Origin of the sequence: Paenibacillus thailandensis (assembly GCF_042685365.1) — a bacterium.
Classification (GTDB): domain Bacteria; phylum Bacillota; class Bacilli; order Paenibacillales; family Paenibacillaceae; genus Paenibacillus_AP; species Paenibacillus_AP thailandensis.
Genome location: NZ_JBHUMY010000043.1, coordinates 287,475 through 345,145, shown reverse-complemented (window position 1 = coordinate 345,145; position 57,671 = coordinate 287,475). Strand labels below are relative to the sequence as shown.

The window sequence follows — 57,671 nt, the reverse complement described above, 5'->3', positions numbered from 1 at the left end:
TTTGGTTTGGGGCACCTGTTTAGGTGCCCTCATTTGCATGACCACTAAGCAATGTCTCCAATATCGGTCCACGCGGACTAACGATTGACCCAAGCTGCATGATAACCGTGTTGGATAAGCTAAAATATCTATGCTAATCTGATCTAAGTACTTACAGCAGAATAGGAGAGAAGACTCTTTAATGTTTACAGGAAAAGGTCGAACATTTACCATTACCGTTCTGGCAGCATATACGGTTCTCCTGCTTTACTACTTCTATTTCGGCTTTAACAGAATAAGTCATGCTAATAACCAAGAGTTAAGGTTAGATCTCATACCCGATGGAATTCCTCTATATCTGCCAATGGGTAGAGATTTGGATAATTGGTTTTTTAACTTTGCCAACTTCGCCGCTTTTCTGCCTTATGGGATTCTCATCCCTCTGCTGTTTCCATGCCGTTTTTTACGATTTATTGGTTTATTTTTAGTTTCTATTGTGCTGATTGAAACCGTTCAAATGCTCACGCGTTTAGGGAGCTTTGATATAGACGACGTTCTCATGAATACATTAGGCGCCGCGGTTGGGTTTCTGGCTCAAAAATTAGTGTCTCGTTCTAAAGATACGATAAAGGGCATGAGTAAAGTCATCTTCATAGCGGTCCTGCTTTCATTTGGGACAACCGTTGTTGTTCAAGAAATGAATCATTTTTTTGCCAAAGCATCAAAAATAGAAGAAGGCAGACAGATCGGGTTAAACGAACTAACAATAAACGCCGGCTCTGTATCGTGGGATACAAGTCTTGCCGGCTTTGAAGCTGGTAGCGACAAGGTGAAGCCTAAAATCAATTTGTATAGTAGAGATAACCCCGGAACCAATACGTTTACTTATCGATTGGACGGGAAATATTTAAAAATTTCCGGTTATGCCGCCATTCCGGACGATATAAGCCGTGGTGCGGGCACCATCATATTTGCCATAGACGGGGAGGATATGGATACAACCTCCTATATGGCCGATGGCGCGGAAAGAGGCGGGCCTCAATATTTTGAAACTGACATCCAAGGGGCAAAAGAGCTTACAGTGAAGATTATGAATGAGGACCAAAATCCGAATACAAATGTCTTATTGTGGGATGTAACACTTACGGAAATAAAGGATTAATCGACCGGAGCAAATCCACCGATGAATTTCGAAGTCGGGTGACGTCTATATCATTGAGAAACAAAAAACGATGATATTAGCGAGGTGTCTTTCAAAATGGAAACAAGCAACTCGACGAAAGTAACGGTTCAGGCTGTTATTCAAGCGCCTATTGAAAAGGTATGGAGCTATTGGACGGAGCCGGAGCACATTACGAAGTGGAATCAAGCTTCCGAGGATTGGCATGCGCCGAAGGCCGAGAATGATTTGCGGCCCGGGGGCAAGTTTCTGACCCGAATGGAAGCGAAGGATGGCAGCATGGGGTTTGATTTTGCCGGGGTATATGACGAAGTGAAAACGCATGAGTTGATTTCATACACCTTGGGAGACGGGAGAAAAGTCGAGGTTGTCTTTATGGACCTAGGCAACGAGACGAAGGTCGTTGAAACGTTCGGCGCTGAAAGCACGCATCCGGTTGAGGCTCAGCAAGCGGGCTGGCAAGCGATTATGGACAATTTCAAAACGTACGCGGAGCAGTCCTAGGAATTTCGACTAACCCAACCCAAGGAGGCGCAAGTTATGACCGTAAAACTAACTCCGTATATTACTTTGGAGGGAAACGCAAGGGAAGCTATTTCGTTTTATGAACAGGCAATCGGCGCAAAAGTTCTCTCGCTCGTTACTTACGGAGAAATGCCGGATATGCCGAATACTTTTCATGACGATTTAAAGAGCCTTGTGGCACACGCAAAGCTGCAAGTGGGCGAAACGGAACTCATGTTTTCCGATACTCCAGCAGGTTTACCTATTGTAGACGGAAAACGGGTAACCATCTGCATTACAACGAACGACGTGGAAAAATCAAAACGAATCTATGAAGCGCTGCGGCAAGACGGTCGAGTCAATTTGCCGTTTAAAGAAGAACCTTTTAGCCCTGGATTTGGCGATGTAACGGACAAATTCGGCGTAACCTTTCAAATTTATACGGAAATTCAAAACTAAATGACGGATAAAGAGTCGCCCCAAATGATGGTGCGGCTCTTTTTTTTGCACCGTTTAGGTCTAATCGTCGGAGCCAACCGTACCATAAAGGACCGCGAAAAAATCGAGCTGCCGGTAAGGGGACAATTCGGAGGGCCATATCATAAAAAAAATAAATAAAAATGAACCCTTTTTGACCACTTTATACGTATAACTAATCCAGGAAAGAAAAGATTATCTACATAAGCTGTAAGTTACTTATCGCACAATGAATGAGGGGAGAATTCAAGTTGGAGTCATTATGGTTGGAGTATGCATGGGCATTACTGATTCTTATCGGATTGGAAGGCTTGCTGTCTGCGGATAATGCGCTGGTATTGGCCGTCATCGCGAAGCACTTACCGGAGGATCAGAAGAAGAAAGCGATCAACTACGGGATCATTATGGCTTTTGTTTTCCGCTTTGCCGCGCTGTTCGCGATATCGTTCATTGCGAATGTCTGGCAAATCCAGGCGATTGGAGCCGCGTACTTACTTTATCTCGGGTTAAAGCATATCATTAAAGCCCGTTTCGGCAAGGAAAACGACAACAATCGAGAGGAAACCAAAAAGGAGTCTGCAGGGAAGGGGTTCTGGCCAACTGTGGGAAAAATCGCGCTTGCGGATCTCGCCTTTGCGATTGATTCCATTCTTGCGGCAGTAGCTCTGGCGCTTGGCCTCCCGGATTCGCCGCTTGGCAACTTCGGAGGGATGGACGGAGGTAAATTCCTCGTTGTCCTGCTTGGAGGTATCGCCGGGCTTGTGCTAATCAAATTCGCGGCATCATGGTTCGTAAAGCTGTTGGCTCAACGCCCGGCACTGGAGACGACCGCTTATGCGATCGTGGCATGGGTCGGCGTAAAGCTCGCCGTCATTACCCTGGCTCACGAAGACATCGGCGTGTTGGATCATCATTTCCCGCATAGTACAGCCTGGACCTTAATCTTCTATGGCGTGTTGGTGGCGATCGCTCTTCTCGGCTGGTTCGCGCCAGCGAATAAAAAACAGACGGAACAGGTCTAGATTGCATCATTCGGCTTAACAAACAGCCCTTGCCGGGAGACGGCAAGGGCTGTTTAGTCGTTAACGGGCAAATCCGGGCCGAACTCATGCTGATGCCGGGTCCTGCCACACATTAAATTTGTTTCCGTCGGGGTCCTTGAATTTAAACTGCAAGCCACAGCTGTCATGGTCAACTAGCGGTTCGACGTCGACTCCATTTTCCCGAAGCCTCTTATGAAGCTCCACAATGTTCTCGACTTCAAATGTCAATGAGAACATTTCATACTCTTCTCCATCCCATTGACTGGTGATAAAGTTTGCCGTTCTTTTTTCGAGGGATTCAAGCAAGAACAACCATTGTCCGTCCCCCAAGATGAGTATGGCTCCATCAGGCTCGCGTTTCCTTACGGACAAACCAAATGTCTCCTCATACCATTTTGCGGCAAGCTCCAGGTTCGAAACAGGCAAGTAGTTGCAGAGAACCCTCTTTAACATAGGCTTTTGCGTGACTTGCTGTTTCTGTGATGCGGTCAATTTTTTTTCTTCCATCGTTCGTTCCACCTCTCCCATTAAAGTAGATTCGATATATAGACGATTCCGTTTCATCAAACCCGTCGTCAGCCGCAACATTTTTTTATTGATTTTCTACGGCATAATATTTGTTGTCGTCAGGGTCATAGAACGCAAAACGTTTACCGAATAATTCGTTAGTCTCAATGGGTTCGGTTTTAACGCCGCCGCTTTTTAATTGCGACCATAAATCATCGACACTAGAAACCGAAAAAGTTAACATAGGCATAGTTTGGGGAGAGTGCAAGCGGCATTCAAGCAAATACAATTCATGACCGGATTCCAATAGCAGATTGCCATGGCTGTTCATTTTCAAGTGAAAATGGCCGATAAACCAATCTGTAGCTTGTTTTTTATTTGTAACCGGGATATAGAAATGTCCCATTCTTCTCAATACTTGTTCGCAGACCATTTGCTCAAAATCACGACCCAACCGATAGGAGCGGAAAAAAGGCTCGAAATCGTCGGCAAGGCACCGTTTCAGTGTTTCCTTGGCACGACGAATGCGGCTCTCCACGGCGGATACGGACAAATGGAGAAATTGGCCGATTTCTTTCATCGACCAATCGCTTAGATAGTGAAGGACAACGGCGGTTTTACTTTTCTCCTCCAACGATTGCAAAGCCTTATTAATCGATTCTTGAAGCATATAATGATCAAGCCATGAACGGACATCGTCCGCGGGTTTCGCCATGATTTCGCTATAAGGGAGAGATCGTTTGTTCTTTTTTGCAAAGTCCAGACTTGTTCGGTATGCAATGGAGTAAAGCCAACTGCCAAGCCGAGCCGGGTCCTTCAATGTATGAAGATTATTGTAACACTTTACAAAAGCTTCTTGCGTAACATCCTGGGCTTCATGAAAGTCCCCCAGAATGCTGTATGCAACCGAAAGCAGGGCGTTTGGCAGACCGTCGCGATTGAAGGCATTCCGAGCGGTGAAAGCTATATCGTCACCCAGACCGATTATTCGGGCGAGGATTACTCCAGCGACCCGGCGAATCGGACGTATAGCGGCACGATCATAGAGAATCAGATTTCCGAAGCCCGATTCGTCAATGCGAGGTATCTGCCTGGCAATCTGACGCTGACGGCGGATCCCGAGGTCGTTCCCGGCAACGGTACGACGCCTTCGCAGCTCACGGCAACGCTGATCGATTACGAAGGCAAGCCGGTTGCGAACCAGGATGTCGTCTTCATTCTGCCGGATCAATCGGAAGTAACGGCCAAGACCGATGAGCAAGGCAAAGCGGTTATCTCTTATACGCCGCCGAAGCTGGAGACAACAACGCCTGAGGACCACGTCATCACGGCCAAGGTGGACAGTGCGACCCAAGGGAAATTGACGGACACCGCGACGGTAACCACCGTGCCGGCGGCCATCACCGGGGTGCTGCGCGACAACACAACGGGCGAAGTGATTCCGAATGCGACGATTATCGTCACCAACGAGACGAGCGGCGAGAAGCATACGATCACGACCGATGCCGAGGGCGCGTACTTCCTCCCTGTGCCGTATGGCGGCGACTATACGATCAGCTTCACGCAAACGATCAGAATCAATGGCGTCGACGAGTCGATCACGTTCACGCAAAAAGCGGAAGTCGACAACAATGTGAAGGGCGGCGAGCTGGTTCCGGCGGAAATTACGGCTGTAGGCGTCGTGCTCCTGAAGCAGCCCGAAGGGCAAGCTTCGCTGTTTAACAGCGAGCTGACCGGCAAGATGCGCATTTACTTGCGTGATGCGAGCGGCCAATATGTTAAGGATCAGAACGGCGATCCGAAAGCATTCAGCCTTCAGTCGAAAGGCGCATTCTCTCTGGACGGTTTATCCGCGGAGAGCTACAAGATGGAAGTGCGTTACGAAGTTGCGCCGGGTCAAGAACTGACGCTCATTCGGAATGCGGAGCTGGACGTGAAGGCGACCGGGGAATTGAATATTTCCCAGGAGCTCGTTGACCCGTATGGTATCGTTACGGACGAAACGACCGGCGAAATCATCGAAGGCGCGGAAGTGACGCTGTACTATGCCAATACGCCGAGGAACGTGGCGAAAGGCATCGTGCCGGGCACGAAAGTGACGCTGCCTGAGATTCCGGGCTTTGAGCCGAACGACAACGCCAGCCCAACGCAGTACAGCGACGCAAACGGCGCTTATGCGTACATGGTGTTCCCGAACACGGATTACTATCTGGTTGTAACGAAAGCCGGATATGAGACGCATACGAGCCCAACGATCACGGTCGATACCGATATCGTACGCTACGATGTAGAGTTGAAGCCGGTAAGCTCCGGCGGCAATGGCGGCGGGTCCGGATCCGACGACGACGAAGACGACAACGAAGATAACGGATCCGACAACGGCGACAACGGAACCGACGACGGCAACAATGGAGACGGCAGCGTCGACAACGGAACCGACGACGGCAACGACGGAGACGGCAGCGTCGACAATGGAACCGGCGACGGCAACGACGGAGTCGGGGATGTCGACAACGGAACCGGCAACGACAACAACGAAGTCGGCAATGTCGACAACGAGCTGGACGACGCTCCGAAGACCGGGGATAGCAGCGCATCGCCAATCTTCTATATGGCTTTGGCGCTGATGTCCTTGACGACAATCGCGTTCTGTCTGCTAAGCGGCAGGAAGAAAAAGCAAATCCAGTAACCGGAAAGGCGGTAAGAAGATGAGTAAAACCAAAAAAATTCTTATCGCCGTTTCCTTCCTTGTGCTGGTATTTTCTCTCGTCAATGTTGCGAGAATTTTCCTGAGCGGTTATGTAGAACAGCGGAAAATCGAAGAGCTGACTAAAGTGTGGAAGACAGAGTCGGATCAAGGGGGAGGGGATACACTCCCCTCTTCTTTAATTACGAAGGCGAATGAGCCGGTCATGCTTCCCGAATTTCGAGCGCTTTACGAGAGAAACCCGGACATCGTCGGCTGGCTGGAGATTGACGGCACCCGCATCGAGTATCCGGTTATGCAGAATCCGCAGGATGCGGAGTACTATCTCAATCATGACTTCGATAAAAAGGAAAGCAAAGGCGGCCACCCTTTTTTGGACGAGCACAGCCGGATCGACGGTTCGGACATTTTGCTGATTCACGGGCATCACATGAAAAACGGCTTCATGTTTAAAGATTTGATGAAGTACAAGAAAGAAAGCTTTTATAAAGAGCATGCTACATTCCGGTTCAGTACGCTGTACGAAAAGGAAGAGTACGAGATTGTGGCCGTGATTCTGTCGAAGGTTTATCGCAAATCGGACGACGTTTTTAAATACTACCAGATTGATAAGGTAAGAACGCCCGCCGAGTTCGATTCGTACGTTCAGAACATTAAGAAGCTCGCGCTTTACGACACGGGCGTTACAGCCCGGTATGGCGACAAGCTCATTGTACTGTCTACATGCGAGTACTCAACCGAAAACGGCCGGTTAGCGGTGGTCGCCCGAAAGATTAATTGACGATGTTGAAACACGGAGTCAAGCTGCTTTATATCGCGTTCTCCTTTGGAGGACGCGATTTTTTTGATTGGGTTTAGCTAGATATTGAAGTGGGAACAGATTGGGGCTCGGAGCGAACCCATGCGCGATTAATTGTAGTCGCGGTGGCACTCCTTCTTTTAGTCGGAGTCGAGCTGTAGCACCAGTAGCGACTGCTGGAGCTTCGCGTGTTTCGTTCTTCAAGATTTCACACGTAGCAGTATCAATAACGTGGATTGCACAAATCGCGTTATTCGGATAGATCCTGATGATTCAGCTGTATTTGCAAAATATTAGTTGCATAACTCGCTGGAAAGCGACCTAATGACGCTGCTTGCTTCCTAGGCAAATTCAGATGCTTAGAAGCGGGCAGGACTACCGGCGGGATGGATAAATCTGTTGCTGGCGTTTGGTAGCACCTCCTATTGAAAACATCGCTATAGTCGGCACCTTATCAACATTTACTTACGAGAGTCAAAAAGTTCGAGTAATTATTTCTTTTAGTCCAATTTCGGGAGCATACGTTTAGGTGCTCTTGTCTTTCGTCGATAGACCCGTCAAGCTGAACTGTGAAATTTTTTTATCCAGATTCAAAAGTATTTACATGAAACGGAATCTAATGGTACTTTATACCTAATGAGTTGTAGTTCTCATTTTGGAAAGTGAAACCAACATAGGTTTAAAATGATAATGCGGAAAGTGACATAACATGAAGGGGTGTTACTATTGAAGGCTAAAACTATTGTCTTGTTCAACCACAAGGGTGGAGTAAGTAAAACAACAACAACTTTTAATTTAGGTTGGAAATTAAGCACACTTGGTAAGAACGTGCTCTTGGTTGATGCAGACCCTCAATGTAATTTGACCAGTCTATTATTAGGCGATGATTTCGACGATTATTACACCAATGAACCTACTAACTCTGCGAATTTAAAGGATGCCGTGAGAATGGCTTTTGAGGGTAAACCGAAGCCTATTTCAGCTATTGATTGCTTTATTCCCAATAATAACCCAAATTTATTCCTTATTCCGGGTCACATGGATTTATCAGAATATGACCCGTCATTGAGTCTTGCTCTAAATAGCAATAATGCAATCTCGACTCTGCAAAAATCTTCCGGGGGCTTTTTATGAACTTATAAGACTTTGTTCGGAAAAGTATAATATCGACTACGTTCTCATTGATATGAACCCGGGCCTCAGTGCAATTAATCAAACGTTTTTTATGTCATCTGATGCGTTTATTATTCCTACAAATCCTGATCCATTTTCAATAATGGCACTTAAAACACTAAAGACTGTGTTACCTCGGTGGAAAAGATGGTCTCTACAATCAAGAGAGATATTTAAGGATGCTTCATATCCCCTGCCTAATACTGAAATGAAATTTATAGGTGAAATAGTACAAAGGTTCAATTTAAGAAATCAAAAGGCTGCTCGACCTTATCAGGGGAAAATTGATGAAATAATAACATACATTGAAAGTGAGCTTGTACCGGAACTAGAAAAGCATTCAATGACGTATGATATCTCGGAACTGATCAGTAGTGGTAGGCTTGAGAACCACTGTTTAGCTCAGATATCTGAATTTGGAGCATTATTGCAAAAAGCCAATATTGCAATGGTACCAGTGTTCGCCTTGACAGATCGGCAAATAGGAGAAACAGGGGAAGTCTTAGATCAGATGGCTACAAAAAGAGACAGATTTGACCTTATTTTTAGTAATATGGCTAATGTTGTTATGGAGCTTGTAAAATGAATTCATCATTCGAGCTATTTAAATCAATCTTAGAAGATACCAGAAACACAAGAGCATTGTATCAGTTTTTGAGAAATGTTGTAAAACCCCCATATGATTATTCAGACTTATTAAGGTGGCAGTGGGCACAATCTGTCTCAGCTCTAGATAAGTTGATACATGATTTAGTTCGAGTGGGGATGGTTGAATCTTTTTTAGGAGATCGCACCCCAACCCCTAAGTTTCTTGGATTTGGCTTTACATTAGATACACACTTTAAACTTGTCCAAAATACAGCATCAGCAACATATTTATTTGAACAAATGGTAACACAGAAGCATGGTTTTTTATCTTTTCAAGAGCCTGACAAAATATCAGACGCATTATCAAACATTTGGAATGAGCAACATAAGTGGCAAAAGATTTCTTTAGAGCTTGGACAAGATGAAAATTACACGAAGACTTTGTTAAAAAACATTTCTATTCGCCGCAATCAAATCGTGCATGAAGGCGATTACTCTAATAGTTTATTACAAAGGCAGCCAATTTCGGAGGAAGATGTAGATACTGTAATAGATTTTGTTGATAAACTGGGGGAAGTAATTTATAACTTGGTTAAGCTATAAGTTGCTGATCCAAAAGTGACCAAAACTTCATTTGTTAGTTAGGTACATATCACTCACGATCTCACATTCTCTCACCACTTTAAAAAATCAAAGGAGAACGACACTGCAGCGTTCTCCTCTGCTACTTGCTGTGTTATTCCTCCATGCTCCCAAGCTTTCATCTGCGTATTAGCCTCATCCAGACCGAACGAGCGATAGTATTCGCGTTCATTTAATCTATGTGTCCCATAACCGTAGTGTATTTCTCCTCTGGGATGAACTCCAGTATAGCAGCAACTACAGCCTTTTCTTTTGACCCTTCATACAATTTGATTTTCTGAATACCGTGGACTGTATAACTGCTATGCGTACCTTGCAATCGATTGCTTATCAGCTATAATCGTTATGTAAAATGGTGGTTAAAGGAGTAGTTGTATCTATGAAGAACAAAGAAAAAAAGTCTACCGATTCCTCAGGATTTTTTATTGCAGCTTGGTTATGGGTTGTTGGGATGACTTTTTTCTATTTACAAATTATTATGGAAATATTTCAACCGCTCTAAATATCATATTTAATATTGTTGGCTGGATTGCACTTATTATTGGTGTCATAGGAATGATGATAGAAACTTCAAGAGTCTTAAAGAATGAGGCGTTTAGTTATTGGGGTGTCAGTCTTGCGTTTATTATTCCACTAGTACTACTACACTTTTACCAAATTAATTTCATAAATAATCTAATCGTAATTAATATTATTAAATCATTGAATGTAATTTTATTTCTTATAGGATCGGGTATTTTTCTATACGGGATTTCGTTTTTCTTTAAAAATTCTACTGATCCAGAAAATGAACCAAAAAAGAAGTCTCAGAGTAAAAAGGGTAAAATAGAGACAGTGGTTACAATATCAATTGCTTTAATCTCTATTGTTACTGCAATCATTCAGTTAACTACAGAACTCATAAAAATTGGTTGATAAATTACGGACAAAACTTATTCAAAACAACTTTGTATAGCTTCGTTCGACGGTCCTCTTTTTGCGACAGCAGTAGGAGAAGCTCACTGGATAGAGCTGAACAGGCTAACCGTATCGCGACCTACCGGGCTAGTGAGGGTTTACATGGGGTTATATAACAAAGAAAGTAGTTTCATGACAAGCTCCTAACCGTTATGATCGATTGAAAAGGCGCTTTGCCGGGTATTGGTTTAGAATAGGCCACGCTCGGCGGAAAAGTCGGCGCAATCGGGAGGGGGCTTTGCTTACGGAAAGCAAAAGCCCCCTCCACCGATTTGGCGGAAGGGGCAGTTCAAAGTAAAATGGTTCTGAACGGTCGGGCCAAGTTCGAATTCTATGCCCTCGACCTTGTTTAGTCGGTCCTTCACGTGCATTTGCTTGACCACCGTTTGGAGGAGCGTTATTTGTATTTAGTACCGATCCAATAATCCACTCTATGAATAACATCAAAAAACACGGTAATTGCAGCGAGGCATTACAAGACCTTGATCACCCTGTCTTTTGTTGTTTCTGCAATTTCTCTCCGATAAACCCGTTAAGCCGAACCCTTTACCCCCCTCCAAAAAAAACTACTCCACCTCAACCGCCTTCACGGTTTCACCGTCAATCAACACGGGCTGGTAATAGGTCTTGTCGGGCAAGTCTTTTTTGCCTTGCAGAGTCTTAATGACCCAGTCCGCGGCATCGCGGCCCATTTGCTCTTGGGGGTGGGTCAGCGTCGTGAGCTTGATATTCGCGTTCTTGGCGAAATAGGAATTGTCCTGGCCGATGATGGACAGCTCGTCCGGAATGGAAATCCCCAGCCTTCGGCAGACATGTACCACTTCCAAGCCGACCTCGTCGTTATAGCACACAAGCGCAGTCAATTCCTCCCGATTGTCGTTCAGGAACTGTTCCAAGTTGGCGGACAGGTCCGGCTTCGTGTCCGTATCGAAAGAAAGCACATGCTCGGGGTGGAACCGTAACTTAGCTTCCCCAAGCGCCTTGATATATCCCTTCATTCTAAACTTCCCTTGCAAATCGTCCATTTTCGCGATAATGCCGATCTCGGTATGTCCGCTCGCAATCAGCTCCCGGGTTGCGAGATAGCTGGATTGCACGTCGTCCAGACAGAAGAAAGGAACCTCCAGCTCTTCATAATAGGCATTGATCATGACGAACGGAATCTCCTGCTCCTTAAAGGACAGGTAGTAAGCGATATTTGGGTTGTATACGTTGCTTCGGGTAGGCTCGATAATCAGTCCGTCCACGCCGTAGGACAGCATCATCTCAAGCGCTTTTTTTTCCTGCGCGATATCGTTGTTCGTGCTGGCTAGCAGCAAGGAATAGTTATCTTCATTCAATCGGCTTTCTATGCCGCGGATAATGGAGGGGAAGATGTAATCCGAGATATAGGTCGTGATGACGCCGATCGTTTTGTTCACCGTTTTCCCGCCCGTTCTGGACCGGTATTGGCTGCTGACGTACGTGCCGGATCCCTTCTCGCTTTTGAGAAACCCCTCGTTCGACAACTCCAGAATCGCCTTTCGGACCGTCTGCCGGCTCACGTTGTAGCTGTCCTGCAAAGCGGACTCCGAAGGGATTCTCTCGCCTGCTTTGTACGTTCCCGAGAGGATATTGCTTTTTATATCGTCAATGATGACCTGGTACTTGGGCTTCATGCAATTCACTACTTTCATCGTTGTTCATAAAGTTGTACGTACACATTCTAGCATAAATGGCTTGAAATGCAAATGCAGCGACATTGTCAGCGGTTTCAATGATACAAATTCCAAGCTTGTCCATAAGAAGACGCTATGAACAGTGACTAGGGATGGGGCTGCAGCTTTTGTTAGTATAACTTCTAGACTGTATTGACAAATGTACGTACAGAAAATATACTAAGGCTGTCAGTAGGAAAGCGCCTTCTTTTACTTAAAACGTTCCGGTTGTCTCATCAAGTTGCCGGTTCAATCGGAAGCAGTATTATACGAATCGAAATCGTTTGGGTGACTCACGAAATGATATCGCGATAGGAGCGATTTCATTTCTGTGCCAACCGCGAACGGAGAGGGGACATACGCGATCATGAATCATGTGGACTTGAAGGAAGCGATAACCAAGGGCGAAACCTCGCTCGGTATCGAATTTGGTTCCACGCGGATCAAGGCGGTGCTGATCGATCGTCGTTTCGAGACGATCGCGTCGGGAAGCTACGAGTGGGAGAACCAGTTGAAGGATGGCTATTGGACGTACGATCAGGAGGATATCATTACCGGCCTCCAAACCGCTTATCGCGAAATGAAGCAGGAAGTGGAACGGAATTACGGAGTGACGCTCCGGACCGTGGGTTCGATCGGGTTCTCCGCGATGATGCACGGTTACATGGCGTTCGACAGCAAGGGCGAGCTGCTGGTGCCGTTCCGCACTTGGCGCAATGCGACCACCGGCGCGGCGGCAAGGGAGCTGACGGAGTTATTCCAATTCAACATTCCCGAGCGCTGGACGATCGCGCACTTGTACCAAGCGATCTTAAATCAAGAGGAGCATTTGCCTCGCATCGATTACGTGACGACGCTGGCCGGCTATATCCATTGGCTGTTGACCGGCAATAAAGCGATTGGCATCGGGGATGCTTCCGGCATCTTCCCTATTGATGAAGCGACTCATAATTACCATCCGGCGATGGTTAAGCAGTTCGACGAACGGATCGCGGCCAAGGGCTATCCGTGGAAGCTTGAGGACCTTCTTCCGAAGGTGTATCTCTCCGGCGAGCAAGCCGGCGAGCTGACGGCGGCGGGGGCCGCCATTCTGGACCCGGCCGGTGATCTGCAGCCCGGCATTCCGCTCTGTCCGCCGGAAGGCGATGCCGGCACCGGCATGGTGGCGACGAACAGCGTCAGGAAGCGTACGGGCAACATCTCCGTGGGCACTTCCATTTTTGCCATGATTGTGCTCGAGAAAGAATTGTCCAAGGTTTATCCGGAGATCGATATGGTCACGACGCCGGACGGCAGCCCGGTCGGCATGGTGCATGCCAACAACTGCTCCAGCGATCTTAACGCTTGGATGGGCTTGTTCCGCGAGTTCTCCGAAGCGATGGGATTCAATGTAGATTCCGGCAAGCTGTTCAGCGTGCTGTTGAACAAGTCGCTCGAAGCGGACCCGGATGGCGGCGGTTTGCTTAGCTACGGCTATCTCTCGGGCGAAAATATTACGGGAATCGACAAGGGTCGGCCGTTGTTCGTCCGCTCGCCGGAAAGCAGCTTCAATCTGGCGAATTTCATGAGAACGCACTTATTTACCGCTTTCGGAGCGTTGAAGCTCGGAATGGACATTTTGACCGCGAACGAACAGGTGGCCATCGACCGCATTTTGGCTCATGGCGGCCTATTCAAGACTCCTGTCGTCGGGCAGAAAGCATTGGCTGCCGCGCTGAACGTACCGATCTCGGTCATGTCCACGGCCGGCGAAGGCGGCGCATGGGGCATGGCGCTTCTGGCTTCTTATATGATCAACAAGGATCTAGAAGAGGGCCTGGACGATTTCCTCGAACGGAAAGTGTTCCGGGATGCCGAAGGCGTGGAGATCGCTCCGGATGCGGCGGACGTACAAGGGTTTGAAGCATTCATGAAACGATACCAAGCAGGACTGGCCATCGAGCAGGCCGCCGTAGACCATCTGCTGGAGAACGGGAGGGGCTAACGTTGTTAGAGCAACTGAAGGAAGAGGTTTACCTGGCAAATCTGGAATTGCCGAAGCATGGGCTCGTGAAATTCACTTGGGGCAATGCGAGCGCCGTCGACCGGGAGAGCGGTCTGTTCGTCATCAAGCCGAGCGGAGTCAGCTATGAAACGATGAAACCAAGCGACATGGTCGTTGTCGATCTCGACGGCAATGTGGTCGAGGGGAACTTAAGACCTTCCTCCGATACGCCGACTCACGCCGTGCTGTATAAGCATTATCCGCAAATCGGCGGCATCGTGCATACCCACTCGACCTGGGCGACCATCTGGGCGCAAGCGGGACTCGATGTACCCGTCATGGGGACGACGCATGCGGACACCTTCTATGGCTCCGTGCCTTGCGCCCGTTTCTTGAACCAGGAGGAGATCGACCGGGGGTACGAAGCGGAGACGGGCCGCGTCATCATCGAAACGTTCGAGGAGCGCGGACTCGATGTCATGGCCATCCCGGCCGTGCTGCTCCAGGGACATGCGCCTTTCACCTGGGGGAAGGACGTGAAGTCGGCGGTCGTGAACAGCGTCGTCCTTGAGGAAGTGTGCAAGATGAACCTGTACGCGCGGCAATTGAATCATTTTGCCAAAGAACTGCCGCAAGGCATTCTGGATAAGCACTATCTGCGGAAACACGGGAAAGACGCCTACTACGGGCAGAAGTAACGGTCTTATTCCATATTCATTATAAGAAAAGAGGATGATCAGGATGTCGGCAACAGCAGCTAAACAGTTTTGGTTCGTCGTAGGTTCGCAGCATCTGTATGGGGAAGAAGCGCTGGCGGAAGTGAAAGCTCATGCGCAGACGATGACGGAAGCCTTGAATAACAGCGGTGTGCTGCCTTATCCGCTTGTGCTGCAGGATCTGGCCGTAAGCGCGGATAAAATCACGAGCATTATGAAAGAGGTCAACTATCGCGACGAAGTGGCGGGCGTCATCACGTGGATGCATACGTTCTCCCCTGCGAAAATGTGGATTCGCGGCACGAAGCTGCTGCAGAAGCCGCTGCTTCACTTGGCAACCCAGTTCAATGAAAGCATTCCTTGGGCAACGATCGACATGGACTTCATGAACCTGAACCAGGCCGCTCACGGCGACCGCGAATACGGCTTCATCAATGCCCGTCTGAAGAAAAACAATAAAATCGTCGTAGGCTACTGGGAGCGTCCGGAAGTGCGGCAGCAAATTGCCGATTGGATGGACGTAGCGGTTGCTTATAACGAAAGCTTCAATATTAAGGTCGCCCGTTTCGGCGACAACATGCGCAACGTCGGCGTTACGGAAGGCGACAAGGTCGAGGCTCAGATTCAATTCGGATGGACTGTGGATTACTACGGCATCGGCGACCTCGTGCAATATGTGAATGCCGTTACGGAGCAGGAAATCGACGATCTGATGGCCGAGTATGCGGAGCTCTACGAATTCGATTACGGCACGTACAGCAAAGAAGCTTGGGAAGCCAGCGTCAGAATCCAAGCGAGCTATGAGATCGCCCTCAAACGTTTCTTGGACGAGAGAGGCTATAACGCGTTCACGACGAACTTCGAAGATCTGCATGGCATGAAGCAGCTTCCGGGTCTTGCCGTTCAACGTCTGATGGCGCAAGGCTACGGCTTTGCCGGCGAGGGCGACTGGAAGACGGCCGCGCTCGACCGCTTGCTGAAAGTGATGAGCCGCAATCAGAACACGGGCTTTATGGAGGATTACACCTACGAGATGGCAGCCGGCCAGGAAGCCATTCTGCAATCCCATATGCTTGAGGTTGATCCGTCCCTGGCAGCGGGCAAGCCGAAAATCGTCGTTTCCCCGCTCGGCATCGGCGATCGCGAGGACCCGGCGCGTCTCGTGTTCGACGGCAAAGCCGGCGAAGGCGTCGTCGTATCCATGGCGGACTTCGGCACGCATTATAAGCTGCTGATCAACGAGGTTTCCGCGTTCGAGCCGACGGTTCCGGCGCCTAAGCTTCCTGTCGCCCGCGTCCTGTGGACGGTGAAGCCGAACTTCCAGGATGGAGTGAAGGCTTGGATCGAGAACGGCGGCGGCCACCATACCGTCGTATCTTTGAACCTGACGACAGACCAGATCGTGACCTACGCCAAGCTGGTTAACCTGGAATACGTCGTCATTAAGTAATGTCCCAGCAATCGTGATGAAGGCTATAAATCCCGTTCAAGGGGTTTATAGCCTTTTATTTTATATAGCACTTGGAAGCGATATGGTTATGAAACCATGGTAAGTATGGCGGAGCAAGCCATGAGGCTGCTCGAGCGGCACTATATTTATCGCGCGGGTTAAGCAAGCCAAGATCCCGGCTAAGGGGACCTTCAAACGGGGGCATCATGTGGATGTGGACACCGGAACACGTATGAGGAGATCTAACATCGGAACTTTCGGACTATTCTGTCTGATATGTATGGAAAATTTTCTTAAATGGTATGTATACTATAGCTAGTGATAAATGAATACACCAATCATTTCTTATGCCAGCATTAGAGCAATTGTGGATCGGAGGCGGTTCGGGATGCAGGAAAAACAAGGATCTCTAGATAAAAAAAGAAACGACACTCATTTGAGCCATTTGGCTTCCGTCGGGCAAATTGCCGCAGGCATCGCCCACGAGGTCAAAAATCCGCTTACTGCCGTCAAAGGATTTTTGCAGTTGTTGAAAGAACGAAATGACAGCAAATACATAGAAATCGCCGAATCGGAGCTGGAAAACGCGATTGACATTTTGCAAAGCTTACTTCATGTGTCCAAGCCCGATTTGGAGGACGAGCCATATGTTTCAATCGACTTGACCGTAGAGCTGGAGTCGCTCACGCAGCTGTTCCAGGATCAAATGTATCGGGTATCCATTCATAAAAACTTGCAGCATCCGGGCTCTTACATCTTGGGCAGAAAGAATCAATTGAAGAAGGTGTTCTTCAATTTGCTGAAAAACGCCTTCGAGGCCATTCCGGGAGAGGGCGCAATTCATATCGAGCACATGTCGACGGAAGACGAAGTCATCGTAAGTATCCAAGACAACGGCGTAGGCATTCCGCAAGAGAAGCTCGGTATGCTGGGTACGCCCTTTTTTACGACGAAAGCTAACGGCACCGGGATGGGGTTGACCTTCGTTTTTTCTGTCATTTATCAGCACAACGGCACAATCGAAGTGCAGAGCGCGGAGAACGCCGGGACCAAATTTACTATTACTTTTCCCAAGGAAACCAAGTCTATCAAATTGAAAGAGGTGGTTTATTTGGAATTGGAAGCCACGACGGACTTAAAGGACTTTTTCATCGTCAATCGGCAAAGCTTCGAACAACGCTTGCTGTTGGAAGCGGTCAACGTTCGGGATAAAATCGACGAAATTCTGACCATCGGCAATATTAACTTGTTGGATAACGCCCACAAGCTGGTGCTGTTCATCATCGACAAGAAAGAGTATGAAGTGACCGCCTTTGCCAAGCAAGAAGGGGTCACTTGGGCGAAGCATTCGCTGACCCTCGCCTTCAAGCTGGAATGGATTCAGGCGGTCCGGCGCGTGATGTGGGACTTTCTGTACAATTACGATCGGCTGAACAACCACAACGATAGCAAGGAACATTACTACAGCCTGGAGAAAAACATCAACCAGTTAATGGACCAGTTTCTGAATCAATTCTTTATCAGCTACTCGTTGTTTAAGGACGACCTGATTCGCACACAACGGGAAATCGTTGAGGATCTTTCCGTTCCGATCATTCCGTTGACGCGGACAACTTCCATTCTGCCTCTGATCGGGAAGATTGACGAGTCTCGGGCCAACACGATCGAGGATAAAGTCATTTCGCAAATCGGCAACGAACGGATTGAAACGTTAATTATCGATCTGTCAGGCGTAATGGAGATGGATGCCGATGTCGTTAAACAGCTTATTAACATTTTTGACGGGATCAATATGATGGGCGGCCAGCCGATTGTTACCGGGCTCAGGCCGGAGATCGTGAAGATGATGATTCGGTCGGGCTTGTCCTTCGAACATAAAGCCGTCACGAAAGGAACGCTGCAGCAAGCGCTCGTGGATCACTTGACCGATGCGATCAAGCAAGGATGACCGTCTGGTATGAAACAAGGACTACAGATAGATAGTCCTTTTCTTGTTTTTGGGGAAATTTGCCACGGCCGGCGTGCGGAGACTTGAGACAGCTGCCCGGCGAGGAGTTGACAATTTATATGGGTTTGGAGAAGTTGGAGAGCTATTTACCGGGATTGAAGCTTTATTGCCATTCGCTCGCCGGTAACGATTGGGATGCGGAGGACTTGATGCAGGATGTGTTAATTAAAGCGCTGCATGCGATTCGGCGTTTTCCCGAGCGGCCGGTCAGCCGATCGTTCCTGTATCGGATAGCGAAGAACGCGTGGATCGACCGCTGCCGGGCGGAGCGGAAGCGGTGCGGCGATACGGCATTCGACGAGGACTACCATCCGTCTGCCCGGTTCACCGTGAACGAATGGCTGGCCCGGGAGCTGCTGGAGCAGCTGGCCGAATCGCTGAATCCGAGGCAGATGGTGCTCGTCATTCTGATCGATGCGTTCGCGTTCAGCGCGGCGGAGGCGGCGGAGCTGCTAGGCATGACGGAAGGAGCGGTGAAGGAAGGGTTGAAGCGGGCGCGCCGGCGGTTGCACTCGCTTGTGTCCGGGAGCGGGAGGGATAACGCACGGGAACGCAGGTCCAAGGGGCACTCCGGCGCCGATCTGACCGCTGACTTGTTCGAGACATTCGTGGCCGGCTTCCGGAGTGGCGATGCAGCGATGATATGCCGCGCATACTTAAGTCTGGCCGCCCAAGGCGTCACGATTGAGAAAGTATCCCGGGAGCCAGGCCGCTATTCTTTCACCTTGCGGGACCCGGACGGGCATTTGCTCGAATTATTTCAAAAAATTTGACGTTACCCGTTTCTATTTTGCCTTTGCTTACGTTATTAGTGGCGAGAACGATTTGAGGGAGGAATAAAGTATGGCGGTTAAGGTGAAAAATTACGCGGTCGTCCAATTGCCTGTTCGAGATTTGGGAGCATCGATAAGGTGGTATCAGGACGTTCTAGGCATTCCGTTTACGTTTGAATATACGCCGGGCGATGAAGAGGCATGGCTCAACGTCGGCGGTGTCGGTCTCGGACTTATTCTTTGCCCGGAGGTGCCGAAGCTGGATTTCACGAACAGCCGGGGTCAGCTTCAGCCGATTATCTCGCTGCAGGTGGATAACATTCACGAAGCATACGAGGAGTTAAAGAAGAAGGGGGCAAATGTAGGCGAGATGGTGTACAAGCCGCAAGGCGGGTACAGTTTTACTTTCCGCGACCCGGACGGCCATATAGGCAACTTGTGGGGCGGTTGGCCAAAGGAAGAAGATTAAGGTGCGCGCGCCTTATGACAAGTCAGGCCAATCGCACAGGTTGACATTTCGGGAAATATCGATATAATGGCGATATGAAGCCAATAGATTCGCTTGAAATATTTAAGGCATTGTCCAATGAAGCGCGACTTCAAATCTTAGAGTGGTTAAAGAACCCCCATGACCATTTCGGACCGCAAGGCGGGGTTGACCTTATTGAGGTTGGAGTTTGCGTTAGCCAGATATCGGCGAAACTGAATATGACTCAATCGACAACTTCTCAATATTTGTCTGTCTTACAGCGGGTCGGACTCGTACACGCGACTCGGTTGGGGAAATGGACCTATTACAAAAGAGACGAAGAAGCCATCCGGCAAATTGGTCTTTACATTCAGCAAGGTCTTTAAGGAGATAAGGACTGAATTCAAATTTTGGATTCAGTTTTTATATACAATAACATTTCGATAATTCGAGATTTGTGTTAATGAGTCATTATTTTTTTTGGCCATACAATTCGACATTTCTCGAATTATATAACTAATGATGAGGAGTTGTTACTTATGTCCAACCGTTCCAACCTTTCCGCCGGCGCCAAAACGCTTGTAGTCGTCGTTCATCCCGATTTGAAGGCATCGCGCATTAACAAACGATTGACAGCCGAGCTTGAACAACGCGGCAATGTGACCGTTCACCGGCTATACGACGTTTATCCGGACGAGAAGATCGATGTTGCGCGCGAGCAGGCGCTGCTGCTGGCGCACGATCGTATCGTGTTTCAATTTCCTCTTTTCTGGTACAGCGCGCCCTCTTTGCTGAAGAAGTGGCTGGACGAAGTGTTCGAGCTCGGCTTTGCTCATGGGAAAAACGGCGACAAGCTGCACGGCAAGGAGCTGATCGTCGCTATTTCTTCGGGAGGGGCCCAAAGCATGTTTCAAGCGGGAGGCCGGCATAACTATTCCTATAGCGAGCTGCTGCGGCCGTTCCAGCAGACGGCCAACTACGCCGGAATGATCTATCGTCAGCCTTTCGTCGTGAGCGGAGTTCGCGAGGTAAGCGACGAAGAGCTTGAAGCTTATGCCCGGAACTACGCCGACTATGTGGAGGGCAAGCTCGATCTCTCGAAGACAGGGTCATAATAAGCAAGGGGCATCCCGCACAAGTCGTCATAGATGACCGGGGGATGCCCCTTTTCATATGGACTCAACGGCGTGCGCTCTCCCGCTTCCGGAAGACGCTTCGTATTTTTTTGCAATTTTTAGAAGGTTAGGTATTGCCAATGCGAAAGGAATCCTTTATAGTGAAGTCAATAAGTGATTGATTAATCACTAACCAAACAATGGAGGAAGGAGCGGATCAACCAAGCCTGGTTAGAAGAGAAACATGTTCATTTACGGCTGTAGTCAAAAACGTAATGCAGCCGGGGATGAGCGGAGTTACTCGGCGGGTCGAGCGTGATTGCGAACAAGTTGGGCATGCGATTCGGAGAGAAGCTGGAATAAGGAATGTGGTGCGGCAACGCAGCAATGGCGATCAAGTCAGGATGTAACAGCATACAGGCCGGAATTTTTTTTAACCCTTAGTAATTGATTAATCACTAACAAAATTTAAAGGAGAGATTATAAATGTGTGAAGGCCGCAGGCAGCGACAACTTGCAAGCTTTGACGGAAGGATTCAGTTGGGTGTTTTTGGGAGCTGCATTGTTCGCGGTTATCGGAGCCGTGATTGTTCTCGCAGTTGTCCGTCCTTCTGCTTCAAGCGAAGTAATTGATCAATCAATAGTTAAAAGAGGTGAATATCGATGACAACCGCCAAGAATAAGAATCGAACGATAAAATACGTTACGGCCAGCCTTCTCGCTGCAGCGATCTTGATTGGAGCCACGGTCGCGTTGTATTTCTGGCAAATCCGGCTGCAGAGGCCTGAAGAAATCAATATGGCGGACCAATTGCACCACTTGGAATCCGCCGTCCATGCCGGACATTCGCGAGCTTCGGAATCGGTGGAACCGGTGTCCTGCGAGAGTCTGACGGCTTCGGATCATGAAAGTCCCATTCGCAAGTTCGAGCTGACGGCCGCTCGCACCTCAATCGACTTGGATAACGGGGAGACGGTTGAAGCTTGGACGTTCAACGGGCTGTCGCCGGGTCCCGAGATTCGCGTCACGGAGGGCGATCGGGTCGTCGTCACACTGTTCAATAAGGATATTGAGGAAGGGGTAACGATTCACTGGCATGGCATTGTCGTTCCTTGTTCTCAGGACGGGGTAGCGGGAGTGACGCAGGACGCCGTTAAGCCGGGCGAGCAATTTACGTATACTTTTGTCGCGACGTCGCCCGGGACGTATTGGTATCACTCCCATCAGATGAGCTCGGTTCAGGCGGAGAAAGGTCTTCTCGGACAGTTCATCGTTGAGCCTAAGGAAGCCGAGTACCCGACGGATCACGATGCTGCAATCCTCTTGCAGCGGTTGGACTCGTCGTTCCTTATGAACGGCAAGACGGGCGAAGCCATCGTACCGGGTAAACCGGGCGACAACGTAAGACTGAGGCTGACGAATGCAACCAACGATACGATGGAGATGCTGGTCGACGGAGCGCCGTATCGCATTATCGCATTGGACGGCAACGCCATTCATGACCCCGGTTTGCTTGAGTCTACGAGCTTCAATATAGGAGCCGGGCAGAGGTACGACCTGCTGATCGAGATCCCCGAACAGGGGAAGGTTGTTGTCGGAAGCGTTCAAGAGGAGAGCCTGAAAATAACGTTCGGCGACGGACCCGAGCCCAGCCGGGCAGCTAGCAGGAAGCTGTTCTCCTTTGTTGATTACGGGACGCCTATGCCTGACGGCCGGACAGAGCCGCTTTCCTTCGACCAGTCGTTTGAGCTCAAGCTCGGACAAAATATTTTTGTAAGTACCATCAACGGTAAGTCGTTTCACGAAATTCCGCCCATGAACGTCAAAAAGGGCGATCATGTCAAAATTACGGTCAAAAACGAGGGAGGAGGAGATCATCCCTTCCATCTTCACGGTCATACGTTTCGGGTACTGAGTAAAAACGGAGAGCCGTTAAAAGGCAGTCCGATCTATCTCGATACGATTCTGACCCAAAAAGACGAGACCTATGAATTGTACCTGGTCGCGGATAATCCCGGCTTATGGATGGTGCACTGCCATAATCTGCAGCACGCCTCCATGGGGATGAGCATGATGTTGAATTACGAAGGAGTCACAACGACCTACCGGGTCGGAACGAAATCCGGCAATTTGCCTGACTTGTAATCGAAATGGGATGAAAGAGGAGAGGATAAAAATGAATAAGGCGATGGTCCTCAGAGCGGGAAGCGCGTTAGGCCGCGCGTTAGTTGAGAGGTTAAAGGCGCGAGGAATGGAGACGATAGCCGTCTCCAAGCCCGGCCGCAAGTCTCCGCACGAGTTAACGGTTGCGGCGGAAGGCGTAGATGTGATTTTCTATAGCGCCTATTTAAGATACGATGACGAACCGAAGAAGATACGGCGAATGACCGAAGCCGTAATGGAAGCGGCAAGCCGAACGGGGGCCAAGGTCGTCCGGATCGAAGGGGTTTACAGCCCGGCTGGAGAGCATGAATCGCTAGAGGATACCAATCGACATCCGTCCGTATCCGTTCTGCGGATTCACTGTCCGGAGCTGTATGGCGCCTCCGTTAAAAACACGATTCTTCACTATTCGTTGAAGAAACTGGCGCAAGGAAAGAAAATAACGACATGGGGCGACCCTGACGTCCTGCGCGAGTATGTATATCTTCCCGATGCCGCAAGCCGTATCGTTGAACTTGCTACCGAGGAGTCCGCCTACGGCCGGTTCTGGAATATCCGAAGCGCGGATACCGTCTCCCTAGCGGAATTGATCTCCATTGCGGGGGCGGCGGTCGGGATAAAGCCCCGCTTGGAGCCGGTCGGCGGATGGAAGCTGCGTTTGCTTCAAGGATACGATTCGCGAATAGAAGGCCTGCTGAACCGTTACGACGTCGCGACGCAGCCTAGGTCTGAAGAAGATCGCTTGGTCTTTACCGGGGCGGCGCCAGCGACGCCTTATGAGGCGGGGGTCGTAGAAACCGTTAAAAGTATGATTCCGGCGAAATCGAAACCGGCAGCGGCGGATTAAATCATTACCGCATGAGGGGCGCTCAAATATTGGGCGTTCTTTTTTTGGCTGCATTTGGAATTTGTCGAAACAGACCGGCTCGGCGGGCCGTATTATATACATAGCAGAGCGCATTTTCCCGAGTTTTGACGGAAGATTTCCCCCTTTTCAGCCGTTTCAATGGGTCATCACTGAAATTTACCGTTTTTTGTAGGTATCGTGAATACCCTAATCTATTAAAATAGTGATATACTAGAGTCAGGTTAAAATCGGAAAAGTTGTGTGACGAGGTCGCATCCTGACTGGCGCAGCCCATGCCAGGGGCGACTGCATCTTTTGTTCAAATATTAGCGTGTAAGGACGGTAAAAAATGAGCAACAGACAAACCAAAACAGACGTTATCTTGATTGGTGCCGGTATCATGAGTGCGACCTTGGGGTCACTGCTGAAGGAATTAGTGCCAGACTGGGAAATTAAAGTGTTTGAGCGGCGGGCTAAAGCCGGAGAGGAAAGCTCCAACGAATGGAATAACGCGGGAACGGGTCATTCTTCGTTGTGCGAGCTGAACTACACCGTCGAGAAACCGGACGGATCGATCGATATTAGCAAAGCGATCAAGGTCAATGAAGAATATCAGCTTTCCAAGCAGTTCTGGTCGTATCTGGTCAAAAGCAAACTGATCCGCAATCCGCGGGACTTTATCGTGCCGGTGCCCCATATGAGCTTTGTCCAAGGGGAAAAGGACGTTACGTTTTTGAGAAAACGTTTTGAAGCGCTTTCTAAAAATCCATTGTTCGAAGGCATGGAATTTTCCGACGATCCGGATAAACTGGCGGAGTGGATTCCGCTCATGATGAAGGACCGGAAAGTGAACGGGCCTATCGCGGCGACCCGCATCGAGTCGGGCACGGACGTTAACTTTGGCGCTTTAACGCGCATCCTGTTCGATCATTTAAAAAATAAAAAAGTCGATATCAAGTTCAACCATCAGGTTGACGATGTTAAACGGACGAGCGACGGCTTGTGGGAACTGAAGGTCAAGAATGTCCAAAGCGGCGCCGTCGAACGCCACGCGGCCAAATTCGTCTTTATCGGAGGCGGCGGCGGCAGCCTCCACTTGCTGCAAAAATCCGGCATACCGGAAGGCAAAGGGATCGGAGGCTTTCCGGTTAGCGGGCTCTTTATGGTGTGCAAAAATCCGGACGTCGTCGCGCAGCACCATGCCAAGGTGTACGGTCAAGCTCCGGTCGGCGCTCCGCCGATGTCCGTGCCGCATTTGGACACCAGATTTATCGATAACAAAGAATCGCTGCTGTTCGGACCGTTCGCCGGCTTCTCGCCGAAGTTTTTGAAATTCGGTTCGATGCTGGACTTGGTGACTTCCGTCAAGCCGCATAACTTGACGACGATGCTGGCGGCCGGCGTAAAGAACGCTTCGCTCACAACCTACTTGATCAAGCAAGTGATGTTGTCGAAAGAGCAGCGCATGGAAGCTCTGCGGGAGTTCGTCCCGAACGCCAAGAGCGAGGATTGGGATCTGCTCGTTGCGGGCCAGCGGGTGCAAATTATTAAAGATACGGCAGCCGGCAAAGGGACGCTTCAGTTCGGCACGGAGGTCATTAGCGCCGCCGACGGCTCCATAGCGGCATTGCTGGGCGCTTCTCCGGGCGCTTCCACCGCCGTATCCGTCATGCTGGAAGTCATTCAAAAATGTTTCCCGCAGCATGTGAAAGCGTGGGAGCCGAAGATTAAAGAAATGATTCCTTCTTACGGCGCGTCGTTGTTGAAAAATCCGGAATTGATCCAGGAGATTCACACTTCGGCGGCGAAGACGCTTGGTCTGAACAACGAACATCAGCTGCATCCCGCGATGTAATACGATCCGAGATCACAAAGAAGCATACGGCCTTCGTCCTCCATTCGATGGGACGAAAGGCCGTTTTGCTTTCGGGCGAAGCAGGAGCGGGACGGACGCGGTGAACTTATTTATCGCTCAATCGCATAGCGAAGTTGAACGACTCCATTGCCGAGGGGCTTGCAATCCAGCAATTGAACATGCTTATACCGGTAGTTGTCTTTGTCGATCAATAGATTTAGCCCCTTACCTTCCAATACGGGGGCCACATTGAAAATCGCTTCGTCTACAAGTCCCTGGCCTAGAAACGAATTGTGAATATCCGCGCCCCCGCTAATGAGAGCGGTTCGATAGCCCTTTTGCTGCAAGTAGTTCAAAGCCTCCTGCGGCGATTTTACAACGGTTACGCCCGGAATTTCCGCGGCGTTCTTCGAAACGACGACGATGTCGATCTCTCCGAACGGCCCTCCTCCGCCATTCCCGCGCATCCCTTCGAAAGTACGGCGTCCAACAATGAAATTTCCTGCAGCTTTGGCATGGGTCGCGAAGTCGTCCAACGCTTCTTTTTTCGGCGGGTTATCGGGACTGGATTGCGCATAATTGCCGTTAGCGGTTAATGTGGCCCATAGAATAGTTTTCATAGTCCTATTCCTCCTCTCGATTTACATCATAATGGGTCTGTGATACATTTGAAAAGTAGTTACATTTAAGTGCAATAGTTTCAAAAAATGAACCACGGAGGAAAAAAACGATGATGGACCGATCCTGTCCTGGCACTGTTGAACCGATTCTGGAGCTTCTGGATGGCAAATGGATGCTTCTTCTTTTGTTCGAGCTTTTTAACGGGACCCGGCGTTTCGGAGAATTGCGCCGTAAGCTGCAGCCCATTAGCCCGAAAACGTTGACGGACCGGTTGCGCCTGTTAGAGGAGAAGGGGCTCGTCACACGCACGATTTACCCCGGCGTACCGCTGCATGTCGAATATGAACTTACGGAGTCCGGTCGGGGGCTGCAGCCGATTTTTGCCGCCATGTGGGAGTGGACTCAGCAGTATGGCGCCTATCTGCGGGAAGAAACGAACGGGATGGGGCAAGCAGCGGAAAATACGAAGTGAGATAAGGGCCATCCGACAAGGATGGCCCTAAAACTTTCCATAATAAACAGTGTAGAGCCCTATATGCTGTGAATAAATTCGGAGATGGACAATATAATGAGAATGAATAATTGGATTACGTTCTTCCTGCAAATTGTAATTCGGTAGTTATTCGTCTATAACTCTGATGAATGTAAAAGAATGAATGGAGGATTTGAAGTGACTCTCCCAATATTGACCTCGGAAGAAGATGTACTCGCTATTGTAGAATATCTTAAAACCAAGGCTACCGGGGCTACAATAGAAGAGGCGAAAGCGGTTATGGATAAGAAGCTTCTGGATGGAAATGATAATGTTCAATTATACAATGTTTAACATTCTACAGTTCTATTGTGTTAGTCATGAGGGAAAATAAAGTTCTATAACGTCATTTCAACTAACTCGTTACATACAATGCTTTGGTCTTATCCTCGGGGGAGCGAACGAGCAAGGCGTTGATTTCAACCGATAAGATTGTCATCGGGGAGTGGGCATCTTCGGAAAGTTAATCAGGAAATCAACATCCCCCCTGGCTCCACCAAACGTACGCGTTTGGCGGACTGCCAAGGGGGGAGAAAAAAACGAGATACGGTTATCCGGCGCGGGGAGCCGACAACTTGCAACTGTCCGGTGAAGATAAAGTTTTTTCTCTGGACAGCAACAACTCAGACTAACGTTCTCAATGCTTCTACGGTGAATGGTTTCAGGTCGTCGAAACGTCCCTTCCGAATTTTCATGGCCCACTCCGGGTCTGCCAACAATGAGCGTCCGACGGCTACCAGATCGAATTCATTGCGCTCGAGTCTTTCGATCAATCCATCAATGCGGGTAACTTCCGTCACTTGGCCTGGAGCGAAAGAACGCATGAATTCTTCGTTCAAACCTACGGATCCGACGGTTATGGTCGGTCGACCGGTCAATGATTTGACCCATCCTGCCAAATTCAAGTCCGAACCTTCAAATTCCGGTTCCCAAAATCGCCGAGTCGAGCAGTGATAGATGTCGACGCCTGCTACGGTAATCGGCTCTAAAAAGGATGCCAATTCCTCCGGCGTCTCTACCAGTTTGGCCGTATAGTTCGAGGTTTTCCATTGGGAAATGCGCAGTGAGATCGGAAAGTTCGGACCGACGGCTCCTCTGACGGCGCGAATGATTTCCACAGCGAGGCGCGTGCGTCCCTCCATGCTGTTACCGCCGTATCGATCTGTTCGGCGATTCGTTCGTTTCCAGAAAAATTGATCGACCAAATAGCCGTGCGCTCCGTGGATTTCAACACCGTCGAATCCGAGTAACTTAGCGTCGGCAGCCGCTTGGGAGAATGCCTCAATTACGGAAAGAATATCCGCTTCGCTCATGGGGGCGGTTACCTGATTGCCGGACAGATCGATACCGGACGGTCCTATAGGGAGGGATTCCGGATTCGGAGGATTCCCGACTTTCCGAACCATGCCGACATGCCATAATTGAGGGAAGATGAGACCGCCAGCCGCATGTACTTGCTCGACGACGGAGGACCAGCCTTCCAGAGCAGGACCGTAGAATTGGGGGACGTTCGGATCGTCAGCAGATGAGGGATGGTCAATGACGGTTCCTTCCGTTATGATCAGACCCACCCCGTTCTCGGCTCGGCGTCGGTAATATTGGGCTACATCAGGACCGGGCATGCCGTTCGGCGAAAACGATCTGGTCATAGGCGCCATAACGATTCGATTTGGAAGTGTCAACTTGCCGATCGATAATGGCGTAAATAAAGGTTGTACGGAAGGATGGACGGCGGATGCGTTCCCTTTCGGTTCATTGGACATGATGATCAAAGCCTCCTTGTTCGATCTCCTCTTATTTTTTCAAATTTCAATCTGTGAACTTGTGGCGGCCTGGGATGTTTCGTCAGACCGTTTTTTTATTTTCATCGATCCGACCATCAGAGCCGCGATGGTGCCGATGACGGATAAGCAAAGAAATAGAACAAACCCTTGTGTGATGGCATGATCCATCGCGTGCTTATAGTAGGAAACCAGCTCCGGATCAAATTGATCCTTGTACCGTAACACGGTTTCGGTATCCGGCGGATGATAGGCCGAGTCCGAATCCGGGTTCAGGTTCAACTGGATAACTGCCGTTTTGACTGACATTGCCATTTGTGTATTGACGATAACGGCCATGATCGAAGCGCCCATCACGCCGCCCATACTGCGGAAGAAACCGACGAGCGATGAAGAGACACCGATAAAGCTCTCTTCGACGCTGTATGCGACTGCATTTTGGCTGATGCTGTTCAAAGGGCCGAGCACACCTAGTCCGAGCAAGACTACCATTCCAATGAATTGCCAAAAAGGGACGTCCGGTGAAAGTGTCATAAGCAAGCAAGAAACAACGATTCCGATCGCCATGTTGATCGACATGAAGGTCCGAATTTTGTAGCGAGTTAGAATAAAACCCATCAGAACCGAGCCGATGATCGTGGAAAGCATTAACGGGGTCAACAGCAAATTTAATCTACTTTCGCCGAGTACGTAGTTGGTATAAAGCGGCAGGTATGTCATCGCGGCGAACATAATGGCGCCTTGGCAGAATACGACGACGCTTGTTCCTGTCACCATACGGTTCTTGAAAAGCTTGAGCGGCAATATCGGTTCCTTGGCCCGCCATTCCACAAAGAAGAAACAGATAACTGCCAAACCCGTGACCCCGAATAGGGCAACGATCCTCCAGGAGTTCCACGCATCGTCTTTACCGCCAATTTCAAGTGCAAGCATAGAGCAAACTGTAGCAACGACAATCAATAACGCGCCAAGCACATCGACTTTCGGTTTCCTAACGGACCGGGACTCCTGTAACGTCAAGAGCAGGGCCGCGAACGAGATGATCCCGATCGGCAGATTGATGTAGAAGCACCAACGCCACGACAGTGTTTCCGATATCCATGTGCCGATTTGCGGTCCCGCGATGGAAGACAGACCGAAGACCGCGCCGAAGATCCCGGATAGTTTCGCAGAGTCTTTCGGATCGGTATACAAGGTATAGATCAAGGAGAACGATATCGGGAAAATGCCGCCGGCCCCGATTCCTTGGATGACCCGATAGGTGCTAAGTTGCTCAATCGTGTTGGCCGTTCCGCAGAGCGCTGAGCCGAGCAGGAAGAGGCCGATTGCGATCAAATATAAGGTTTTTCGCCCGAATAGATCGGAGAGCTTGCCGAAAATCAACATCGTGCTGGTTCCGGCCAGTGCGTAGGTTGTATAGATCCAGCTGACTTTATCCAGCCCGCCGATGTCGTCTATGATTTTGTTGACGCTTGCCGATACGATCGTATTATCCAGAGCAGTCAGCACCAAGCCCAAAGCGATGGACATCAGAATGATACCCCTTTTTTGTCGCGTCAAGCCATTCTCCCCCCTTGTTCTTCAAAATTCTGCAGGTCATCAAAATAATTTTGCCGCAAGCGCCGTATTCCGGAGACCTTCCATAATGATTGAGTGACTGCGATCGGGGAATTGGTTATGACCTTCGATCACAATAGTTGTGATATCCCGAATACCAAATACCTGCAAGTGCTTTTTAACAAAATTGACCGCGAATTCCTCATGATCCGCGTACACGCCGCCTCTGGCATTTAATAGTGCGACCTTCTTGTCCGGCAAAAGACCGACCATTCCTTCAGCTGTATATTTAAAGGTTTTACGAGGCTGATGCAGATAGTCCAGGTACGTATGCAGGACAGCGGGAACCGTCAAATTCCAGAGCGGGAAAGCTATGACGACTTTATCGGCTGCAAGAAACTGTTCCAAGTGTTTACGGACAATCCGTTGCTCGGCTTCTTCTTCCGGGGTAAGAGTCATGCCTTGAGCGAATTTGTAATTTCCCGCGATCATCGTGGCCCCCAGATAGGGCAGCTGTTCATGTAATAAATTCACTTCCACAATCGAATCCTGTGGATGCGATTCCTTGTAGCTCGATAAGAAAGCATCGTACATTTTTACACTGACGGAGTGCTCCGCCGAACGATTGTTAGCTTTAATAAATAATGTTGTAGTCATTTTCTATTCCTCCGCTCACGACTTACTTTTGATGTAAAACACTTTATAAAGTTTTAAATTTATAAACCAAATTTATCCTCTTTTTTTGACTTTGTCAAGATTTATCTTTACAATGTGGAAAAAGCGCCATTCGCTCGAAATACACCACATGGGAGTTGGTGAAACGGTGACCAAGAAGAACGAAACGTCTGCAACATCCACCAGAAAAGCAATTGTTACGCTGTTGAAGCAGTATGGTCCCATGGATGCCATTACGTTAGCTTCCAAGCTCTCTTTGACGGGGATGGCTGTGAGGCAACATTTGTATGAATTGCAGAAACAACAGGTTGTTGAATATGAAGAAGAAGCCCGCCCAATGGGCAGGCCCGCAAAAATATGGATGCTGACGGCGATGGCGAACCGTTGGTTTCCGAATGGCTATTTGAAGCTGTCGGTTGATTTGCTCCATTCGATCCGAGCTTCATTCGGTGAAGAAGGATTGGAGAGAATACTAGAGGACTATAAACTTACTCAGAAGAAAACCTACCGAGAGCAAATATCGGATACGAAAAAACTGAAGGACAGGCTTCAAAGTTTGTCCGTGATTCGCATGAACGAGGGGTATTTCGCAGAAGTACAGGAGGAAGAGGACGGAAGCTACTTATTCGTCCAGAAGCATTGTCCGATCATGGAGGCTGCGACTGTTTGCTCCGGTTTTTGCCACAACGAGCTTGAACTCTTTCAATCGGTACTTGGCGATCATGTGACCATCGAACGTGTTGAATATCTTTTGTCAGGCGGACGCCGCTGTGCCTATCGGATTATGGAAGACCAGGGTCTGTCAAGTTAATTACAAGGATCGATTTGGGGCAGTTAAACTAACCAACGTGGGAGAGCGCATCGCTGGCAGCGTTGAAGTCAGGGGTCGCCCCCTCGGTTCAATATTTGGGGGCGGAGCCTAGAATTCGTTCTTAGAGCAGGAAGCCGAGGTGGTCAGGTGGGACCGACCATATGATTTGGAGAAGATGGACTACATGCCAACGACTACAGTATATTATTCGTTGAACTAAACGGGTACGTTTTTTTGACTTAATATTCATAGAACCTTTTGCTTTCTAATCTCCTCTTCCAATAAGTAATCCTCAAACTTTCCATCTTTCCATATCTTTGAGCATTAGTAATTGAAAGACCAAACCCTTCAATAAGGATTTGAGGCCCATAGTTGGCTGCAAAAGAATAAAAGCAATTCATCCGTAAGGTTCTTGGAGTATGGTCTGTCACTAATCTGATTAATTCGGCAATGAAGCCGGTTTTTACTGGTTGATCTTCGTATAAGCCTCTCCCACCGATCTTCCTAACCACTAAATATGTTCTTGTTTCGATAGCTTTTATATTAGATCTCTCTATCAGATATTGTTGTAAAGTCTCTAATTCCTGATCAGACATAAAAACGGGGGGACGTCCCGAAACGGTTATCTTTTTATGATCGATATCAACATCAGTTAATTTGATTTTTGAAATCTGACTAGGGGATAAACCGTGATAAAAAGAAAAACTGCTAAGTGATGCTGCCAATGGCTTTGAGCTTGAGTTTTCTTGAATTAACTTCGCTATTCTTTTTAGTTCCTCGAAAGACAATGCCGGTGTGCTTGGTGGAAGCTCACGAATTGGAGTGTCTATAACGGGTACGTGAGTAATAATTCTTTTCCTTTTTGCTAGATTAAACAAAAGTAGGAGGTTTTTAATGGCTTGTTGCCTTACAGACAGTCTTAGAGATAATAAATAATCTTGTACATGTGTCTCCTGCAACATATCCCAAGAGGAGATATCACAGTTTAGTTTAATCCAATTTATCAGACGGTTAAAAGTTTGAATATCAGACAGTATCGAATTTAAAGTCAAAGGTTTTAAAGCACCCATTTTAATTTGCTTCTCTCGTAATGAGAGCATTTCGTCAAGATATAATTGGATTAGCCGTCTAAAAGGAGCCGGAATACGCTGTATGAGTCTTGTAATCCGCTCTATTTTAATGTCACCTTTGGGCAAGGGTTGAAGGACTTTCTCCTCGACTAGAAAAGGAAAAAAGCTTGCTTTTATTGTATCAACATCTGTTACAATATTAGGATCATTATTTAGCCATTCCGGAGTAATATTTCCGGGGATTAGGAATTGTTTCTCCGCTAGTGATAGAATCCTTATTGCACATAATATATTTCGACGTTTAGTGATAGGGCTAAGATTCCGTTTCTCAAGGAATTTGTTGTACTGCAGCAATAGTTTAGCTGACCAATCCTTTTCAAATATAATTGCTAAATTCTCAGGAGAAAGAAGTCTGGTAATTTGTTTAGCTTGGCGACAAGAGATGCATCTTTTCCGTGATTCTTTTATTTCACTTTTTATTAATTCTCTTCCGCAATTTTCACATGTTTTCTTCACAGAGTACCTCATTTAAATAGGTGGAAGTCGGTCGTTAGCAACCTTTGATTTTACTATTGTAGTTGTATCTTGTCGGTGATTTACAAAAGTTGGTTTGTGTCTCCAGAGATCGCTTGGATTGCAATCTAACGCTGTACAAAGAGCGTCCATCGTGTCCGCCTTTACTTGTTTTGGTGCATTAGATAATAACAAACTGATCGAAGGGGCAGATAAACTATAGCCAGCCTTTTCTTCCATGAGTCGAATTAATTCTGCTCCGGTCCATATTCCTCTTTCAGCCATAACCTGCCTTAATCTCCACTCAAGTGCCATTATTTATTTCCTCCATCTTCCAACAGCATTTGTTTCCATTTATCTTGCGCCATAGTGATTCGTTTCTCAAGATAATTTGAACCTGGGTTTGAATAAGTAAGTGTTGTTGTTATATCAACGTGTCCTAACAAAGTTCTAAGTGTCAATAAGTCAACACCTGCTTCAGTCAAACGGGTTGCAAACGAATGACGTAATTGATGTGGACTGAATATCTCATGGTCCTTGAAACCTAACTCCTCTTGTCTTCTCCGTAAATTGCTTCTGGCTGTGTTTTTTTCTATTCGTTGTCCAGACTCATTCATAAATAATGGTCCGTGATCATCAGTACTGAATTTAGGTCGGATCTCGGTTATATACCATTTAAGAAGTTTATCCAGCCCATCTAACATAGGTACCCACCTACGTTTATAACCAGAACCCTTCGCCCCTTTGCCATATCGAATATAAAGTTTCCCATTATCGCCTAAATCGAACCGGCAATCAGATACGTCCAACATTGTTGCTTCGAACAACCTCATTCCAGATAATTCAATTGCTCGAAAAAAGGTGTAATCCCTAGCGATAGTATAATATTTCCGGGCGTGTTTAATTTTTAACTTCATTCCGTCCCAAAATCTCTCAAGAATTTCAGCCTCAGGAGGATATACTTTGCCCTCAACGTCTCCTTTAAGATGTAAATGTCGGTTAAACCGATCCAGCACTACCGGCACTGACACTCTGTAGTTTTGCCATATTTCATGTCCGTACCTTGAGCGAATAAAGTCCAAAAATGATGATAGGCTTGACTGATATTTACGTCGAGTGGAATAGGCTAATCCTTTACCAACTAACCCCTCATAAAATTTGTCAACATCTAGAGTTGTTATTTCCCAAATAAAATAATTAGTTCCTTTTAGAAATTCTAAGACTTTGGATACATTTAATGCGATTGTAGCATCCGTATAACCAACGACCTTTTGTTGACGTTCCCAGGAGGCAAGTAATTTTGATTGAAATTCTACTGACTCATCATATGTACTTATTTTTGAAGTTTCATTATTAATAAGGGTGAGTGTACTCTTCATTTATCCATACCACTTCCTTAGATGTTGTTTAAAATATTTAGACAGCATCTAATATATCATATTTCATTTAGGAGATAAACATTATATATTCCCGATGGAAGGAAGATTAATGGATATATTGCATGGGGAATTATGACGAAAGAAGGAGACCGAATTAAATTGGATTCGTTAGGGAGGGAACTGTCCAGAGCAAATCCGGAAAGAAGAGTGATATTGTTTTCATCGGCGCTGAAGAGAATTAAAGCTTACCATACCGCTCTTGAATGGATGTTTCATCAGAATATTACATCGCCGACCAATGTCGAAGTAGCCGCACGTTGGTACGAACATAATAAGCCGGAAATCGAAACCGACAATGAGAATACAATTAAAGACATGGCCGTTTGTTTTTTTCGATTGTGTCAAGCGGCTAAGTTAGGCGACCTCATCATTGGCAGACACGGTCAGCCAACTAGATTTGAAGTGAACAGAGAATCGTTAAGCCGGTATATTGCGAAAGATTCGTTACACATTGAGCAAGCCAATGCGGTTTCTGAATCAAGAATGGTTAAAACGTCTGCTTCCTATGCGGAAGGGTCCCCAGCCTCAAGCGAACAAACAGAGCTTGCGGTTTATGATGAAAGCTTTAAACAAGCTGCCCATCCTATGACGGAGATGAATCCGGCACTCCCCGCAAAGATATTTATTTCTCATAGTAAAAACATGGAGATGGTTGAGCAGATCAAAACCATGCTTGAACTCGCAGAATTGGATTATGAAGTAGCGGTTGAGGAGGAAACTTCAGCGATACCGGTTCCCGAGAAAGTTTTTAATGCGATGAGAAGATGCAATGCCGCCGTTATTTGCGTAACGGCAGACGAAAACGAAAAAAGAGGCAACGGTTCGTATGGAATAAACCAGAACGTTCTAATCGAAATCGGTTCTGCTTTTGTCTTGTATGATAAAAAAGTCATTCTTGTTTGGGACAAGCGATTGCCCGTTCCGTCCAACCTTCAAGGATTATATCGCTGTGAATTCTCAGGAGACGAATTATCGTGGAGTACCGGGATGAAACTAATGAAAGCGCTTAGTAATTTTCGGCATAAAACCGCAAATTAAAAAAGCCGAGGCCCCGGCCCTCGGCTTTTATTTTGGTCATTGCTTCAACTGCTCCTGCACAAGCTGGATTTGCCCGATCAGCATCGCTGCAAATTCGGCGTCGATTTTTTTGCCCGATTGGGCTTTCACATGGTTGATCAATGCGTTTAACGCGCCTATCTGAGCCTTTTTGTCCTGGTTTTTCTGGGCGGCTTCGATTTTGCTCGTCAGGCTGTTGTCTTTCTCGACCAAACCGTTCGTAACGCCCCATTGCACGAGCTCGTCCAGATGTTGAAGGTCGATCTGAGCCTGCAGCGTAAATGGCTTGGAAGCCGTATTCCCGACTTTGTCGGTGGCGGTCACGACGAGCTGGTGTTCGCCGTCCCCGAGCGTCATCGGATCCAGCTCGAACGGATTGCTCACCGTTTGGCCGTCCAGTTGAACCGTGAGCTCCTTCAGGCCGCTGCCCGCATCCGTCGCTGTCGCTTCAAAGGTGAACGGCTCGAAGGCATTTACGGCCGATGCGACGTCGGCAGGCTCCGTCTCGATGACGGGAGCGGTAATATCCGTCGATATCCGGCCTTCCGCCTCGTAAGCGATCGGCTCGCCGACGCTCTTCAGGAAATCCACCGTCGCGTCCACGTCGATCGGACCTTGATAGAAGTTGTCGCCGTATAGCTTGAGCAGCTTATATTTGTCCGACGTTTGCTCGTACATATAGTTGTTGACGGCTAAGGAATAGGTTCCGTCCTTGTCGATGGGCTGTCCGTCCGGAAGCCTGATCTGCTTCACTTTCGACGTCGCGGCATCCCAGGTGTACGATGCGCCGGCGATGAAGGAGTCCGGGCCGTAAGCCGGATTGATCATCGCGTTCAGAATCTCTTCGAACTCGGCGCCCGTCACCTCGACGCGCACGACCGTGTTGCCGAACGGCTGGACATTAAACAGCTCGCCCCATGTAATCGGACCGGCATTAATGTTGTCGCGCACGCCGCCGCCGTTCATCAGGGCGAAATCGCTGTCGACGGACCACTTCATGGCGTCCGCAAGGAAATTGCCGAGCCCGGCGTCGCCGAATACCTCTTTTGTCGGATAGCTTTTGAGCATTTCGACGGCCGATTCCCCGACGACCGCGTTCAGCTTCGGCGCGACCAGATCCAGATATTTGTTTAAAATCTCGGAAGCTTGCGGATCCGGCTCGATGCCGGACTGCACGACATCGACGATTTCAGCCTTCTTGCTCAGTACGTCGCCCGTTACCGGGTCGATCGTCAAATCCACGTCGCCGATCGCTTTGCCGTATTCCCACGCTTGGACGATCAATTTCCCGTCCACGATCCCGTTATTTTTCTGATGATTATGCGCCGAGAAAATAACGTCAACTTCATCGTCGACGCCTTCCGCGATTCGCGCCGCATCTCCCGTCACCATATCGCCGGACTGGGAGCCCGGATTGTGGGCAAGGACGACGATCGTCCGAACGCCTTGATCCTTCAGCTCGGATACATACTTGTTAATCGCAGCCATTTCATCCGTGAAGCGAATGTCCTTGATTCCTTCCGGAATGACCATGCTGACCGTTTCCGTCGTCGTAACGCCGATAAAGCCGATTTTCACTCCGCCGACCTCTCGGATCGCATAAGGGTCGAAAACAAGCTCGCCGCTGTCTTTATATTCAATGTTCGCCGCAAGGACAGGGTAATCGATGCCGTCGTAGTTCGGCGTGCCGTTCGGATGCGTACCGCCGTCGATAAGGCGGCGAAGCTCGTTAACGCCTTCGTCGAGCTCATGGTTTCCGATACTGCCGACGTCGAAGCCGACCGCTTCCATAAGCTCCACGGTCGGTTCGTCTTGGAACAGCGCCGATACCGGGGACGATCCGCCCACCATGTCGCCCGCATGGACAATGAGCGTATTCGGGTTGGCCGCTTCGCGCTGCTTCAAATAAGCCGCCGTATAGTCGAAGCGTCCGTACTTGACTCCGTCGATCGTCTCCGTCACGTCGATCTTGCCGTGCAGGTCGTTTACGCTCAGAAGCTGAACGGATACCGGCTCCGCCGCCGCAAGGGCTGTCGGCGCATGGCCCGCCGTCCATGCCGTACCTGCCGCGAACAGGAGCGCAAGGCCGGAGGCCGCCCATCTTCTCGAATTTTTAAACGCTATCACATCATGCACCCTCTTCCTATTTTTCTTCTAAAACAATGCATCTTCAATATACCGGCAATATGTTATCGAAATGCTATCAATCTTTTAAGGATCTATTAATATTTTGAAGGCTTTCGGAAAGATGGCGGTTTGGCTTGCGGCTGAAGCGACAAGGAGATATCCTTAGCAGCAAGGAGGAGGTGCGATACCCGTGCAGGAAACGGAGAAAACGTACAATACGGCGGTGGAAGCGACGCTTGAGGTCATGGGCGGAAAATGGAAGCCGGTCATTTTGTTTCATCTGACGTTTGGCAAGAAACGAAACGGAGAATTTCTAAGGCTGATGCCCGCCATTACGCAGAAAGTGTTGACCGAGCAGCTGCGGGAGCTCGAGCAGGATGGGGTTATTAAACGTACCGTATATAACGAGGTCCCTCCGAAAGTCGAATATGAGCTGACGGCATATGGCTGGACCCTGAAAGACATTCTTCATCTGATGTGCAGATGGGGAGATACGCATGTTGAACGGGTGTACGGCGATAAGGCCAAAGTGCTCCTGGGGACGGAGAAGTTGATGAAAAACGAGATAGAAGAAACCGGTCCCTAAAGCGCGGAACCGGTTTTTTCTTATCCCTGGAGGTTAAGGAATGACTTTGCGCCGACGGAGATCGTCGAAAATACTTATGAACATGGCCTCCGTATCCACAAACTCGTGAAAGCCTAATCGGCGGGCCTTCGTGCCGTCGGCGAAAAAATCGTAATCCCAGGAGAACACAAAGTCCCCGAAGCGCCAGGATGAAACGTCCTTGTAGCTGTTGTTCTCCAAGCCGTGCTTCTGGATCATGGAATTCCACAAGGGCTCCTTGTCTGCCATAACCGTCTCTAAAGACATCGGCAGCGGGGGCGCTGTCTCCAGTTCGAAGTAGTTCGCGATTTTGGGCCAAAGCTCGCTCCAACGGAAGAGGTCGCCGTTGTTGATGTTGAACGCCTGATTGGCGCAGCGGCTGTCGGTCGCCGCCCACACCGTTGCTTTGGACAGCAATTCCGCGTCGGTCATCTCCAGCAGGCTATGGTACGCGCCCGGCTTGCCCGGAAAGCGGAGCGGGAGTCCGAGCTCCTTCGATATGGAAGCATAGATCGCAATGACCATCGCCAGGTTCATCGGATTGCCTAAAGCGAATCCGCAGACGACGGACGGGCGAATCGCCGACCATGTCCAATGTTGTCCCCGCTGCCGCCGTTCAAGGAACTGCTGCTGGTCGATGTTAAACTCCGGCGGCATATGGTAGGCGTCGGTTTCCTTGGCCGGCGTCTTGAAGGGGCCGAGATGAGCGCCGTATACTTTGTAGCCTTGCATGAGACTGATGTGCCGAAGCGAAGCGGCTACCGGCTCAATCGCATTGACGACGTTGACGAGCATGGCAAGATTGGGCGCGACCAATTCAGCCCACGTCGGGCGGTCTTGATAAGCGGCATAGAAGATGTGCGTGACTTCCGTCAGACCGCCCAGCTTCATTCGGGTGTCGGTTTCATCGAGAAGATCGGCGGCCACATACCGAACCCTGTCGGAGGATTCGCCGCCGCGTCTCGATACCCCGATAATGTCCCAGTCCGGAAGCTTCGTTAAATAGTCGATCAGATTGCGACCGATGACGCCGTTGGCGCCAATGACAAGAGCGGTTTTGCGATCGGAGGATTCACGAGGAGAATTAAGCATAACATTTCCTTCCTTCCGTTTTTGTATTTGCTGTCATTGTGCATCATCGGACGGCAAGTGAACAGTACGCACTTTGACGTTACATGGTCACTTGAAAGTAACGATGCGGACCTTTGCCCGTCTGCACTATCCTTTCGATACGCCAGAAGTATACCAAGGGGTACTATCGACGGAGCCGGATGGCTGTCATACTTCTCGTTGGAAGAGATCAACGAAAGGAAGTGTGCATGAATGTCACCGCAGCCTATTTCGGCTTCCGGTCTATCCGGGCTGCCGAAGGATACGTTTGTTGGCGGTTCGCTGAAAGCTTTTCGCGAAGATCCGCTTGTTTTTATGAACGAGCTTCATCGGAGGCATGGCGACTACGCGAGGTTTCGGCTCGGACCGCAAAAATTTTATGCCCTATTCGACCCGGAGATGCTGAAGGAAGCGATGGTGACGAAGGCCGACGCCTTCAGCAAAGCCGGCGCGTTCGACGAGATTAAGCGGCTTACCGGAGAAGGGCTCGTCATGAGCAACGGAGAGCTTCACGACAGGCAGCGCCGCATTCTGCAGCCGAAGTTCACGAGAAAGCATATCCGGCGATACGGGGAACAAATGGCCGAAAGCACGCAAAGGCTCACCGGCGATTGGGTTCACGGCCAACAGCGGAGCCTGACGCATGACTTGTTCGCGATCACATTCGACATCATCGCCCGAACGATGTTTAGTTACGACTCGAGCGAGCAGTTGGACCGAATCGAGAAAGCGTTCGATTCCATTAACCGGATCGCCGTGGAGAAAATGCGGACGCTGGTACGGGTGCCCCTGTTTATCCCGACTGGCCAGAACCGCGAATATTTATCGGCGCTGCAGTCGCTTGACGAGGTCGTATTCGGCATTATCGCCAAAAGGAGGGAGAGCGCGGATTCCGATAGAGGCGATCTGCTATCGGTTCTGATGGACGCAGTGGACGAAACGGATCAAAGCGGCATGTCCGATCGCCAGCTCCGGGATGAGCTGATGACCATGTTCCTCGCCGGACACGAGACGACTGCCCATACGCTGGCTTGGGCTTTCGATTTCGTCATGCGTTATCCCGACGTGGAGAACCGGCTTGTCGAGGAATGGGAGCGGGTGCTCGGGGGGACGCCGCCGGGAGCCGAGCACTTCAACGAGCTTTCCTATACGCAGAACGTGCTGTGGGAGACGCTTCGGCTGCGGCCATCGGGATATTTGACGGGCCGCACGGCCATTAAGGACACGGAATTGGGCGGCTTGCCGATCAAGCGCGGGGAAGCGCTCATGATCAGTCCTTATCCGCTTCATATGAGTTCACGTTATTTCGACGATCCCGAGGCGTTCCGTCCGGAACGATTCGAGAACGATGATGTCAAGACGCTTCCCATGATGGCTTACTTCCCGTTTGGGGCGGGCCCGAGATCCTGCATCGGCAACCATTTCGCAATGCTCGAGATGGTCATTATTTTCGCGTCGATCGGCCAGAAATTCCGTCTCCGCCATATTCCCGGCCATCCGCCCGTCACGTACGAGGCGCTTATGACGTTGACGCCGAAAGGCGGCATTCGCGTAACGGTGGAACGGAGATAAAAGCGCTCCAACAATAAAAGGCACCCCGAATGGGGGTGCCTCTCGCATATCGCTGCGCCGCTTCTATTCGGCCGGAGTGCTTACAGCTTCGTCTGCCGACTCCTCTGTCCCGGTCGCTCCTTCCGTCTTCGCTTTCTCCTGTTCTTCCTGCTCGGCTTTAATGAGCGCCGCCTGTCCTTTCTCTTGCAGCGACTGCAGCGCTTCGTCGAGCGTCTTCGTTCCCTCCTGCACGCCGGTAAGCTCCTGGTTCGCGATTCCGTCGAATTCCATATAGAAATTCGACGGGAGCTTGTCGAACTCGCCGTACGGATTTCTCGTGCTCGGCTTCAAAGCATAGAATGCCGCATAGTTACGGCCCTCCTCGTCCTTGATGTAGTCCGTGCGGATCGGGAAGCCGTTATAGAAGCCGCTTTTCGACGCAACCCGCGCATATTCGTCGCTCGTGACATAGTTGATGAACTGCCAAGCGGCATCGGTGCTCGGAGACTGGGCGTTGATCGCATAAATCGTATTGAACGACATGGCCGAGGAATAGTCGGGGTTTTGCGGGTCGACAGGCACCGTAACGAGATCCCAGTTTTTCACGACTTCGGCCTTATCCTTCAAATAATTTTCCGCTTCCTCGATCTGCTGGCGCATCCAAGGTCCTTCGACCATCATCGCCAATCGGCCCGATATGAACGGATCCGACATCAAATAATCCTCATAGGTTTGAGCATCCTGCTGGTTCTCGCTTTCGAAATAGAGCGTCTTCGAATCGATAGCGTCAAGGGCGGTCTGGAATACGCTCTTCCATCCGTCCGTATTGATGGTGACTTCCTTCTTGTTCGCATTTACGAAGCTTAAACCATTCGTATTGCCGATCGTATTGCCGATTTGGAACAAGCTTTTGTCGTAGCTCATTTTCAGCCCGTATACCCGATCTTTGTCGGAACCGTCCGTCGGGAACATCCGCGCAAGCTGCAGCACGTCGTTCCAGCTCATCCGGTCGGTCGGATACGGGATATTGTATTTGTCGAACAGATCTTTATTATAATAAAGGGCTTGTCCGTAAAAGTCCGGCACCATTCCGTAAAGCTTGCCGCCGCCCTTCTCCTTCAAATAGTCGATCAATCCGGGAACAATGTTTTCCGTATTGTATTTTTCCTGCGACATTCTCGTTTCCAGATCGTACAGCTTTCCTTCGGCGGCCATCTTCTCGTATTGTTCGGAGTCCAGCATCAGGACGTCGGGCTGATTTTCTTCAATGAATTTCATCATTTCGGCTTCCATGTCTTTGCCTTCTTCATAGCGGACGGTTTGCGTCGATACGACCTCGATGTCGATATTCGGATACAACGCCGAGAACAACATGCCGTAATCCCTGAAAAATTGCTGCTCGTCATAATACATGACCTTGATCGAAGCCTGCTCGTTCTTTTTCGGGTCGCTGCTTCCCCCGAAGCTGCAGCCTGCCAGCATCGACACCGTCAGTGCGGCCGGCAGCATCATTTTTAATAACCGTTTCATCAATGGTTCACTCTCCTGAAATTCTGTACGTAATCTGAATACGGGACCCCCTGCCCTCCTTCCGCGTCTCGTTCTGCATGCGCGTATCGCCGTCTATTAACCCCAAGCTATTAGCGTGTTGAAAGAACGCATGAAATCCATAATGTCCCAGTAAATAGACGGGGTGAAAAGGAAAATTGTTTCAAATAAAAAATATCTTCAGCTTTTTTGTGGAAAATATTTATGAGCACGGGCTGGTGGTAAATGATTGGTGTGGAATGGCGTTTAGTCCCATCGCAACGAACAATATCTACAGTTAAGCTGAGCTGAGTGACCGTTTTATATTTTTAAATTTCATATATGATTCGACTCTGAGATTCAAGTTCAATATTTGCGTTAGGCAGATAATGGAAATTTAATTCTAACGGAGATCTTAAAGATTGTTCTATTCACTGTGAGCTTGATTAGGGTCTGTTGGCGTGGACATACGAAACCTTGTTGAACCGGCTGCAACAGATGAAGGTTCGTGGAGAAGCTAATTCAAAAAGCAATGGGGGATCGAACGCAGCTGAAATGATTTGATATAGGTCCTATTAATAGAATATCAGTTACAGAGGTGCGACTATGCGATGTGAAGAAGTCTGAAAGAACTTCCTAGATGAGTAGGTCATCGATGAGATACAGATGGTTATATATAATTTGTGTATGAACTCAAAGCTTTATTTGCTTTATCACTGCACTAGGAACATCTATGCCAATTTATCTATTTGAGGCGTTATGAATGAATAGTACCAACGTACTGAAGTGAGCAAAAAAATTAGTTTTCTTAGCTTATAGACCTTATACCCAACAACGGTAAAGAATGGTATAATTGAACTAAGTATTGTTGTTTTCGATATCAAAAAGGGAGGTAAGGTCTTTGCGTGCACCTGATTTAACTGAAGATCAAGTGAAAGAAATTTGTCCTACCTGCACTGATATTGTATTTCTAGGTAAGGGTGGACAAAAGACGGTTTTTTCTTGTTCAATTAGTGGAGTAAGGTATGCAATCAAATTTTTAGATCTTACAAATATCCAAGATCAACAAGTCCAGCAGTCTCTTGATAGTGACCATTATTCGATTTCTCCAATCGAGGATATTCGAGAAGATGTACTAGCAAGAGCAAAACGAGAAATTGATATTATGAATCGTTGTGAAACCCCAACCTTGGTTAAGTTAGGCCCTATCGGTATGACGTTTGTCGAATACAAGAGTAGAAAGTTGCTATATTTTACAGAAGAATTGGTAAGCGGGGAAGACCTATATACAATAATAAGGCGTGACCGGCAGATTACCCTACAAGAGGGGATTCAACTTGGAATAGATATCGCAACTGCAATTAAGCATTTATGGGATATTAACATGGTACATAGAGATGTGAAGCCTAAGAATATCATGAGAAGAGACAATGGTACCTATGTTTTATTAGATACTGGCCTAGCTTTCGACCTTTCGGATGAGTCACTTACCGCAGCATTCATGACAGTAGGCACACGTATCTATATGTCTCCAGAGCAATTGAAAAACGTACGGCGAGGAATAGATTTTCGGTCAGACCTCTTCCTTTTGGGCATAGTACTTTACGAGTCTCTGACAGGTCAACACCCCTTTTTTACAAGGGGTCTAAATTCAATGCAGTTGGTAGCAAATATAGTTTCCAATCAGGTTGAGAAACCTAGTAACTTGCGTACAGACTTACCACAAAGTCTAAATGCTATAATTATGAGATTACTGGCAAAAGAACCGCACTTGCGTTTTAAGACTTGTGATTCCCTCATAGAGAAACTCGCTCAAGTAAGGGAGGAATTGTTATGAAATTGTTTATCCAGCAGGGATATGGTAAAGGGAATAAAATACATCAGGCACTTTCGAACGGGTCGGGTGATGGTGTTATTTTAAGTCCAAGGGATGATACTGAAGATAATTTAAGGTTGTTCAGGAACGACTTATTGAATGATTACCATACAGCGGAAGTCTTATTGGATCCCCAATTTTATTACACAACTTACATGGATGGGACTACAAAAAATCTTACTGATTATACGTATTATCCAGGGCATCTAACTATGTCGTCCTTCCGATCAATAAGGGATATCCAAAGATATGCTGAGGAGACAATTGACTTTCAAGTATCTATGGGTGTTGATTACATATTATCTCCGACATTGTTAATTAATAGTTTTAGTGATCGACAAACTCAGATTTGCTTAAGTTTAGCAGAAGAAACAAAAAATATAATGCTGATGAAAGAGATAAAAAAACCACTTTTAGCTTCTTTGATATTTACTGAGTCAGCACTTAATGAAACAGATAGGGTTAATGAGTTTCTGAATGAGATATCGGTTTTGGAAGTAGAAGGGTTTTATTTGACAGTTGCCAGAAATAATAAAGATTACAACCAAAATTTTGATAGCGATCATGGGCTATCAAACTTATTGTATTTTATCTATTCGTTATCTGAGATTAATGAATTTAAAGTTGTTATCGGTTATGCAGACATAATTGGTTTATTGTACTTATGTGTTGGGGCATATGGAATTGGAACGGGTTGGCACAATAGTTCAAGAAAATTTACGGTGCAGCAGAGAATCCTCCCTTCGACAGGTGGGAGATTACCACGCGAGAGATATACATCTATTCCACTTCTAAATTCACTTTTAGTATCAGAACTTGATTCTATTGCAGCGAACGCACCACAAAATTTGTTTCAAAGTGTACTCTCCAATACAGGTGAAGACAGAATTATTTATGCCGGTTCTAACCCATCAGATGGTTGGAGTAGGGCATTATCGCATCAGCAGCATTGGTCTGCAATTAAGCAATCAATGGTTGATATTTTTCAAAACAGTATTGATATAACAGCTCGACTCAATTACATGGAAGAAGCGATTTCAAATGCAGAATCGCTGTATACGATGTTAGAGAGGTATGCCGTTCAATTCGAAAGGGCTTCCTCCAAATCCCATTTAAACACTTGGCAATCGGCAATACGGATCTTTAGATCCATAGCAAATGTTTGATAGATTCACACCAATAATGGTTTTTCCAATACCGACTAAGTGAAATGCTTTTTTTCTTGGTCGGTTTTTTCTTGGCTTTAAAATAACAGTATAATTTTTATTTGAAACAGATACTAAACCTATTCCGTTAATTCTAAAGTGTTCAAGATTTTCTAGGGCAGGTTTAATATATCTTTCAGGCATTACAACTGAGGAATATTGCGCAAATCCTAGATAATTAATAGCTTGGTAAAGCGCTCTCTTCCAGTTGTGAAGCTTTGCTTCGTAAGCGTGAAAAGTAATTCGAGGTATGTTCACAAACGGATGTATTGTAAAAGTATCTTGCGCATGTTGTTGAATGAGACCACCTTCAATAAGCTCTTTAAGGTGTCTCCGAACGGTTGTTTCTGATAAACCGGATAGCATTACAATGGTATTTAGTTTTTGTCTTTTCTTTTGATATAACACAGATAAGACTTGAGCTGGACCAAGTCGACTCAATATTTCCTCTGCACCTTCTGGAAGCATCCAGTGAGGAGAAAGGAATGCTGCAACTACATCCGCACGCCCTTGCCAGCAATCTAATTCTCGAAGGATAATTGGTGTTTTCTTTTTAGATCTTTGAATTAGAAAATCTTCAAATGAATTAATTAGTGTGCTTTCTTTCGACTCAAAAGTATCAAGAAGGTCAGCATAATTAATAGCCATAGGCATTCTCCTTTCTCTAGTTTTTAATTCTTCAAACAATGTTCTTTCTATTCAAAGCTAGTTTTCTTTCGCTAAGAACTTTCCAGGTTTCACTAAGATCACCCATACCTAACACTTTATTTTATCATATACATCTAATTTACTCGATAATTTTCTAATGTTTTTATTGGGTATATATTTTACCGAAAAATCCTGCTTTATACATGCCCATTGTTTTCTTCGGGATAACCTAGGGTTCGAGCTTGAAGCTATTTAATTACGGCCACGTTTTCTATAACATATATTTAAATTTTATTTATTATAACGTGGGAACATGCATTCTTCTGCGTTCAGAAATGCTAAAATAATAAAAAGAAAGACGTCTTAGCCTCAAACAAACTAGGAGGAGACAGCCCAACCGAGCACCCGGTGAATTGGCATCGCAAGCTTGCGCATGGGGAAGGTGATCATCCTCAGCATGGCGAGTGGGATCGGAATTATAGACTGGAATGGTTTTCTGTCATGGTAATCAAATAAGCGATCCGAGGAGCTGAACGACGAATTGTCGCAACTAAGCAAAGCTTTCAGCTTCTACTGTCTCGCCGGCCGATGAAGTTCACCCTCGATTTTAAGTTAATGGAACCGAATAAGAAAGCACAAGTTCAAATTGTCCCTGAAGCGAACATGCCGGGCTTCTGACAAGCTCGCTTGTATATGAACTTACTGGCGATTGGCTGAAAGCAAAATGAAGAGCAAAATGCCGCTACATGACAATCAGATACACGGACAAGCCCAACATGGCAAGCGCATTAATCGCCATATAAGGTTTATGCTTGGCCCGGAACAGATGCGCGTGAATGGCGCCGAGCATCAGAATCGCGAGTAACGCGGCGGCGTATTGCAGCAGCCCGGGGTACCGGAATCCGGCCATTATTCCGATCGCTCCGACGGTCTCCAGAACGGCGGTTGCATCCATTAACCAGAATGGGTAACGATATTGGTTCCAGTGATGAACCATCGATTGCTGCCGAAAAAATTTCGTGGAAGCAGAGAATGCGAACATGAGAATCAGGATAATTTGAACGATTGCGGCAGCCATTTTGCAACAAACACTCTCCTTTATGATCTTGAGCGGGGTCGTCTCTATCTGCAGTACAGTATAAAGCGGGAGTGCCTATATGAATGTAGGGCGGACTACAAAGTCGGCATCAGGAGGGGCTTTGCTTTGGACAAAATCAAATACTTATCCCGTATTCAATTATTTGACGGCTTGGAGCTCGAACAATTGCATAATATCGCTCCCGTCACCCCGGCCAATACGGTTAAACGGAAAACGGTCATCGCTTCCCCCCATATGCCTCAAAAACGTTTGTTTCTTATAAAATCCGGCAAAGTCCGGCTGTACCGGATATTGAAATCGGGAAAAGAACTAACCGTCGATCTGTTAGGTGACGGCCATCTTTTCGGCGAAGCGGGGTCGTTCACGACAGGTTCGGAAAGCCTGTACGCGGAAACGATGGAGGACTCGATCATCTGCACGCTGGACAAGGAGCGCTTCGAAACGATCGTAAAGGCGAACCCGGAGATCGGGCTTAAATTGATCGGCATCGTATCGTCGAGGCTGAAAGAAGTGGAAGAAATGCTTGAGCTCTTGGCCTATGGGAGCGTACGCCGAAGGCTCCTCTACTTGCTCTATAAATTGTCCCGGAAATTCGGGCGGCAAGCGGAATCCGCTCAAGGCTGGGTCCGGTTGGAGATTCAGCTTACGCATCAGGAATTGGCCAGCATGGCGGGGAGCATCCGGGAGACGGTGACGGAACAATTAAGCGGGTTTGTTTCCGAAGGGCTGATCGGCAGGACGGGCGTGCGAAGCCCGTTATCGGTACATCCCGAACGGATTTTGAAGGCGATGGAAACGTGCAATTAAAACGGCATAAGACGATCTAAACAAAAAAACCGGCAGCGAATGCCGGTTTTTTGATTTATCGTATTGCACGCAAAGAAGCGCTGTGGTATGATGAAGAGCGCTATTACAGTTTTCAGTAAAAGGACATAGTGATTGCATTTTATTTACACTTTAATTTTAGCATCAAGGTTTATCGTTTGTCAAATCTTTTTTTAGAATCTATTATTAGAGGGCAAAGGAGCGTTCGGATCGATGATGAACTCTAACGATTGGCAGGCTGAACAGGAACGGCTGGAGCTCGTTACGAAGAAGCTGCAAGCGAGAATCGTCGAGCTGGAGCCCGAGGCGGCCGGGCTGCACGAGCAGGCGACGGACATTCGCAAGCGGTTCTGGGAAGAAGTGACGGTCAATACGAGCACGGAAGAAGATTTTGAAGAGACCTACTTCACGATCAGACAGCAGGCTGCGGTGTTGTCCGAACGGGAACGCCGACACCGCCAGCTGATGCAGCAGTGGAACAGCATGCGCCGGCTGCTGCCTTCTCCTTATTTCGGGCGCATCGACTTTCGGGAGGATGGCGAACGCTCCGCCGAGCAAGTCTATATCGGCGTCTCTTCCTTCGTCGACACGGACGGCATGAGCTTCCTGATCTACGACTGGCGCACGCCGATTGCGAGCTTGTATTACGACCATTCTCCGGGCGCGGCCGCCTATGAGACGCCGGGCGGAACTATAACGGGAACGATGGAGCTGAAGCGGCAATACCAGATTCGCGACGGGCAGCTTCGCCATATGTTCGACGCAAGCGTCACGATCGGCGACGAGCTGCTGCAGCAAGTGCTCGGCAAAGGCGCGGACGCCCAGATGAAGAGCATCGTCGCAACCATTCAAAAGGAGCAAAATGCGATCATCCGCGACGATAAAAGCCGGATGCTTATCGTGCAGGGGGCGGCCGGCAGCGGAAAGACGTCCGCGGCGCTGCAGCGGGCGGCGTATTTGCTCTACAAGCACCGCGACAGGCTGAAGGCCGACCAGATCGTGCTTTTTTCGCCGAATCCGATGTTTAACAGCTATGTATCCACCGTTCTTCCCGAGCTCGGCGAGGAGAATATGCAGCAAACGACGTTTCAGGAATATTTGGAGCATTGGCTTGGATCGGCCTTTCGTCTGGAGGATCCGTTCGAGCAGCTCGAATATATGCTGACGGAACAAGGGGCGCCGGGGTATGAAGCGCGGCTGAACGGGATCCGGTACAAGGCTTCGGAAGCGTTCCTGCAGGCTCTTCAAAGCTATGCCCTTTGGCTCGCGCGCGAGGGGATGCTGTTTCGCGGAATTCGTTTCAGGGACCGGGAGTTGATCTCCGCCGAGGAAATGAAGTCGCAGTTTTACAGCTATGACCCGTCGATTCGTCTGGCGAACCGGGTCGCGCTGCTGCAGGAATGGCTGCTGAAGCGATTGGCGCTTCTGGAGCGCAAGGAACGCGAGGCGGAATGGGTGCAGGAGGAGATTCATTATCTCGACAAGGAGCAATATGCCGAATCGTTTCAAGAGCTGCACCGGGAGCGGGGCGTTTTTGACATGGCCGAGAAGTATGCCCAAGTGAACGAGTTCATAAGCAAGAAGCCGCGGGGGGACGAGAGCGACCTGGACTTTAGCGAGCGGGAGGAAGAGCTGCTGCGCCGAACGGTCGTGAAGGAAAGCTTCAAGCCGCTCAGGAGGAGCGTGAAGCGGCTTGCGTTCGTCGACGCGACCGGGCTGTACGTTCAGTTGTTCGACGAGGAAGATGCTTTCCGGAAGATGGCGAATGCGGCCGAAGTGCCGGAGCTTTGGCCGGAAATTTGCCGGCAAACCAAGAAGAAGCTGAGCCGCGGCGAGCTGTTCTATGAAGACGCGACCCCGTATCTTTATTTAAAAGAGCTGGTCGAGGGCGTTCGGACGAACACGGAGGTACGGCATGTATTCGTCGACGAGGGCCAGGATTATTCGGTGTTTCAATACGAGTTTCTCAAAAAGCTGTTTCCCCGAGCCTGCATGACGGTGCTCGGCGATTTCGGCCAGGCGATTTTCGCCCAGGCCACCGATCTGCACAAGGCGGATTCGCCGCTCATCCGGCTTTACGGCGAGGCCGAAACCCGCTTGATTCGCCTCGTTCGCAGCTATCGATCGACCCGCGAGATCGTGGACTTCACGAAGGCGCTGCTGCCGGACGGCGGGGAGATCGTGCCGTTTGAGCGAAGCGGCGGGAAACCGCTGCTCGTTCGGGCGGGCAGCGGCGAGGAGCGGGCGGCGCGAATGGCGCGGGATATCGCGGCGCTTCAAGCCGAAGGCTTCGGCTCCGTCGCCGTCATCACGAAGACCGCGGCGGAGAGCCGCGGCGCGTACGAGCTTTTGTCCGCTCAAGGCTGCCCGGGACTGCGGCTCATTACGAAGGAAACGAGCCAATTCGAGAAAGGGACGATGGTCATTCCCGCGTATCTCGCCAAGGGCGTCGAGTTCGACGCCGTGCTGATTTACGATGCTTCTTCTGCGGCGTACTGCCGGGAAAGCGAACGCAAGCTGTTTTATACGGCATGTACGCGAGCGATGCATCGCCTGCTGCTTTATGCAATTGGGGAATGGACGCCGTTCCTTAAGACGGCGGATGCGGATTTGTATGAGGCAGAGCAATAGAATAGTGGTCTCGCAGGAAAAGAACGGCTGCCGTCCGTCGGCAGCCATTCTTTTGGTTCGGCGATCGAGCTGTCGGCTCGTGTATCCGAAGCTGCGCCTCGAGTTACAAGTGCGAACCGCCGCTGGCGTCGATCACTTGTCCCGTAATCCACCGGCTGTCCGGGGATGCGAGGAACGCCGCGATATCCGCGATATCCGCCGGCTCCCCCCACCGCCCGAAAATCGAGAAGCCGGCGCCGAACCGGCGGCTTTCGGGATCCTGAAGCATCCCGGCGTTCATATCCGTGGCCACGAAGCCCGGGGCAATCGCATTTATCGTAATTGCTCTCGTGCCAAGCTGATTGGCAAGGGAAAGGGTCAAGGCGTTGATCGCGCCTTTGCTCATCGTGTAGGCCGGGATGGACGGCAAGGATATACGCGTGACGGCGGATGAAAGCTGGATGACGCGCCCGCCGTCCCGAATCCGGGAGATCGCTTCCTGCAGGATAAAGAAAGGCGCCTTCACGTTGACGGCCATCATTGCGTCAAAGGACTCTTCATCCGTTTCCTCTATCGTTCTCACAAGGCCGACCCCCGCATTGTTGACGACAATATCGATGCCGGACGTTCCGAAGCGGGATTCGAGTTCCCGGTCCAAAGCGGCGTAAAAGGATCGGATGCCTTGAACCGATCCAAGATCGGCGCCAAGCGCGAAGGCCGTACCGCCGCCGCGCCGGATCTCCTGGACCGTTTCTTCCGCTCCGTCCCGGTTGGAAGCATAATGCACGGCGACCGATGCTCCTTCGCTTCCAAGTCTCTTTGCGATCGCCCGGCCGATGCCCCGGCTGCCTCCGGTTACGACGGCGATTTTATGGTTCAGCTTACTCATTTCATCATCTCCAGTACACATAATTTCCTTGCAACTCATTTGTACCACAGACGGCATTTTGTAATGTTGCGCTCTCATTGCGCCGTTCGGCGGTTATAGCCCGGAGATCGGGCGGGGACAATGGAGACGTATGAAGACGCGCAATAGGAAGGAGTACGCCATGACCAGAAGCACAGATTCTCCATTCGTGATTTTGCCCGAGGAAGCGGCGCCGCTCCATCTCCGGCATTGCGACCGCTGCGAGCTTTGCGGGCACCGGGCCCGCGTCATTTGGGGAGAAGGCAATCCGAGCGCTCCGCTCTTCTTCATCTTGGACAATCCGGGCGCACGGGAAGACCGGGAAGGAAATCCGTTTCTATGCGGGACCCGCGAAACGCTTCGGCTCGGCATGAGGGAAGCGGGCATAGGGACGGCATCGGTCTACGTCACCTATTTGCTGAAATGCCGGCCGATTCGCGCCTACGATAAGCCGGCGGCCCGTGAAGCGTGCATGCCTCATCTGCAGCTGCAGCTCCGGGAGAAGAAGCCGCTTGTCCTGTTCGGGTTCGGGAACGTTGTGGCGGAAGCTTTATTCCCATGGAAGGAGAATGCCGCCGTGAAGGAATTGAGGGGCCGCTGGCATGAGCTGGAGGGAATCCCGGTCGGATTTACTTATCACCCGCTTGCGGTAAGGAGGCGGCCCAATCTGTTGAAATTTTTCGTAGAGGATTTAACGGCTTTGAAGGAGAAGTGGGAGGAGGTTGGCGGCAAGCAATCGAAGTAAGAACCGTAGGTTCAAACGTTGTTTTGGAACGCGGCTTAAGGACTGCACCTCCACGGAGTTGTTGGTATATACTTCGTTTAAAGCGGAAGGAGTGACTTTATGGCCGTAAAAAACATTTTGCCGTTCGGCGATCCTGTTTTACGGAAAACGGCTAAGCCGGTTGATGCGCTAAATGCGAAAACATTAAAGCTTCTGGACGATATGGCCGAAACGCTGTATGCCGGCGAGGGGAGGGCCGGCCTGGCCGCGCCCCAAGTCGGCATTCTTCGCCGCTTGATCGTGATGGACTGCGGGGATGGACTCATCGAGCTCATTAACCCCGAAATCCTGGAAATGAGCGGCGAACAAAACGGATTGGAAGGCTGCTTATCCTTTCCCGGCTACGTCGGTTATGTGAAGAGAGCCAACCGGGTCAAGGTTCGAACCTTGAATCGGCAAGGGGAGCGGGTCGTTCTGGAGGGCGAGGGCTATCTGGCCCGCTGCATGCAGCACGAAATCGACCATTTGAACGGCGTGCTGTATGTGGATCATGTGCAGGACAGGTGGCTTTATCACGAGCATACGAAACATAAAATCGATATATTGCCGGTCATTCGATTGGCGAATCAAGGCTAGGCGACGCATTCACCGCGGGAAAAAAACGAAACGGACAAACGGCATGCAGCCGCTTGTCCGTTTGCGTTCAGTCCCATTATCCCGCCCGTTACGTCAGGTTCAATACCCGAACCATCAGCTTATAGGGCAAGCCGGGATTGGAGGTTTGATTGACCGTGCCGGTCAAAAACACATCCTTCTTCGGGCAATAATAGGCGAACGCCCCCGATATGCCGGAATGCCCGAGCAGCTCCGGGACGGGCCTGAACGGCGAGAGCGCGGCCGGAAGCTTGAATCTCATCATCCCGACGCCGTATTGCAGCGGGAAGAAGATTTTATTCCAGACATACAACTCGTTCAGATACGCTTTCGGGAATAGTTCGCCTTCGAAAAAAGCGCGCACGAACCGCATCAGCTCCCCGGAAGTGGAGACGATTGCCCCGTCCGGACCGAACGACGCCATGGCGAGAGGCGTATGCAAGGGAGCCGCTTTATAGTAAAAAGGCGCCGGCGACCGGTCGCGGCTATCCGCGTACAAGTACGTGTCGGATAATCCGAGAGGCTCATAAATCAATCGTTCGAACACGTCGTTCAACGGTTGATTTGCGATGTTTTCGATGATTTTGCCGAGCAGCTGGTAGTTGGTGTCGGAGTACAACGCTTTGCCTTTGCGGCCGGGAGGGAAGTGCGGCTTCATCCGTTTCGCGTCCTCGATCACTTGGCCGAACGACCACGCCCGGTCGTTCCCGGCGACGATTTCCTGCATCAGGCTTTTGCCGTTATCTCTCTTGTGCTGAAAATAATCGGGCAAACCCGATGTCTGGGCCATCAATTGCCCGACCGTAATGCCGCGGGAATATTCGATTCCCTGGTACCGGTGGAGGCCGGACAGAATGTCCTCCTCCAAGTAACGGCTGATCGGATCGTTCAGATCGGCTTGCTTCAGCTCTCTAAGCTTCAATACGGACGCCGTAACGAATAGCTTGGTCGTGCTTGCGATATAAAACCGGCTGTCCGGACGCATATAACCGCCCGCCCCCGTCCATGCGAACCGCTTGTCTCCCGATTCGACGCTCAAGACGGCGCCGAATATGCGTTTGCGGTCGACCGCGGATTGGATGAGCCGGTCAAGCCGGTCGTGCGATAGACGATTGATGGTCATCAGCTCCTTTGCAGGCTTATACGCCATTGGAATATACGTTAAGCGACGCGGCATGCGTCGACCTTCACGATGAATGCTTGAACCTGCGGCGATTATGCTATACTGTGTATGTGATATACATTTTCATAGGATGCAGCAATGATGGAGGTCAACATATGGATAACGGCGATCACACGGATGAAATCAATCAGCTGCCGCCGGGAGTGGCACTCAGCTGGGGCATCGTCAAGAAGCCGCGCAGAGGGCCCAAGGGCGAGCTGAGCGTGCAAAAAATCGTCGACGCGGCGATCGAGATCGCCGACCGGGACGGCTTGGCCGCGGTGTCGATGAGCCGGGTCGCGCAGTCGCTCGGGTTCACGACGATGTCGCTGTACCGCTATGTGACGAGCAAAGACGACTTATTGATACTTATGCAGGATACGATATGCAGCATTCCGATTCCGCCCGAGGATCCGGCCAAGCCATGGCGCGAGGAAATAAAAGAATATGTTGACGCATGCGTCGGCATCTTCCGGAAGCATCCCTGGTTCGGCGATATAGGGATAACGGGAGTGCCGCTTACGCCGGGCAATCTTCAAGTTGTCGACTGGATGCTTCGGACGATGCGGGATTTCCCGCTGAACGAGTTCGAGAAAATGTCGTTCATTCTCCTCTTGAGCAGCTATGCGAGAGCTTGCGGCCTGATCGTGCGGGACATGGACCGGGCCATCCGCGAGGGGGCCGACCCGGGGGCGTTCGGCGGCATCGGCTACGGAGCCGCTCTGAGGCAGCTCGTCAAGCCGGACCGGTTCCCGCATTTATACCCGCTCGTCATGTCCGGCGCGTATACCGACGAGGCGGACAATCCGATCGGCGACGATCTCGACTTCGGGCTCGAGCGCATATTGGACGGCCTGGAAGCCTACTTGCGGCTAAAGTCGTAAGACGGCTTCCAATCGGCGCTTTAAGATCATGAGCGTCCGCGTTTGTTCGGAAAAACAGCGTTTCGGCCATGCTGCCGAAACGCTGTTTGTATGTGGGGGGGGCCGGGGTCTCTGCTAATAGCCGCTCTTCCCGGTCCGGCCCGGTGCGGGTGGAGCCGAGCGATCAGCGCCGTCCGCCTTTGCGGCGGAAAGCGAGACTGCACCATGCCAGCGCAATCGCCAGAATGGCCGCGCACCAGCCGACGGCCCACCAGACGTAATCCGTTACCGGTCCGCCGGTCAGCAGTCCGCGGATCGTCTCGATAACCGGCGTGATCGGCTGATGGTTCGCAAAGCCCTGCAGCCATTCCGGCATCGTATTCGTCGGCACGAAGGCGCTCGACAGATACGGCAGGAACAGCAGCACGAAGCCGTAGCCGCTGGCGGCCGACGGGCTGCCTGTGACGAGCCCGATCGCGGCGAACAGCCATGTAAAGGTCAAAATAAACAAGGCGATGACGCCAAGCGCGCCCAGCCATTCGGTCAGGCTTGCGGTCGGCCGGAAGCCGACGAGCAGCGCGACGCCGATGACGATGCCCGTGGCAAGCAGGTTGCGGACGAGACTGGCGGCGACATGGCCGGTCACCGCGCCGATGCTGCTGATGGGCATCGTCCGGAACCGGTCGATAATGCCGTTCGTCATGTCGGTCGCGACGTCGACGGCGGTGCTGGAGGAGCCGAAGCCGGCGCATAACAGGATAATGCCCGGCACGACATAATGGACGTAATCGCCCCCGGGGGCGATGGCTCCTCCGAACACGTACGTGAACAGGAGCATCAGCATAACGGGCAGCATAATCGCCATCAGGAGCGATTCGACGTTGCGCAGGCTGTGCCGGATGCTGCGGCCGATAAATACGGCGTTCGTCGCCGCGAATGAAGCGGGTTTAATCGTCGGTTGAACGTTGTTCATGCGTATGAAACCTCCTGATAGGGGTGTTGTTCCGCCGTTAATGCGAGGAAGACGTCGTCCATGCTCGGCTTGCGGATGACGATCCGGGCGTCGGGAGGGCATTGTTGGGCGAGCTCGTTCAGAAGCCGGCGGACGTCCTGCACGCTGCCGTCGGTCGGCATCGAACGGATCACTTCATCCGCGTTGTTCCGCAGCTCGATAACCTCGCCCCCGACGCGCGCCTTCAGCTCCTCGGCCGTGCCGGCCGCCACGATTCGCCCGCCGTTCAGCACGGCAATCTCGTCGGCCAGCTGATCCGCTTCCTCCAAATATTGCGTCGTCAGAAACACCGTGATCCCTTGCTGCTTCAGACGCAAAATAATATCCCACAAGGAGCGGCGGCTGACCGTATCGAGGCCGGTCGTCGGCTCGTCGAGAAACAGCACCGGCCGGGGGACGGTCAAGCTGACGGCCAAGTCCAGCCTGCGGCGCATGCCGCCCGAGTAGGTTTTGACGCGTTTGTCCGCGGCGGCCTCCAGCTCGAACCGCTTCAGCAGCTCCTCGGTCCGGGAGCGCGATTCCTTGCGGGTCAAGCCGGACAGCCTGCACATCATCATCAGGTTCTCCCGGCCGGTCAGCACCTCGTCGACGGCCGCGAATTGACCGGTCAGGCTGATCGACCGCTGAACCTCATCCTTTGCGGCCGCGACGTCGTGCCCTTCGATCCATGCGTGTCCGCCGTCGGGCTTGATCAGCGTGGACAAGATGTGGATCAGCGTCGTTTTGCCCGCGCCGTTCGGACCGAGCAGGGCGAAGATCGATCCTTTGGGGACCGCCAGGTTTAAGCCGTTCAGCACGGTTTGATGGCCGAAGCTTTTGCGCAAGCCGCTCGCTTCGATGGAATACTTATTCATTAGGCATCACCTCATCGCATAATTGTGTATCATATAAACAATATATTCGATACGCAGTTATATATCCTCATTCTTCAGGCTGATTTTTCCGTCGGTCCGCAGAACAAACGCAAACATCCCTTAAGGAGCCGAAAGGCCCTTAAGGGATGGTTGTTCAAGGGGAAGGGGAGCTGCCCCCTTACGGCAAATAAACCGTAAACGTCGTCGTTTCTCCCGGCACGCTTTTGGCGGAGATTCGCCCTTTGTGCCGCTCGACGATCGACTTGGCGATGGCCAGCCCAAGGCCGTAGCCGCCTTGCTTGCGGGCCCGGGACGCATCCGTCCGGTAGAACCGGTCGAAGATCCGGTTCAGATGCTCCGGCGCGATGCCTTCGCCGGTGTTGGTTACGGAGAGCACGGTCTCGTGGCTCAGCTTCTTGAGCGACAGGGCGATTTTGCCTTCCGGCTTCGTGTATTTGACGGCGTTGTCGAGCAGAATCATTACGACCTGCTTCATCTGTTCGCCGCTGCCGTATACCGTCAGGCCGGGCTCGATCGTATAATCGAGCGCGATCCGCTTCTCGAAGACGACCGCCTCCATCGTCAGCAAAATATTTTCGACGGCTTCGCTCATATCGAAATTCGC

General features: G+C 49.7%; 54 protein-coding genes (1 of these 54 only partly in view). 34 read left to right on the top strand and 20 right to left on the bottom strand.

Annotation, left to right across the window (positions count from 1 at the left end):
• Positions 1-181 precede the first annotated feature (181 nt).
• The 4 genes from ACFSW5_RS25810 to ACFSW5_RS25795 all read left to right on the top strand — a co-directional run bounded on the left by ACFSW5_RS25810 (position 182) and on the right by ACFSW5_RS25795 (position 3,162).
• Complete coding sequence (locus ACFSW5_RS25810) at positions 182-1,141, top strand: VanZ family protein (protein ID WP_379280138.1); 960 nt, start codon at positions 182-184, stop codon at positions 1,139-1,141.
• A 96-nt stretch (positions 1,142-1,237) separates the two neighbouring features.
• On the top strand, positions 1,238-1,663 hold the full coding sequence (locus ACFSW5_RS25805) for an SRPBCC family protein (RefSeq protein WP_379280136.1): 426 nt from the start codon (positions 1,238-1,240) through the stop codon (positions 1,661-1,663).
• Positions 1,664-1,699: 36 nt separating this feature from the next.
• A complete protein-coding gene (locus ACFSW5_RS25800) occupies positions 1,700-2,122 on the top strand; it encodes a VOC family protein (protein WP_379280134.1) in 423 nt (140 codons plus the stop codon).
• Between the two features lie 269 nt (positions 2,123-2,391).
• Positions 2,392-3,162, top strand: coding sequence for a TerC family protein (locus tag ACFSW5_RS25795; RefSeq protein WP_379280130.1), 771 nt, complete (start codon positions 2,392-2,394; stop codon positions 3,160-3,162).
• A gap of 84 nt (positions 3,163-3,246) precedes the next feature.
• On the opposite strand, the gene ACFSW5_RS25790 is transcribed toward ACFSW5_RS25795, so the two are convergent.
• The gene (locus ACFSW5_RS25790) at positions 3,247-3,690 is read right to left on the bottom strand and encodes a VOC family protein (RefSeq protein ID WP_379280126.1); all 444 of its coding nucleotides are present in this window, start codon (positions 3,688-3,690) and stop codon (positions 3,247-3,249) included.
• 85 nt (positions 3,691-3,775) lie between these two features.
• Positions 3,776-4,582: a sigma-70 family RNA polymerase sigma factor gene (locus ACFSW5_RS25785; protein ID WP_379280263.1), complete on the bottom strand. Its 807-nt coding sequence runs from the start codon at positions 4,580-4,582 to the stop codon at positions 3,776-3,778.
• Here ACFSW5_RS25785 and ACFSW5_RS25780 point away from each other — a divergent pair.
• From ACFSW5_RS25780 to ACFSW5_RS25755, 6 genes are all read left to right on the top strand, one after another.
• Positions 4,514-6,379 (top strand): carboxypeptidase regulatory-like domain-containing protein, encoded by a 1,866-nt coding sequence (locus ACFSW5_RS25780; protein WP_379280124.1) that lies wholly within the window; start codon positions 4,514-4,516, stop codon positions 6,377-6,379. The genes ACFSW5_RS25785 and ACFSW5_RS25780 overlap by 69 nt on opposite strands.
• Positions 6,380-6,398: 19 nt before the next feature.
• Positions 6,399-7,178: a class B sortase gene (srtB, locus tag ACFSW5_RS25775; RefSeq protein WP_379280122.1), complete on the top strand. Its 780-nt coding sequence runs from the start codon at positions 6,399-6,401 to the stop codon at positions 7,176-7,178.
• A 744-nt stretch (positions 7,179-7,922) separates the two neighbouring features.
• Positions 7,923-8,330, top strand: coding sequence for a ParA family protein (locus tag ACFSW5_RS25770; RefSeq protein WP_379280119.1), 408 nt, complete (start codon positions 7,923-7,925; stop codon positions 8,328-8,330).
• Between the two features lie 52 nt (positions 8,331-8,382).
• A complete protein-coding gene (locus ACFSW5_RS25765; protein WP_379280115.1) occupies positions 8,383-8,955 on the top strand; it encodes a hypothetical protein in 573 nt (190 codons plus the stop codon).
• Positions 8,952-9,560, top strand: coding sequence for a HEPN domain-containing protein (locus ACFSW5_RS25760; protein WP_379280112.1), 609 nt, complete (start codon positions 8,952-8,954; stop codon positions 9,558-9,560). The genes ACFSW5_RS25765 and ACFSW5_RS25760 overlap by 4 nt, the downstream gene beginning before the upstream one ends.
• A gap of 477 nt (positions 9,561-10,037) precedes the next feature.
• A complete protein-coding gene (locus ACFSW5_RS25755) occupies positions 10,038-10,514 on the top strand; it encodes a hypothetical protein (protein ID WP_379280108.1) in 477 nt (158 codons plus the stop codon).
• Between the two features lie 608 nt (positions 10,515-11,122).
• Here the strand turns inward: ACFSW5_RS25755 and ACFSW5_RS25750 are convergent.
• Positions 11,123-12,214 carry a GntR family transcriptional regulator gene (locus ACFSW5_RS25750; RefSeq protein ID WP_379280106.1) on the bottom strand — a complete coding sequence of 364 codons (1,092 nt, stop codon included), beginning with the start codon at positions 12,212-12,214 and terminating at the stop codon, positions 11,123-11,125.
• 406 nt (positions 12,215-12,620) lie between these two features.
• On the opposite strand from ACFSW5_RS25750, the gene ACFSW5_RS25745 reads away from it, so the two are divergent.
• The 11 genes from ACFSW5_RS25745 to ACFSW5_RS25695 all read left to right on the top strand — a co-directional run bounded on the left by ACFSW5_RS25745 (position 12,621) and on the right by ACFSW5_RS25695 (position 25,633).
• Entirely contained in the window at positions 12,621-14,237 is a 1,617-nt protein-coding gene (locus ACFSW5_RS25745) for a xylulokinase (RefSeq protein ID WP_379280261.1), read from the top strand.
• 2 nt (positions 14,238-14,239) lie between these two features.
• Positions 14,240-14,935, top strand: a complete 696-nt coding sequence (locus ACFSW5_RS25740) for an L-ribulose-5-phosphate 4-epimerase (protein WP_379280102.1) — start codon at positions 14,240-14,242, stop codon at positions 14,933-14,935.
• Between the two features lie 43 nt (positions 14,936-14,978).
• On the top strand, positions 14,979-16,403 hold the full coding sequence (gene araA / locus ACFSW5_RS25735; protein ID WP_379280098.1) for an L-arabinose isomerase: 1,425 nt from the start codon (positions 14,979-14,981) through the stop codon (positions 16,401-16,403).
• Positions 16,404-16,791: 388 nt separating this feature from the next.
• Entirely contained in the window at positions 16,792-18,351 is a 1,560-nt protein-coding gene (locus ACFSW5_RS25730) for an ATP-binding protein (protein ID WP_379280096.1), read from the top strand.
• Positions 18,352-18,470: 119 nt separating this feature from the next.
• Positions 18,471-19,184, top strand: a complete 714-nt coding sequence (locus ACFSW5_RS25725) for a sigma-70 family RNA polymerase sigma factor (protein ID WP_379280092.1) — start codon at positions 18,471-18,473, stop codon at positions 19,182-19,184.
• A 70-nt stretch (positions 19,185-19,254) separates the two neighbouring features.
• Positions 19,255-19,653, top strand: coding sequence for a VOC family protein (locus tag ACFSW5_RS25720; protein WP_379280089.1), 399 nt, complete (start codon positions 19,255-19,257; stop codon positions 19,651-19,653).
• A gap of 74 nt (positions 19,654-19,727) precedes the next feature.
• Complete coding sequence (locus ACFSW5_RS25715; protein ID WP_379280072.1) at positions 19,728-20,039, top strand: ArsR/SmtB family transcription factor; 312 nt, start codon at positions 19,728-19,730, stop codon at positions 20,037-20,039.
• 153 nt (positions 20,040-20,192) lie between these two features.
• Positions 20,193-20,768, top strand: a complete 576-nt coding sequence (locus tag ACFSW5_RS25710) for an NAD(P)H-dependent oxidoreductase (protein ID WP_379280069.1) — start codon at positions 20,193-20,195, stop codon at positions 20,766-20,768.
• A 663-nt stretch (positions 20,769-21,431) separates the two neighbouring features.
• Complete coding sequence (locus ACFSW5_RS25705; protein ID WP_379280067.1) at positions 21,432-22,913, top strand: multicopper oxidase family protein; 1,482 nt, start codon at positions 21,432-21,434, stop codon at positions 22,911-22,913.
• Positions 22,914-22,944: 31 nt separating this feature from the next.
• A complete protein-coding gene (locus ACFSW5_RS25700; RefSeq protein WP_379280065.1) occupies positions 22,945-23,778 on the top strand; it encodes an NAD-dependent epimerase/dehydratase family protein in 834 nt (277 codons plus the stop codon).
• Between the two features lie 349 nt (positions 23,779-24,127).
• Entirely contained in the window at positions 24,128-25,633 is a 1,506-nt protein-coding gene (locus ACFSW5_RS25695; RefSeq protein WP_379280062.1) for a malate:quinone oxidoreductase, read from the top strand.
• Positions 25,634-25,743: 110 nt separating this feature from the next.
• Here ACFSW5_RS25695 and ACFSW5_RS25690 read toward each other — a convergent pair whose 3' ends face one another.
• Positions 25,744-26,253, bottom strand: a complete 510-nt coding sequence (locus ACFSW5_RS25690; RefSeq protein ID WP_379280060.1) for a dihydrofolate reductase family protein — start codon at positions 26,251-26,253, stop codon at positions 25,744-25,746.
• A 110-nt stretch (positions 26,254-26,363) separates the two neighbouring features.
• On the opposite strand from ACFSW5_RS25690, the gene ACFSW5_RS25685 reads away from it, so the two are divergent.
• Complete coding sequence (locus ACFSW5_RS25685) at positions 26,364-26,726, top strand: winged helix-turn-helix transcriptional regulator (RefSeq protein ID WP_379280057.1); 363 nt, start codon at positions 26,364-26,366, stop codon at positions 26,724-26,726.
• A gap of 180 nt (positions 26,727-26,906) precedes the next feature.
• Positions 26,907-27,080, top strand: coding sequence for a hypothetical protein (locus tag ACFSW5_RS25680; RefSeq protein WP_379280054.1), 174 nt, complete (start codon positions 26,907-26,909; stop codon positions 27,078-27,080).
• Positions 27,081-27,409: 329 nt separating this feature from the next.
• On the opposite strand, the gene ACFSW5_RS25675 is transcribed toward ACFSW5_RS25680, so the two are convergent.
• From ACFSW5_RS25675 to ACFSW5_RS25665, 3 genes are all read right to left on the bottom strand, one after another.
• Positions 27,410-28,549 (bottom strand): NADH:flavin oxidoreductase, encoded by a 1,140-nt coding sequence (locus tag ACFSW5_RS25675; RefSeq protein ID WP_379280052.1) that lies wholly within the window; start codon positions 28,547-28,549, stop codon positions 27,410-27,412.
• A 39-nt stretch (positions 28,550-28,588) separates the two neighbouring features.
• Positions 28,589-30,097, bottom strand: coding sequence for a DHA2 family efflux MFS transporter permease subunit (locus tag ACFSW5_RS25670; RefSeq protein ID WP_379280050.1), 1,509 nt, complete (start codon positions 30,095-30,097; stop codon positions 28,589-28,591).
• A 69-nt stretch (positions 30,098-30,166) separates the two neighbouring features.
• The gene (locus tag ACFSW5_RS25665; protein WP_379280046.1) at positions 30,167-30,781 is read right to left on the bottom strand and encodes an FMN-dependent NADH-azoreductase; all 615 of its coding nucleotides are present in this window, start codon (positions 30,779-30,781) and stop codon (positions 30,167-30,169) included.
• A gap of 166 nt (positions 30,782-30,947) precedes the next feature.
• Here ACFSW5_RS25665 and ACFSW5_RS25660 point away from each other — a divergent pair, with 166 nt between their 5' ends.
• Entirely contained in the window at positions 30,948-31,610 is a 663-nt protein-coding gene (locus ACFSW5_RS25660; protein WP_379280043.1) for a helix-turn-helix transcriptional regulator, read from the top strand.
• A gap of 239 nt (positions 31,611-31,849) precedes the next feature.
• Here the strand turns inward: ACFSW5_RS25660 and ACFSW5_RS25655 are convergent, their stop codons facing one another.
• From ACFSW5_RS25655 to ACFSW5_RS25645, 3 genes are read right to left on the bottom strand one after another with little or no spacing between them, the layout of a single operon-like run.
• Complete coding sequence (locus tag ACFSW5_RS25655) at positions 31,850-33,196, bottom strand: hypothetical protein (protein ID WP_379280038.1); 1,347 nt, start codon at positions 33,194-33,196, stop codon at positions 31,850-31,852.
• A gap of 12 nt (positions 33,197-33,208) precedes the next feature.
• A complete protein-coding gene (locus tag ACFSW5_RS25650; RefSeq protein ID WP_379280036.1) occupies positions 33,209-33,508 on the bottom strand; it encodes a helix-turn-helix domain-containing protein in 300 nt (99 codons plus the stop codon).
• Positions 33,508-34,572: a tyrosine-type recombinase/integrase gene (locus ACFSW5_RS25645; RefSeq protein ID WP_379280033.1), complete on the bottom strand. Its 1,065-nt coding sequence runs from the start codon at positions 34,570-34,572 to the stop codon at positions 33,508-33,510. The genes ACFSW5_RS25650 and ACFSW5_RS25645 overlap by 1 nt, the downstream gene beginning before the upstream one ends.
• 159 nt (positions 34,573-34,731) lie before the next feature.
• Here ACFSW5_RS25645 and ACFSW5_RS25640 point away from each other — a divergent pair, with 159 nt between their 5' ends.
• Positions 34,732-35,670 (top strand): TIR domain-containing protein, encoded by a 939-nt coding sequence (locus ACFSW5_RS25640; protein WP_379280030.1) that lies wholly within the window; start codon positions 34,732-34,734, stop codon positions 35,668-35,670.
• A 36-nt stretch (positions 35,671-35,706) separates the two neighbouring features.
• Here the strand turns inward: ACFSW5_RS25640 and ACFSW5_RS25635 are convergent, their stop codons facing one another.
• Positions 35,707-37,815, bottom strand: coding sequence for a 5'-nucleotidase C-terminal domain-containing protein (locus ACFSW5_RS25635; protein WP_379280028.1), 2,109 nt, complete (start codon positions 37,813-37,815; stop codon positions 35,707-35,709).
• A 190-nt stretch (positions 37,816-38,005) separates the two neighbouring features.
• Here ACFSW5_RS25635 and ACFSW5_RS25630 point away from each other — a divergent pair, with 190 nt between their 5' ends.
• Positions 38,006-38,401, top strand: coding sequence for a winged helix-turn-helix transcriptional regulator (locus ACFSW5_RS25630; protein WP_379280025.1), 396 nt, complete (start codon positions 38,006-38,008; stop codon positions 38,399-38,401).
• 33 nt (positions 38,402-38,434) lie between these two features.
• On the opposite strand, the gene ACFSW5_RS25625 is transcribed toward ACFSW5_RS25630, so the two are convergent.
• Complete coding sequence (locus ACFSW5_RS25625) at positions 38,435-39,511, bottom strand: SDR family oxidoreductase (RefSeq protein WP_379280021.1); 1,077 nt, start codon at positions 39,509-39,511, stop codon at positions 38,435-38,437.
• A gap of 231 nt (positions 39,512-39,742) precedes the next feature.
• Here ACFSW5_RS25625 and ACFSW5_RS25620 point away from each other — a divergent pair, with 231 nt between their 5' ends.
• Positions 39,743-41,101 (top strand): cytochrome P450, encoded by a 1,359-nt coding sequence (locus ACFSW5_RS25620; protein WP_379280018.1) that lies wholly within the window; start codon positions 39,743-39,745, stop codon positions 41,099-41,101.
• Positions 41,102-41,164: 63 nt separating this feature from the next.
• Here the strand turns inward: ACFSW5_RS25620 and ACFSW5_RS25615 are convergent, their stop codons facing one another.
• Positions 41,165-42,610: an ABC transporter substrate-binding protein gene (locus ACFSW5_RS25615; protein ID WP_379280015.1), complete on the bottom strand. Its 1,446-nt coding sequence runs from the start codon at positions 42,608-42,610 to the stop codon at positions 41,165-41,167.
• 898 nt (positions 42,611-43,508) lie between these two features.
• Here ACFSW5_RS25615 and ACFSW5_RS25610 point away from each other — a divergent pair.
• Positions 43,509-44,444, top strand: coding sequence for a serine/threonine protein kinase (locus ACFSW5_RS25610; RefSeq protein WP_379280011.1), 936 nt, complete (start codon positions 43,509-43,511; stop codon positions 44,442-44,444).
• Positions 44,441-45,649 carry a hypothetical protein gene (locus tag ACFSW5_RS25605; protein WP_379280009.1) on the top strand — a complete coding sequence of 403 codons (1,209 nt, stop codon included), beginning with the start codon at positions 44,441-44,443 and terminating at the stop codon, positions 45,647-45,649. Before ACFSW5_RS25610 ends, ACFSW5_RS25605 begins: the two co-directional genes overlap by 4 nt.
• Here the strand turns inward: ACFSW5_RS25605 and ACFSW5_RS25600 are convergent.
• The gene (locus ACFSW5_RS25600; protein ID WP_379280006.1) at positions 45,596-46,336 is read right to left on the bottom strand and encodes a hypothetical protein; all 741 of its coding nucleotides are present in this window, start codon (positions 46,334-46,336) and stop codon (positions 45,596-45,598) included. The two genes, ACFSW5_RS25605 and ACFSW5_RS25600, sit on opposite strands and share 54 nt — an antisense overlap.
• A 742-nt stretch (positions 46,337-47,078) precedes the next feature.
• Positions 47,079-47,414, bottom strand: a complete 336-nt coding sequence (locus ACFSW5_RS25595; RefSeq protein ID WP_379280004.1) for a DoxX family protein — start codon at positions 47,412-47,414, stop codon at positions 47,079-47,081.
• 126 nt (positions 47,415-47,540) lie between these two features.
• Between ACFSW5_RS25595 and ACFSW5_RS25590 the strand changes: the two genes are divergently transcribed.
• The gene (locus ACFSW5_RS25590; protein ID WP_379280001.1) at positions 47,541-48,242 is read left to right on the top strand and encodes a Crp/Fnr family transcriptional regulator; all 702 of its coding nucleotides are present in this window, start codon (positions 47,541-47,543) and stop codon (positions 48,240-48,242) included.
• Positions 48,243-48,476: 234 nt separating this feature from the next.
• Positions 48,477-50,891: an RNA polymerase recycling motor HelD gene (helD, locus tag ACFSW5_RS25585; RefSeq protein ID WP_379280258.1), complete on the top strand. Its 2,415-nt coding sequence runs from the start codon at positions 48,477-48,479 to the stop codon at positions 50,889-50,891.
• A gap of 103 nt (positions 50,892-50,994) precedes the next feature.
• Here helD and ACFSW5_RS25580 read toward each other — a convergent pair whose 3' ends face one another.
• Positions 50,995-51,759 (bottom strand): SDR family oxidoreductase, encoded by a 765-nt coding sequence (locus ACFSW5_RS25580; protein WP_379279999.1) that lies wholly within the window; start codon positions 51,757-51,759, stop codon positions 50,995-50,997.
• 160 nt (positions 51,760-51,919) lie between these two features.
• Between ACFSW5_RS25580 and ACFSW5_RS25575 the strand changes: the two genes are divergently transcribed.
• Positions 51,920-52,522, top strand: a complete 603-nt coding sequence (locus ACFSW5_RS25575; RefSeq protein WP_379279996.1) for a uracil-DNA glycosylase — start codon at positions 51,920-51,922, stop codon at positions 52,520-52,522.
• 99 nt (positions 52,523-52,621) lie between these two features.
• A complete protein-coding gene (def, locus tag ACFSW5_RS25570) occupies positions 52,622-53,137 on the top strand; it encodes a peptide deformylase (protein WP_379279993.1) in 516 nt (171 codons plus the stop codon).
• A gap of 88 nt (positions 53,138-53,225) precedes the next feature.
• Here def and ACFSW5_RS25565 read toward each other — a convergent pair whose 3' ends face one another.
• Complete coding sequence (locus ACFSW5_RS25565) at positions 53,226-54,278, bottom strand: serine hydrolase domain-containing protein (protein WP_379279989.1); 1,053 nt, start codon at positions 54,276-54,278, stop codon at positions 53,226-53,228.
• 155 nt (positions 54,279-54,433) lie between these two features.
• Here ACFSW5_RS25565 and ACFSW5_RS25560 point away from each other — a divergent pair, with 155 nt between their 5' ends.
• The gene (locus tag ACFSW5_RS25560) at positions 54,434-55,201 is read left to right on the top strand and encodes a TetR/AcrR family transcriptional regulator (protein WP_379279987.1); all 768 of its coding nucleotides are present in this window, start codon (positions 54,434-54,436) and stop codon (positions 55,199-55,201) included.
• A 163-nt stretch (positions 55,202-55,364) separates the two neighbouring features.
• Here the strand turns inward: ACFSW5_RS25560 and ACFSW5_RS25555 are convergent, their stop codons facing one another.
• The 3 genes from ACFSW5_RS25555 to ACFSW5_RS25545 all read right to left on the bottom strand — a co-directional run.
• Positions 55,365-56,153: an ABC transporter permease gene (locus tag ACFSW5_RS25555; protein WP_379279984.1), complete on the bottom strand. Its 789-nt coding sequence runs from the start codon at positions 56,151-56,153 to the stop codon at positions 55,365-55,367.
• On the bottom strand, positions 56,150-57,046 hold the full coding sequence (locus tag ACFSW5_RS25550; protein ID WP_379279980.1) for an ATP-binding cassette domain-containing protein: 897 nt from the start codon (positions 57,044-57,046) through the stop codon (positions 56,150-56,152). The genes ACFSW5_RS25555 and ACFSW5_RS25550 overlap by 4 nt, the downstream gene beginning before the upstream one ends.
• 178 nt (positions 57,047-57,224) lie before the next feature.
• Positions 57,225-57,671, bottom strand: partial view of a sensor histidine kinase gene (locus ACFSW5_RS25545; RefSeq protein ID WP_379279977.1) — the 3' end only. Its footprint extends 816 nt past the window's final position; only the last 447 of its 1,263 coding nucleotides appear in the window; its start codon lies off the right edge, out of view — the gene reads right to left on this strand; it ends in the stop codon at positions 57,225-57,227.

Coding starts and splice junctions, on each gene's coding strand:
- ACFSW5_RS25810 (WP_379280138.1), top strand. CDS start 182: ATGTTTACAGGAAAAGGTCGAACATTTACCATTACCGTTCTGGCAGCA.
- ACFSW5_RS25805 (WP_379280136.1), top strand. CDS start 1,238: ATGGAAACAAGCAACTCGACGAAAGTAACGGTTCAGGCTGTTATTCAA.
- ACFSW5_RS25800 (WP_379280134.1), top strand. CDS start 1,700: ATGACCGTAAAACTAACTCCGTATATTACTTTGGAGGGAAACGCAAGG.
- ACFSW5_RS25790 (WP_379280126.1), bottom strand. CDS start 3,690: ATGGAAGAAAAAAAATTGACCGCATCACAGAAACAGCAAGTCACGCAA.
- ACFSW5_RS25780 (WP_379280124.1), top strand. CDS start 4,514: ATGAAGATTATTGTAACACTTTACAAAAGCTTCTTGCGTAACATCCTG.
- srtB (WP_379280122.1), top strand. CDS start 6,399: ATGAGTAAAACCAAAAAAATTCTTATCGCCGTTTCCTTCCTTGTGCTG.
- ACFSW5_RS25765 (WP_379280115.1), top strand. CDS start 8,383: ATGAACCCGGGCCTCAGTGCAATTAATCAAACGTTTTTTATGTCATCT.
- ACFSW5_RS25760 (WP_379280112.1), top strand. CDS start 8,952: ATGAATTCATCATTCGAGCTATTTAAATCAATCTTAGAAGATACCAGA.
- ACFSW5_RS25755 (WP_379280108.1), top strand. CDS start 10,038: ATGGGTTGTTGGGATGACTTTTTTCTATTTACAAATTATTATGGAAAT.
- ACFSW5_RS25750 (WP_379280106.1), bottom strand. CDS start 12,214: ATGAAGCCCAAGTACCAGGTCATCATTGACGATATAAAAAGCAATATC.
- ACFSW5_RS25745 (WP_379280261.1), top strand. CDS start 12,621: ATGAATCATGTGGACTTGAAGGAAGCGATAACCAAGGGCGAAACCTCG.
- araA (WP_379280098.1), top strand. CDS start 14,979: ATGTCGGCAACAGCAGCTAAACAGTTTTGGTTCGTCGTAGGTTCGCAG.
- ACFSW5_RS25730 (WP_379280096.1), top strand. CDS start 16,792: ATGCAGGAAAAACAAGGATCTCTAGATAAAAAAAGAAACGACACTCAT.
- ACFSW5_RS25725 (WP_379280092.1), top strand. CDS start 18,471: ATGGGTTTGGAGAAGTTGGAGAGCTATTTACCGGGATTGAAGCTTTAT.
- ACFSW5_RS25720 (WP_379280089.1), top strand. CDS start 19,255: ATGGCGGTTAAGGTGAAAAATTACGCGGTCGTCCAATTGCCTGTTCGA.
- ACFSW5_RS25715 (WP_379280072.1), top strand. CDS start 19,728: ATGAAGCCAATAGATTCGCTTGAAATATTTAAGGCATTGTCCAATGAA.
- ACFSW5_RS25710 (WP_379280069.1), top strand. CDS start 20,193: ATGTCCAACCGTTCCAACCTTTCCGCCGGCGCCAAAACGCTTGTAGTC.
- ACFSW5_RS25705 (WP_379280067.1), top strand. CDS start 21,432: ATGACAACCGCCAAGAATAAGAATCGAACGATAAAATACGTTACGGCC.
- ACFSW5_RS25700 (WP_379280065.1), top strand. CDS start 22,945: ATGAATAAGGCGATGGTCCTCAGAGCGGGAAGCGCGTTAGGCCGCGCG.
- ACFSW5_RS25695 (WP_379280062.1), top strand. CDS start 24,128: ATGAGCAACAGACAAACCAAAACAGACGTTATCTTGATTGGTGCCGGT.
- ACFSW5_RS25690 (WP_379280060.1), bottom strand. CDS start 26,253: ATGAAAACTATTCTATGGGCCACATTAACCGCTAACGGCAATTATGCG.
- ACFSW5_RS25685 (WP_379280057.1), top strand. CDS start 26,364: ATGATGGACCGATCCTGTCCTGGCACTGTTGAACCGATTCTGGAGCTT.
- ACFSW5_RS25680 (WP_379280054.1), top strand. CDS start 26,907: ATGAATGGAGGATTTGAAGTGACTCTCCCAATATTGACCTCGGAAGAA.
- ACFSW5_RS25675 (WP_379280052.1), bottom strand. CDS start 28,549: ATGTCCAATGAACCGAAAGGGAACGCATCCGCCGTCCATCCTTCCGTA.
- ACFSW5_RS25670 (WP_379280050.1), bottom strand. CDS start 30,097: ATGTCCATCGCTTTGGGCTTGGTGCTGACTGCTCTGGATAATACGATC.
- ACFSW5_RS25665 (WP_379280046.1), bottom strand. CDS start 30,781: ATGACTACAACATTATTTATTAAAGCTAACAATCGTTCGGCGGAGCAC.
- ACFSW5_RS25650 (WP_379280036.1), bottom strand. CDS start 33,508: ATGGCACTTGAGTGGAGATTAAGGCAGGTTATGGCTGAAAGAGGAATA.
- ACFSW5_RS25645 (WP_379280033.1), bottom strand. CDS start 34,572: ATGAAGAGTACACTCACCCTTATTAATAATGAAACTTCAAAAATAAGT.
- ACFSW5_RS25625 (WP_379280021.1), bottom strand. CDS start 39,511: ATGCTTAATTCTCCTCGTGAATCCTCCGATCGCAAAACCGCTCTTGTC.
- ACFSW5_RS25620 (WP_379280018.1), top strand. CDS start 39,743: ATGTCACCGCAGCCTATTTCGGCTTCCGGTCTATCCGGGCTGCCGAAG.
- ACFSW5_RS25615 (WP_379280015.1), bottom strand. CDS start 42,610: ATGAAACGGTTATTAAAAATGATGCTGCCGGCCGCACTGACGGTGTCG.
- ACFSW5_RS25605 (WP_379280009.1), top strand. CDS start 44,441: ATGAAATTGTTTATCCAGCAGGGATATGGTAAAGGGAATAAAATACAT.
- ACFSW5_RS25600 (WP_379280006.1), bottom strand. CDS start 46,336: ATGGCTATTAATTATGCTGACCTTCTTGATACTTTTGAGTCGAAAGAA.
- ACFSW5_RS25595 (WP_379280004.1), bottom strand. CDS start 47,414: ATGGCTGCCGCAATCGTTCAAATTATCCTGATTCTCATGTTCGCATTC.
- helD (WP_379280258.1), top strand. CDS start 48,477: ATGAACTCTAACGATTGGCAGGCTGAACAGGAACGGCTGGAGCTCGTT.
- ACFSW5_RS25580 (WP_379279999.1), bottom strand. CDS start 51,759: ATGAGTAAGCTGAACCATAAAATCGCCGTCGTAACCGGAGGCAGCCGG.
- ACFSW5_RS25575 (WP_379279996.1), top strand. CDS start 51,920: ATGACCAGAAGCACAGATTCTCCATTCGTGATTTTGCCCGAGGAAGCG.
- def (WP_379279993.1), top strand. CDS start 52,622: ATGGCCGTAAAAAACATTTTGCCGTTCGGCGATCCTGTTTTACGGAAA.
- ACFSW5_RS25565 (WP_379279989.1), bottom strand. CDS start 54,278: ATGACCATCAATCGTCTATCGCACGACCGGCTTGACCGGCTCATCCAA.
- ACFSW5_RS25560 (WP_379279987.1), top strand. CDS start 54,434: ATGGATAACGGCGATCACACGGATGAAATCAATCAGCTGCCGCCGGGA.
- ACFSW5_RS25555 (WP_379279984.1), bottom strand. CDS start 56,153: ATGAACAACGTTCAACCGACGATTAAACCCGCTTCATTCGCGGCGACG.
- ACFSW5_RS25550 (WP_379279980.1), bottom strand. CDS start 57,046: ATGAATAAGTATTCCATCGAAGCGAGCGGCTTGCGCAAAAGCTTCGGC.